The following is a 54,266-nucleotide window of genomic DNA, read 5'->3' as shown; positions in this document are numbered from 1 at the left end:
GTGAGGTGTCCGGCAAGGTCGAGGCCGCCCAGGCGATGAGCAGGCCGACGCCGACAGCGCCCCAGACGAAACCCAAGAGGACGAAACGCAGTGCGAATCGCCTGAGTGCCACGCGCCAGGCAGGGCGAGGCTTGGGCGCGCGCCGTTGCTGCTTCGGCGCCTCTCCCTTCGGTGTCCGCCCCCTGGGCCCGCCTGCGGAGAGCGGCGGCCGATCATTCGGCGTCACGCGCACGAGATGCGCCCCCCTTTCACTTCAGATGTCATCCCCCAAATTCCTTGCCCGGCATAGCATGAACGAACGGACGGCCACATGCTCTCGAACCTGATGCCCAGAATTTTGGTAACAGAGTTTGGCAGGATTGCGGTCGTTCTTGCTGCGGCGCGGCCGGAGCGGTAGGGAGAGCGGCGCCCACGGGCGCGTATCGAGTGTCATGGACCAGGACGTGCCGGAGAGCGAGACCATCGAGCGGGACGCAGGCGAGCGAGACGAGGGCGCAGCGTCGGCGGCAGCGAATATCGCCGCCCACGACCGGATCGAACCGCATATCGATCCCGTCCCGCATTTCGAGCCGAATCCGGAAGACCTGGTCGAGACCCATGCACCGGTCTCGCCGGTCGACCTCCATTGGGTCCGCCGCGCGCTCATCTTCGCGGCAGTTTTCCATTTGGTCCTCGTCCTGCTGCTGCTGTTCGGCGCGGGCCGCAGCGGCAGCCGGGTGCCACCGCAGCCAATCCCGGTCCAGCTCGTGCTGACGCCGCCTCAGGACCTGCCGCCGGCGCCACCACCACCGCCACCGCCACCACCCCCGCCGAAGCAGCAGGCGAAGTCGCCGCCGCCCCCACCACCCCCGCCGCCGCCCCCGCCGGGCAGGCTCGCCTCGGCCGACATGGGGCAGCTCAAGGGCGACGATCAGGCGAAGACCAAGTCCGACGACCAGGCCGCCGGCGAGAAGCAGCAGAAGCTGGGCGCGGCTGGGCCGGAAGCGGGCCAGACCGAGCCCGACAAGCAGCAGAGCGAGGCCGGCCCGACCAAGCCCGCCGACGCCGAAGACAAGCAGAGCGAGGCGCCCGAGCAGGATGCGCCGAAGGATACGCGGCAGCAGACCGCCGCGGCCGGCGCCATGCCGCCGCCGCCGCCGAAGCCGGCGCCGCCGACCAATAGCCTGAAAGGGCCGGAGCCGAAACCGTCGCCCCATCCGCACCTGACGTTCGGCGGCAACATTGCCCCGACGCCGCGGCCGCAGGCGCCGGCGCATCAGGAGTCGAAGGCCGCCAAGGTGCCGGGGCCGGATGCGACCCAGGACGAATACATCAGCTATCTCAACGACGTCATGAACCAGCACGTCTACGCCCTGCCAATCGCAGCGCAAGGGCATGGGCAGATGGTGGTCGACGTCACCATTCGACGGAACGGCGTCATCGTCTGGGCCACGATCAAGCTATCCTCGGGCAGTCCGACGCTCGACGCCCAGGTGCGCGCCGCGATCGAGAACATCGGCCGCTTTGCGCCGCTCCCAAGCTATCTCCAGCAGCGTGACACGGTCTCGGTGACGAAGTCGCTGATCTTCCCAACCCCGCCAGAGTTGCGGTAACGAAGCGCGTTGCGGTAACGAATCGCGTTGCGGTAACGATTGGGATCGACAACCGTTCGTTAGGGCCTGCTCGTTAGGACTTGGGGGCCTACCGTCGCTCGCTCGTCAGCCCAAGGGACGAAGCCATGACCAAGACCGCGTCGTCCGCCGGCACCAACATCACCGGCGTCAGCATTCCCGACCAGATCGCCGCGGTGGCGCGCACGCCCGACGCGGCCGGCGGGCATGATTTCGCGGAGCTTCTGGCCCAGGTCTCGGGCGAGAGCGCCTTCAAGCCGCACGCGGTGAACAAGCACACGGGTGCCGCCGGCCCGTTCCAGTTCGTCAAGAATACCTGGCTCTCGCTCGTCAAGCAGCATGGCGAGGCGATGGGCGTGAAGCCGGAGCTCCTGGCCCAGATCAAGACCGACGCGCACGGCCGGCTCACCATCGCCAACCCGCAAGCGCTCAAGGAAGTGCTCGACCTGCGCCATGACCTCAGCCTGTCGGCCAAGATGGCCGCGAAATATCTCGACGAGAACAAGGCCCATCTCGCCCGCATCCTGCACCGGGAGCCGAGCGAGGCCGAGGTGCAGATTTCTTTCCTCCTGGGGCCGAGCGGTGCTGCGCACCTGATCAATGCCGCCAAGAACACGCCCGAGGCGCCGGTCGACCAGATCATGCCCAAGGCCGTAGCGTCCAACCGCAGCCTGTTCCGCGACCATCAGGGGCACACGATGACAGCCGGCCAGGCGGTCGCCCACCTGGCCGCGCGCTACCGCGCCGACAAGGCCAAGTTCGCCGCCTACACGATACCGCCGGCGAAGCCCGCACCCAGCAAGATCGACGCTTAGGGCCGGCGATCGATCGCCTTCACCACCGCGGCGACAGGCGCAATCCATGGTAAAAGCGCCGAGTATTTGACGAGCATTTTATGTAATCGGCCATTGCTGCCTAAGTCATGACAACGACTTGTAAATAAATGGCACGCTAAGGTTGGGCCAGATCGCCGGTTCCGGGAATTCACGACCGGGAATTGTGCGGACACGTCGGACCAGAATCTTCAGACGCCCATTCTCCGGGATTTCCAGACGCCATGCCCAACATGACCAAAGCGCTCCGCGCATCCCTTCTGTCGCTCGTTTTCGTCTCTGTTGCCGGCACCGCGGTCGCGGCCGTCGAGGCCCCGGCGGACTATGTCGGCAAGGTCAATGAGATGATCCACAAGTCGGTGATATATCCGCGGCTCGCCAAGATGCGCGAGCAGGAAGGCACTGTGGCCCTCGCGGTCAAGATCGACGGCACCGGCGCCGCCGATCCGTCAGTCGAGACCTCGTCGGGCAACACCGCGCTCGACAACGCCGCGATCGACGCCGCCAAGAACGCCGCCCCCTTCCCGGCCCCGCCGGGCGGCGATACGCTCGTCCACCTGAAGATCGCCTTCTCGCTGAAGTAAGCGGGCCAGGCCCACACAACAAACGGCGCGGAGGAGTGATCTTCCGCGCCGTTTTCGTTTGTCAGGTGGCGGGGACAGCCCCGCCCCATCCACCGACCAGCGTCATGCCCGGGCTTGACGGTTGAGAGATAGGGTGACGGGTGAACTCACAATGAAATGGGCCCGGTGCTTGCGCACCGGGCCCTCGAAACGAGCGGAGAGACTTACGCCGCGCGGATCTGGTCGAGGAACCGGGTGATTTCCTGGCGCAGGATTTCCGACTGGCGGCCGAGTTCGCCGGCCGAGTTCAGCACTTCGGCAGCGGCGGCACCGGTTTCGCCGGCGCCGGCGCTGACGCGGCTGATGTTGGCCGAGACGTTGCTCGTCCCGCTCGCCGCCTCAACCGTGTTGCGCTTGATGCCCTGGGTCGTAGCCCCCTGCTGCTCGACCGCGGCCGAGATCATGGTCGAGATGTCGCTGATCTCGGTGATCGTGCCGCCGATATGGCTGATGGCGCCGACCGCCTCCTCAGTCGCCTTCTGGATCTCGCCGATCTGCTGGGCGATGTCGTCCGTGGCGCTCGCCGTCTGGGCGGCGAGGTTGCGCACCTCCGACGCCACGACCGCGAAGCCCTTGCCCGCCTCACCGGCGCGTGCTGCCTCGATTGTCGCGTTCAAGGCCAGAAGCTTCGTCTGGGCCGCGATATGCCCGATCAGCTGCATCACGTCGCCGATCTTCTGCGCCGCGCCGACCAGGCCCTGGATCGTATGGTTCGTCCGGTTGGCCTCGTCGACCGCCTTGCGGGCGATCTGGCTCGAAAGATCGACCTGCCGGCTGATCTCGGTCACCGACGACGCGAGCTCGCCGGTGGCGCTCGCGACACTCTCGACGTTGGCGGACGCCTGCTGGGCCGCCTGGTCGACCGCGTCGGCCTGATGGCTGGTCTCGGTCGCGGTCTGGGACATGGTCTGCGACGCAGTGCGCATGCGCCCGGCGGCGGCAGAGAGTGCCGAGATCTCCCGCTCGATCGCCCGGGCGAACTCGGCGATATGGCCTTCCACGCGCGCCTGGCGCTGTTCCTTCGCCGCCTTCTCCCGGCTCTGCTCCGAGGACAGGACGTCGGCCTTTTCCATATTGTCGCGGAACACGCCGATCGCGCGCACCATCATGCCGATCTCGTCCGCGCGTTCGGCGCCGTCGAGCGTCACGGTCAGGTCATGCTGCGACAGGCGGCCCATGATGCCGACGATCTTGAGAATCGGCTTCAGCACCGTCGCCTCGAAGACATAAGTCCCGACGAGGCAGAGCAGCAGCGCCACGATCACGGCCGTGCCGAGCACCCATTCGGTCGAGGTCGCCGTCCGCTCGGCGGCGGTCGCTCCCTCGTCGCCGCGATGCACGTTGAGGTCGACCAGGCCCGTGAGCGCCGTGCGCACCGCGTCGAACGCCTTGCCGCCGTGATCGCGGTAAGCCGCGACCGTCTTCTCGTCGTCGTTCTTGCGCGAGGCGGCATTCAACTGGTCGCTGGCGGTCAGGTAATCGTCCCACGCCGAGGAAAACTGCTGATAGGCGGCCTTTTCGTCCGCCGTCTTGAGCAGCGGCTCGACCGAGGTGCGCAGCTGCTTCATGTCGCCAAGGGCAGTGGTTTCCGTCGCTTCGATCGCATCCATCTGCTTGGCGTCGACCGCCAGCACGTGCTCCGCCTCGAGAATTCGATGGCGCTGGAACGTGTCGGTCATCTTGCCCAGCAGCTGGGTCGTCGGCAGCACGTTGTCCCGCACGTTCGCCGTCGCCGACGCAATGTCGCCCAAGCGAAGCACGGCCAGGATCGCCATGACCGTCAGGACGACGAACAAAGAGCCAAACACCAACCTTACTTTGTATTTTATGGTTAGGCTGGAAATGACACTGCTCATGCCGTTTTCCTTGAAATTGCTGTATTTTCCGAAAGCCTGTCCGGCCGAACGCTTGAGAATCGGCGCGAAGACATGGCCCATGCCGGCACTATACACACAGCGCAAGATTTCTCTATCAGTTTCGCCTGCAACTAGAAGACCACCCAGCGGTGGTGCCGACTAGGATGTTTCGCGGACACTAACCAATTCGTTACCGGGTTGGGCATACGCCTCTTCCCCGGACGCCTCTTCCCCGGACGCCTCTTCCCCGGACGCCTCTTCCATGAGCGACCGACCTCCGCTAAAGATAGGTGTATAAAACTAACTATCTGTTTACGACCCGATACAGGGTCGAAGCGGGTCGGAGTGGAGTGATGGTCGTCGCCCGGAAACCGATGGAAGCCGCCGAACTGGCCGACGCGCTCGGCCCGGCCCTGTTGCGGCTGGTGCGGCAGTTCCGCGCCGGCATGCCGGCAGCCGGCCTGCCGCCGGCCCAGGTGATGCTGCTGAAGCGGGTGCTGGAACAGCCCGGCATCGGCGTGAGCGCGCTTGCCGAGGCCGAGCGGATCAGCCGCCCGACCGTCAGCAGTCAGATCCGGCAACTGGAAGCAGCCGGCCTCGTCGCCCGCCTGCCGGCACCGGACGAGGATCGCCGGCGAGTCGGCCTTGCCATCACACCGTCGGGCCGCGCGCTGCTCAATGCCGTGAAGGACGGCTGGACCCGGTGGCTCGCTCAGCGGCTCACGGCCTTGCCTGAGTCCGGGCGCGCCACGCTCGCGGACGCCCTGCCCCATCTTCTCGCCATGAGCGCACAACAGGAGCAATCCCGATGAGTGCCGACGCTCCGGATACCGCCCCCGCCGGCACCCGAAAGGGCGGCATCCGCACCGTCCTCGTAGGCATGATGCTGGTGCTGATGCTGGGCGCGCTCGACCAGAACATCGTCGCGACCGCGCTGCCGCGCATCGTCGGCGACCTGGGCGGCGTCTCGCGCCTGTCCTGGGTCATCACCGCCTATGTGCTGACCTCGACCATCGCCATGCCGCTCTACGGCAAGCTCAGCGACCAGTACGGCCGCAAGCCGCTGATCTATGCGGCGATCCTCATCTTTCTCGCGGGCTCGGTGCTGGCGGCGCTGGCGCAGACCATGAACGCGCTCATCCTGTTCCGCGCGATCCAGGGGCTGGGTGCCGGCGGGCTGCTGCCGCTCGTCCAGATCACGATCAGCGACCTCGTGAGCCCGCGCGAGCGTGGGCGCTACCAAGGCCTGTTCGGCGCCGTGTTCGCCGGCTGCAGCGTCGGCGGCCCGGTCCTGGGCGGCGCCATCACCGACGCGCTGTCGTGGCACTGGATCTTCTACGTCAACCTGCCGGTCGGTGCCGCAGCGCTGGGCTTCATCGCGATCGGCCTCGGCCGGCCACCGCGGGCGATCCGCCACCGCATCGACTATGGCGGTGCCGTGCTCATCACCATCGGCACGACCGGCCTCCTGCTGCTGATGAGCCTCGGCGGCAACAGCTATGCCTGGACCTCGCCCGAGATGATCGCGGCGGCGCTCGCGGCCGTGATCAGCGTGCCGCTGTTCATCCGCCAGGAACGGCGTTCGGCCGAGCCGATCCTGCCGCTGCATCTGTTCGCGAACCCGACGGTGGCGCGGTCCTGGATCGTGCTGGCCCTCACCTTCACCGGCATGAGTGCCGCGACCGTGTTCTTCCCGCTGTTCTTCCAGCTCGTGCTGGGCGTGGCGCCGACTCATTCCGGCCTGTTGACCGGCCCGCTGATGCTGGGCGTCGTCGCCGCCTCGATCACCGGCGGCCGGCTGGTGAGCCGCACCGGCCGCTACAAGCCGCTGCCTGTCCTGGGGTTGGGCGCTGCGACTCTCGTCTTCTTCGGCCTCGGCTGGACGGCCGAGGCCGGGGGCGGCATCTGGCTCATCGAGCCGTTGATGATCGTGCTGGGCCTGGGGCTAGGCCTGGTCATGCCGACCATGACGGTGGCGCTGCAGAACGCGGTCGAGCTCAAGGACATGGGCACGGCGACCGCGACCTCCGCGTTCTTTCGCTCGCTGGGCGCGGTCGTCGGTGTCGCGCTTTCCGGCGGCATCCTCAGCATGCGCCTGAAGTCGCTGCTGGCGGCAAGCCCGCTCTCGGGCGCCATCGACCAGGCAACGCTGCTCTCGTCCGGCGTGCAGCAGATCGCGCAGATGCCGCCGGCGCTGCGCGACGGCGTGATCGGCCTCTATCGCCCGGCAATCGCCGCGACGTTCCTCGTCGGCGGCGCCATCGCCGGCCTCGCCTTCCTGGTCGTGCTGTTCCTGCCGGAGCTGCCGCTCCGGGCGACCGCCGCCCGATCTGAATCCCAGGCCGAAACCCGCGCCGCCGAGTAGTAAGATGCCGAGTGATCAGAGCTCTTCGATCGGCTCACCCGGGCCCAGATTGGCGCGCATCTGGCACAGCACGCGCCGGAGGCTGGCGATATCCTCGGCCGCGACACCGGCAAGTGCTGCCTGGTTGATGGCACGCGCCTGCGGCAACATGACCTCGCGCAGCGCCCGGCCCTCGTCCGTCAGGTAGATATTGACCTTGCGCTTGTCGATCGGGTTGCGCACCCGGCGCACGAAGTTGCGTTCCTCCATGTTCCTGAGCGCGGTCGCGGTCGTCGGCTCCATCATCTCGACCCGCTGGCTCAGCTCTCGTTGGGTGAGCCCGTCCTCCTCCCACAAGATCCTGAGGAAGTACCACATGCCGATCGTGACGCCGCGGGGTGATATCTCCTTCTGCACGGCGCGAGCAAAGGAACGGTGCGTCATCCGCAGCAAATAGCCGATGCTTTCTTCGAGCGGGAACGAGTACCGGGGCGTTTTATCGTCCATTACCAGGAGCTTCCCAAGTCGCTAGAGCCGTGCCGGCTTCTCCGGCGGGTTTGTATTTGCCCGATCGATGCGATACCCGAATGTCGACGGCGATACCAGCGCCGTCTATGACCGATGGGTTGCGGTCGCCCAGCAGAAGGGCCACATTTGGCGCTCGGAACGTCGCAACTGCACCGGTTCGTCCAAGAAATGGTCGCCCCCTTCGAAATCCGCCCCTTCACCGAAGTCCTTGGCGCCGAAGTGCTCGGCTTCGACATGCGCGCGCCGCTCGACGATGCTGAGTTCGAGACGATCCGTCAGGCGTTCGACCGCCATTCGGTCCTGGTGTTCCGCGACCAGCAGCAGCTCGACCCGGTCTCGCACATTGCCTTCAGCCGGCGCTTCGGCACGCTCGAGATTCATGTCCAGAAGAAGTTCCTCCTGGAAAATCATCCGGAGATCCTGATCGTCTCGAATGAATTCCGGAATGGCGAGCCGATCGGCCTCGTCGATGCCGGCAAATACTGGCATTCAGACCTGAGCTACAAGCCCGAGCCCAGCATGGGCTCGCTGCTTCATTCGCGCATTCTTCCGGCGGCGGGCGGCGACACGCTGTTCGCAACCCAGCATGCCGCCTACGACACGCTGCCGGCGGCGATGCAGGCGAAGCTCGACCGGCTGACCGCCGAGCACAGCTACCTCGCGCGCAACGAGGCGCAGCGTGCCAAGAGCACACTCCGTCCGGACCTGACCGAGGCGCAGAAACAGACCGTGCTGCCGGCGATCCATCCGGTCGTGCGCGTGCATCCGGGCACGAAGCGCAAGGCGCTGTTCGTGAGCGAGGGCTTCACCACCCGCATCATCGAGCTGCCCGAGGACGAGAGCCGCGACCTTTTGTCCGAGATCTACCGGCACCAGACCCAGGACGCCTTCATCTACCGGCACCACTGGGAAGACGGCGACCTCGTCATGTGGGACAACCGCGCGGTCATGCATCTCGCGACCGGCTGCCCGCCCGACATGGCACGCACGCTCTACCGCACGACGATCAAGGGCGACGTGCCCGTCGGACCCGCACGATGAGCAAGACCGCCCTGGTCGTCATCGACGTGCAGGAAGCGATGTTCCTGCAGCCGAGCCAGCCCGATGACGGCGCCGCGGTGGTTGGCCGCATCGCGGGCCTGCTCGAGCGCGCCCGCGCCGAGGGCGTACCGGTCTATTACGTCCAGCATAACGATGCCGGCGACCCGGATTTCGCGCGCGGCTCCGTCGGCTGGCAGATCCACGCGCCGATCGCGCCCAAGCCGGGCGAGCCGGTCGTGGAGAAAACCCACCCGAGCGCGTTCCACGACACGGACTTCGACGCGATCCTGAAGCGCGCCGGCATCGATCGCCTGGTGATCTGCGGCATGCAGTCGGAATATTGTGTCGATTCGACCTGCCGCGCCGCCTTCGGCCTCCACTACAAGGTTGCGCTCGTGTCGGATGCGCACACGACCTTCGACTCGCCGGTGCTGTCTGGGGCCCAGATCCGCCAGCATCACAACCAGACGCTCGGCGGCAGCTTCGTCCGCTGCGTGCCGGCGGCCGAGGTCGCGTTCTAGCGACTGCTCAGGCCGGAACCGGCACGGCAAACCGCCGTTCCGGCCGCATGGTGAAGGCGAGCATGGCGCCCGCCACCATCAGGACCATGGAGCAGAGGAACGGCAAATCCCAGTTGCCGGTGCGGTCGATGAGCCAGCCGCCGATGACGGGCGAGACGATTGCGGCCAAGGCCGAGCCCGTGTTCATGATGCCGCTCGCCGTGCCGGAAAATTCCGGCGCGATGTCCATCGGGATGGCCCACATCGGCCCGATCGTAAGCTCGGCGAAGAAGAAGCCCGACGCGAGGCAGATGACCGAGACGGTCAGCTCGTGGACGAACAACATCGGCAGCATCGAGGCGAGTGCGCCCAGCATGCCGAGGATCACCATGTCGCGCCGGGCGCGCGTGACGCTGCCGGTCCGGCGCAGCAACCGGTCGCTGAGCCAGCCGCCGAGGCTGTCGCCGAGCACGCCGGCCGCAAAGACGCTGGCCGCAAACAGCGCCGAGCTCGAGAGCTTCATGTTGTAATTGTGCAGGAAGTAGGACGGGATCCAGGAGAGGAACAGCCAGAGCGTCCAGCCGTAGCAGAAATAGACGATCGTGACCGGCGCCATGCGCTTGAAGAGCGGCCCCCAGGGCACCGGCCGCATCTGCCGCTGGGCGCCGTAGGGCGGCAGCCGGTCGAGCTCCTCACGCGTGATCGCCGGATGGCTGCGTGGGTCGTCGCGGAAATAGAACTGCCAGATCACGACCCAGACGAAGCTCGCGATGCCGAGCACGATGAACGAGCCGCGCCAGCTGGTAAACGCGATCAGCGCCGCCACCATCGGCGGCGTCAGCGTGTTGCCGAAGCGCGAGAAAGCATGCGTGATGCCTTGGGCCCAGCCGCGGTCCTCGGGCGCCGTCCAGTTGGCCATGGCACGCGTCGCCGTGGGGAAAGTCGCTCCCTCGCCAAAGCCCAGGAAGAAGCGGGCGATGATCAGGCTCATGAAGCCGCCGGCCAGGCCCGTTGCGATCGTGGCGCCGGCCCAGATAAGCGCGCAGACCGCGAGCGTGCGGCGCGCGCCGAACCGGTCGCTGAGCCAGCCGCCGAAAACCTGGAACAGAAGATAGGGATAGGCGAAGGCGGAGAAGACGAAGCCCACCTGCGTGTTGCTGAGGCCCAGCTCGCCCCTGAACGCATCGGCCGCCGTGCTGACGTTCACCCGGTCGACATAGGTGATGAAATACATGAGGCACAGCAGGGCCAAGACCCCGCGCGTGGCACCGATCCGCGATCCGGCCATTCCCGTTCCTCCCTTGGTATTGTCGATCTTTTGCTGGACTGTCGGGCGCCTGGCGGGCGCCTGGCGGGCGCTTGGCCTCAGCCGTCGACGAGCGTCTCCTTGAGGTAGTTGAGCGCCGTCGCGACGCCGCCGGACTGGTGCGGCACGTGGCCCAAGGCCAGGCCCATCTCGACGCCGGCCAAGGTGCCAGCCAGCATCAGGTCGTTGAAGTGCCCAAGATGGCCGATGCGGAAGATCCGGCCCTTGAGCTTGCCCAGGCCCTGGCCCAGCGACATGTCGAGCTTGTCGAGGATGACCTCGCGCAGCTTGTCGGCATCGTGGCCGTCCGGCATCAGCACGCCGGTCAAGACCGGCGACTGCTCGGCCGCGTTCACCGCCAGCACCTCAAGCCCCCAGGCGCGCACCGCCCGCCGCGTCGCCTCGCCATGGCGGCGATGGCGGGCGAAGACCTGGTCGAGCCCTTCCTCCTGCAGCATCTTCAGGGACTCACGCAGCCCATAGAGCAGCGTCGTCGCCGGTGTATAGGGGAAGAAGCCTTGCGCGTTCGGCGCCAGCATCTCCTCCCACCGCCAATAGGAGCGCGGCATCCGGTTCGCCTTGGATGCGGCGAGCGCCTTGCCTGAGATCGCGTTGAACGACAGGCCCGGCGGCAGCATCAGGCCCTTCTGCGACCCGGACACGGTCACATCGACGCCCCATTCCTCGTGCCGATAATCGATCGAGCCCAAGGACGAGATCGTGTCGACCATGAGGAGCGCCGGATGCGACGCCCGGTCGATCGCCCGGCGCACGGCCGCGATGTCGCTGGTGACGCCGGTCGAAGTCTCGTTATGGACGACCATCACCGCCTTGAAGCGATGCTGCTTGTCCTCCGCAAGCCGAGCCTCGACCTCAGCCGCATCGACGCCGCGGCGCCAGTCGGTCGCGAAGAACTCGACCTCGATGCCGAGCCGCTCGGCCATCGCCTTCCACAACGTCGCGAAATGGCCGGTCTCGACCATTAGCACCGCATCGCCGGGTGTCAGCGTGTTGACGATCGCGGCCTCCCAGGCCCCTGTGCCGGACGCTGGATAGATGATGACGGGCCCCGAGGTCTTGAACACGGCGCGGCAGCCGGCGAGCACCTCGCGGCCCAAGGCCTGGAATTCCGGCCCCCGGTGATCCAGCACCGGCATGTCCATGGCCCGGAGCACGCGGTCCGGCACGGTGCTGGGACCCGGGATCTGGAGAAAATGACGGCCGGTGTGGAGGGTCATGGCGCGCGTCCTCGATTGCATGCAATCCAGGACCGCACTCTTTCATGCCCAGAAAAGCACGGCAAGTGACGAATCCGTTTTGCATGCAATTTTGCGGGAGCGAGAAACGCGTGCTACCATGGCACCCATGAGCGAACTTGAGCCGCCCCTGCCCCCGCCCGGTCACAGCCTGACCCTGCATGACGGGCTGCTCGGCCGCCTGCGCGACATGATCATCGAGGGCGAGTGGGCGCCCGGCACGCGGCTGCGCGAGCGGGAGCTGACGGAGTGGCTGGGCGTGTCGCGCACGCCATTGCGCGAGGCGCTCAAGGTGCTGGCCGCCGAACGGCTGATCGAGCTTACGCCCAATCGCGGGGCGCGCGTGGCGAGCCTTGGCGAGGCGGAGATCCGCCACATGTTCGAGCTCATGGGCGCGCTCGAGGCGCTGGCCGGCCGGCTCGCGGCCGAGCGCGTGTCCGAGGCCGACCTGCTCGAGCTCAACGCCATGCACCTGCAGATGCGGGCGCATTACGTCCGGCGCGACCTGCCGGCCTATTTCCGGCTGAACCAGGCGATCCACCGGCGCATCGTCGCGGCCGCGGGCAACCCGCTCCTGGCCCAGTCCTATGACCAGCTGGCCGGCCGCATCCGCCGGCCGCGCTTTCTCGCCAGCCAATGGAGCCCGGAGCGCTGGGCCCAGGCGGTCGAGGAGCACGAGGCGATCATGGTGGCCTTGACCCGGCGTGACGGCGCGCTCTTGGCCCAGCTGCTCGAGGCGCATCTCGCCCACAAGGCCGAAGCGCTGCTCGCCCATCTGACGCCCGACGCGGTCGAACAGGCGGTCTGAGGGCTGGGCGCTATGCGCCGGCGCCGCGCGAACGATCCCTGATAAAGACCGGCAGATCGGTGACCGGCGCCCGTGCCGGGATTTGCCTGAGGAGATCCGCGACGAAGCCCCGGTGGTAGCTCGTGTGGTTGACCACATGGAGCAGTATCTCGGCCCGGGTCATGCGGCCCGATCCGCCATCAACGAAGGTGAAATCGACCGGCTCGTCCGCCCCATCCGCCGACAGCCTGTCGCCGATCGACACATACCAGTCGTCAAGCGCGCGCTGCCAAGCCGCGAGCTCGCCGAGTTGGGGCGTTTCCGGCGAGACGCGAGCCTCATAGCCATGCGGCCGGCCTTCCAGATGCGCCTGGAAGATCCGGCCGACCACATAGACGTGATCGAGTGTCCGCAGGATGGAGGAGAAGACGGTCTGGCGCGGCTTTTCGGCCTCGCCCTCCGGCAGGGCGGCGACCGCCTCGAAGATCAGGCCGTTCGCCCAGCGATTGTACCGCGTCAGCATGGCGAGGAGATTGTTCGGCATCGGACAGGCCTTTGAAACTGTTCGGCAACGGAAGGCCCGATCCTAGAGGGCGGAGACGCGATCTGCTTTCGGTACCAGGTCGAATTCTGTAGAATCCGGGCCATGCGCGACACGCCGCTCGATCCCTACGAAGACCTGCCGCGGGACGTGGTGGTGACGGCCAATGATTATCCGGCGCGCTTCGTCTATCCCGTCCACGCCCATCGCCGCGGCCAGTTCGCTTTCGCCGCGACGGGCGTCGCCTCGGTGGTGACGGAGAGCGGCAATTGGGTCGTCCCGCCGGGGCGAGGCTTCTGGGTGCCCGCCGGCGTATCTCATTCCATGCGGATGTCCGGCCCAGTCACCATGTTGAATGCTTTCATCCGGCCGGAAGCGGCGGGCGCTGCCCGGTTGCCGACGGAGTGTCAGGTGCTGGGTGTCTCACCGCTGCTGCGCGACCTATTGGTGGAGGCCACCGACGTCGAGCCGGTCTATGCAGAAGATCAGCGCGCGGGGCGGATTATGGCCTTGCTGCTGGATGAGATCGCCGCAATGCGCCCGCTCGGGCTCAATGCGCCGCTGCCGGCCGAGCCGCGCCTCGCCCGGCTCTGCCGCGCCGTGCTCGACGAGCCCAGCCTGGAGGTCGACATCGACGAGATGGCGCGCCGCGCCGGCATGAGCCGCCGCAGCTTCACACGGGCGTTCCGGCGGGAGACCGGCACCAGCTTCGCGCTCTGGCGCCAGCAGGCCTGCCTGCTCTCCGCCATCGTGCGCCTGGGCGAGGGGGAGCAGGTCACCCAGATTGCCCTCGACCTGGGTTATGGCAGCACCAGCGCCTTCTCGGCCGCTTTCCGGCGCGTTCTGGGGGCGTCGCCGAGCCGGTATCTCAAGCGCGTTGCAGATCGCTAGAGCAGGCCGTCTCGCAGGGCCAGCTAACGCGGATCGTCGTGCGGCTGCGGGACCGCGGCCGACTGGGGCGCGGTCTCGGGCGTGCCGCGCAGATCGGCGCCATGGCGCGCCAGGGCGAGGCGGGCATGCATCATGCCGAGCCGCCCCTTGAACACGATCTCGACCGGCACCGGCGGCTCGCCCGGCAGCACGGGCGCCAGCCAGAACTCGGCTTCGTTGCCCGACATGTATCTCGACGTGTCGGTCGGATAGCCGCCAATCCGGTCGAGATCCAGATGGCAATGGTGCGCCGGGCCGGCATAGAAGCCGACACCCTCGGGCGTCACGACCTCCATGCCGCGGTCGCTCGTGCGCAGATCGAAGCGCCGGCGCCCATCGAAGATGTGCATGTCCCGCGTGCAGGCCTCGTTCCGGCCAAGGGCCGCGGCGAAATCCAGGAGAGCCGTCAGGATGTCCCGGGTGCCGGGAATGGAGGCAGGCGGAACCGGCGTCACTTCATCGCCGTCGCTGCCGGGCATGGGCTCTGCGACCCAGTTCGTCGGTCCGTTGGAGCCGTATTGGATGTGCGATTGCCGCTCGCCCTCGTTGCCATCGGAATGGCTGATGAACACCTCCGGCACGGGCGTGCCGTCCGGCCGCAGGCGCCCCTCGCTCGAGGAGGCGACGGAACCGTGGCCGAACAGGCTCATCATGCCGCGCGTCCGGCCGGAGAAATCCATGGCGTAGCGATCGCCGGTCGTCCGCACCTCCAGCTCGAAGCTCATGACGGTAAGGCCACCGAGGCTCAGATCGTAGGCAAGGTCGAACGGCACCGCGTCGCTGGCCAATGCGGGCGTGCCGGCAAATCCAGCCAGCAGGAGGCCGGCCCCGGCCCAACCCGTGGCGCCCCAGTTCGGGACGCTCCAGTTCGGGACGCTCCAGTTCGGGACACTCCAGTTCGGGACGCTCCAGCCCGCGACGCTCCGTGCCATCATTCCCATGCAGCGGCTCCCTCGAGCGATCCGGGTCCCATGCTCCCTTGGACCATGTCCCGCATGCGACGCAGCCCCGCTTCTCCGCCGGCGCCATCGGCGCTTGACAGGAACGGCACCCGCCGCCTAAAACCCGCAACCGTTACGAGGATGGGCGCGTAGCTCAGCGGTAGTAGCACTTGCTTCACACGCAAGGGGTCACAGGTTCAAATCCTGTCGCGCCCACCATCCTCGTCCTCCTCCCCCGTTCGAGTCCTTGCCGGCGCGTCAGGCCCAAGTGCCTGTTCCGGCCGAAGTTTCGTTCCGATACGGCGGCACCCGGCCGAGCAAGCGGCCGGAACCTTAAATTCTAAACGCCTGATCCCCTGTCGAGATCCAGGCCAACCCGCGCCACTTGGTTGTAAAACTGACGCAGCTCCGCGGGGACTCTGCAGCGCACGATCCTGGAGGTTGTCTACTGGCAGACGAGGATCGTGCCATGCCTCTCGATCTACTTTCAGACCCCGTGCGCTTTACCGAAGAGCTACGCGTTCAATACGGCGACAAACGCGAGATCGGCCTCTTTCTACTGCAAGGAGATCGCGCGCTCAGTGAAATGGGGCTGCGGCTCTACATCTCCCATGATTTGCGCAGACTTTACCAGGTCAATCGCCGGCATTTGGACAGCTGGGCGCCCTTGATGCCGGTGTTCCATCCGGACAAGAACGACATTCAACCACAAGGCGCCTTCATGTTCGAGCTGCGTAATGACGCGGGCGAGATCGTCGCGACCCAGGTCTCGCGGCTGCTCGACCTCGCCGGCACGAACCTCAAGACCGAAATGGAGCAGTTGCGGCTGTTTTACCGCGATCCGGCCAGGCAGGCCGGACCGGCGGAGCGAATCGAGGTGACCGCGCCCAAGGCGCCCGAGATCACCGGCCGCGTGGCACTGTCAGGCGGGCTCTGGTACCGGCCTGACTGGCGCGGCAAGGGCATCTCCCGCGTCATGCCGCGCATGACCCGGACCTTCGCCTATACGAGCTGGGACACGGACTATGTGATCTCGTTCGTCGAGCAGGGGCCGGTCGACCACGGCATCCTGAACCAATACGGGCTGCCCGGCTCGGAGCCATGGGTCAAGATCCGCGACAGCTACAAGCCGGAGACCGACCTGCTGCTGACTTGGCGCCACAAGCCGGACATTGCGGCCGACGTGGCCGTTTATCTCGCCGACCTCAACGCCCGGCGCGAGCGGTTGAGGGACGTGCCGGATACCCAGAAGTCGCCCGCCGAGGTGCGCCAGGGCAGCAGCAGGCGCTCATAACGCGACACGAGCGATGGCCCGTTCGGCGGCCGGATGACGGCCTCGATCAGGTCCAGACGGGCGGCGGCGCTGCGGACGACCTCGTAATAGGGCTTCGCCGCCCAATGACCAAAGGTGCTGTCCGGCTGGTCGGACAGGTCGCGGCCGATGAGCTGGGCGCTTTCGCTCGCCGAATAGCACACGATGTTGCTGGGCCAGGACCGGATGATCGCCTGGTCCTTGCCCTCGAGGTTGACCAGCAGGTGACCGCCGTCGAACGCGCCGATGCGCCGCAACGGTTCGAGGTCGGAGGGCAGCTGGCCGCGATGGCGGACCCAGGCAGCGAAGGTCTCGGCCAGGCGCCGGCGCTTGCCGTGGCGCAGGCGCCCGAGGTCGAGCGTCTCGAGGATGTAGCTGTCGCGCGGCCGCTCGCCAGGCGTCGTCCCGCGCAGGAAATCGAGGCGCGCGATGATGTCGTTGATGTTATGCAGCACCTCGGCCGGCTCGCCCTCGGCCTCATGCTCGATCACGAGCCGTTCGATCCGATGCTCGAACACGAGCCGGACCACCCGCTCGAAGCAGGCCGTGGTGAAGAGATCGGCCCGGAGCTTGAGCCGCGCCCCGTTTGTCTCCAGCTTGAACCAGACGAAGCCCAGATTTCGGATCGCGTAGGCCGACAGATCAAAATCGGCCCGCGGATAGTCCAGGTGCCAGCGCAGCTCCCCCGGACGCGCGTCCAGAATCTGCCCGGTATCGGAGACAAACACGCCCGATTTCAACATTGCAGAAGCATCCGCCGCAAAAAGGTTCTGTTCCATTTCTATCGCACGAATCGGCAGCCGTACGGAACAAGATTTGCCGGTCGGCCGCGCAGGCTTCGCACTGGACAACGGGCCACCGGCGGGTCGAAGATTGCATAAAATGGGCGATAAAATAGGCCCTTCGATGACCCACGAACGCTACGCTTCCGTCCTGACGTTGGTACGCTGCCTTGCTGGCGCGAGCCCGCTCGACGATCGCGACGCGGTGCTCGACGAGGCGTTCGCCCAGCTGCATCGGACGACCTCGCCGGTCGAGGCGGACCGGCTCGACCGGCTGATCTGGCAGCGCTGGGGCAGCGCCGGCAATCGCGCCGCCCGCCGATTGCTGGGTGACGCGTCCAAGTCGCTCGCCGTCGGCGACGAAGCGACGGCACTCGCCCTCCTCGATCAGGCGATCCTGGAGGACCCGGATTTCCCCGAAGCCTGGAACCGGCGTGCGACCATCCTGTTCATGCTCGGCCGCCACGACCGATCGATCGCCGATATCGAGCGCGTGCTGGTGCTCGAACCGCGGCACTACGGCGCGCTTGCCGGCCTGGGGCAGATCCTGCTGCAGGCGGAGGCCTGGGGCGAGGCGCTTCTGGTGTTCGAGGCGGCGCTCGCCATCAATCCCCACCTGGAAAGCGTCCGCCGCCTGGTCCGCCGCCTGCGGCGGCTCGATGGCGGCGCCGCTCGCCCGACCCCGCTTCTCGACCAGCCGCCTTGAGGCCTGATACCTCACACCTGAAACTGCCGTCCCGGCCGAACGCCCTCACGACAACGGAAAGGTTCGCTGCATGCTGAACGAATTCAAGAAATTCGCGATACGCGGCAACGTGATCGACCTCGCGGTCGGCATCATCATCGGCACGGCCTTCACGGCGATCGTCACCTCGCTCGTCAACGACGTGCTGATGCCGCCGCTCGGCCTCATCATCGGCGGCATTGATTTCTCGGATTTCTTCGTCACGCTCAAGGGCGGCGGCCACGAGACGCTCGCGGCGGCGAAAGCGGCCGGCGACGTTACGATCAACTACGGCCTGTTCCTGAATTCGATCATCAAATTCATCATCGTCGCCTTCGCCGTATTCCTGCTGGTGCGCTATATCAACAAGCTCGCCGGCCCCAAGGACACGGCCCCGCCCCCGCCGTCCAAGAGCGAACTGCTGCTGGCGGAGATCCGCGATCTTCTGAAGCAGCGCCCGGTCTGAGCCCGCGCTGCCAAATCAGTTGGGCGCCTGCAGCCGCAGGCGATCGAGCGCCTGCTGGGTCGTAAGCGCGTTGGTATCGGATCCGGGCTGCGGCGGCTCAGTCGCAAGCTCGCGTTGATGCGACTGGAGCTCGGTCCGATAGAGCGACTGCTTCTGCTGGTCGACCGGATTGTTCGCGGCCGGCGCCGGCGGATAGGCCATAGGCTGCGGCACCGGCGGCGTGAACGACGGCGGCGGAGGCAGGAAGACGGGCGGCAGCACGCCCGGCCGCCCCACCGGATCGGCGAGCGCCGGACCGGCAACGGCCACGACGCCCAGCAGGAAGAGGATCGCTGGTCTCATCTTATCGAGATGGGGCCGATCCTGCCGGCCGCCAATATCAAGTCCTCCGCGTCAGAGCGGCGCGGTCTCGACAAGGGCTCAGATCCTTCCGTTATCTCGATCAATGATTTCGGCTATCTGATCAAATCATTTTTCATGATGCATCGCGAGCACTAAGTCTGATCCACATACCGGACGAGGAAGGGACATCGCCATGGCGACCGAATTCACCCGTTGGCTCGGCATCGATCATCCGATCATTCAGGCGCCCATGGCCGGCGCCGGCTCGACGCCGGCGATGACGGCCGCCGTATCGGCTGCGGGCGGGCTGGGGTCGATCGGCGCCGCCTATCTCAGTCTCGACGCACTCGCGGCTGAAGTGGCCGAGGTCCGCAGCCGGACCGATCGCCCGTTCGCGATCAACCTCTTTGCCCGCAGCGAGAGTGCGCCCGGCGCCGCCGACCCGGCGCCCATGCTGGCGCTGATCGCCCGGCATCACGAGGCGCTCGGGATCGAGCCGCCGGTGCTGCCGTCGATGCCGCCCGATCCGCTCGACAGTCAGCTGGCGGCGATGCTCGTTCATCAGCCGGCCGTGGTCAGCTTCACCATGGGCGCGCTGCCGGCCGCAGACGTTGCGCGGCTCAAGGCCGCCGGCATCAAGACCATGGGCACGGCGACCACCGTGGCCGAGGCGAAGGCGCTCGAGGCGAGCGGCGTCGATGCGATCATCGCCCAGGGCAGCGAGGCAGGCGGCCATCGCGGCACGTTCTTCGCCCCCTGGCAGGCGGCGCTGATCGGCACCATGGCGCTCGTGCCGCAGATCGTCGACGCCGTGTCCGTGCCGGTCGTGGCGGCGGGCGGCATCATGGACGGCCGCGGCATCGTCGCGGCAGAGGCGCTGGGGGCGGCCGCCGTGCAGATGGGCACCGCCTTCCTCACCACGACCGAAAGCGGCATCCACGAGGCCTACAAGGCAGCACTCCTCGCCTCCGCCGACACGGCGACCACGGTCACCCTCGCCTTTTCCGGCCGGCCGGCGCGCGGCATGCGCAACCGGTTCCTGACCGAGGTCGAGGCGGTGGCGGACCAGATCCTGTCGTTCCCGCTGCAGAATTCGACGACGCGGCCCATGCGCTCCGCTGCGGCACGTCAAGGCGATATCGAGCGCCTGTCGCTGTGGAGCGGCCAAGCGGCATCGCTCGGCCGCCGCATGGGCTCGGCCGAACTGGTGCGCCGGCTGGTCGACGAAGCCGAGGCAGTGCGCGCCCGCCTGCGGTAACGGTTCGTCGGGCGGTAACGGTTCGACTCGCCATCGTCATTGCGGGCCGCTATAAGGCGCGGGCGGAGGATGAAACGGCCCTTCGCCCGCGCGGTGGCCATGCGCCCCACCCCGCACCTGCCCTTTTTCATAAAAATTTGACGGGCCGCCGGCTTGACAGAGCGGGGGCCGAATCGTATTTGGCTTAGCACTCATCGGGGGAGAGTGCTAACAGCACGCTCCCTGCGATCCTTACATAATGCTTTCGAGGAGCTTCCCCATGAAATTCCGTCCGCTGCACGACCGCGTCGTGGTCAAGCGCATCGAGCAGGAAGAGAAGTCCAAGGGCGGCATCATCATCCCCGACACGGCCAAGGAAAAGCCGCAGGAGGGCGAGGTGGTCGCGGTGGGCCCGGGTGCCCGCGACGAGCAGGGCAAGATCCATGCGCTCGACGTCAAGGCTGGCGACCGGGTTCTGTTCGGCAAGTGGTCCGGCACGGAAATCAAGATCGACGGCGTCGATTATCTGGTCATGAAGGAATCGGACATCGTGGGCGTGATCGCGGGCTAAGTACCGTCGAACCCTCATCGTTTCGTTCGAACACCCATTTCAGGGATTTAAGACATGGCTGCCAAGGAAGTTAAGTTTGCAGGCGACGCGCGCGACAAGATGCTGCGCGGCGTCGACATCCTCGCCAACGCCGTCAAGGTGACCTTGGGCCCGAAGGGCCGCAACGTCGTCATCGACAAGTCGTTCGGCGCACCGCGCATCACCAAGGACGGCGTTACCGTCGCCAAGGAGATCGAGCTCTCGGACAAGTTCGAGAACATGGGCGCGCAGATGGTTCGTGAGGTCGCGTCCAAGACGAACGACCTCGCCGGCGACGGCACCACGACCGCGACCGTGCTGGCCCAGGCGATCGTCAAGGAAGGCGCCAAGGCGGTGGCCGCCGGCATGAATCCGATGGACCTGAAGCGCGGCATCGACATGGCCGTCGAGGCCGTGATCACCACGGTCAAGGCCCAGTCCAAGAAGATCTCGACCAACGAAGAGATCGAGCAGGTCGGCCGCATCTCGGCGAACGGTGATGCGGACATCGCCAAGAAGATCGCCGAGGCGATGGCCAAGGTCGGCAACGAGGGCGTGATCACGGTCGAAGAGGCGAAGAGCCTCGAGACCGAGCTCGACGTCGTCGAGGGCATGCAGTTCGACCGCGGCTACCTGTCGCCGTACTTCGTGACCAACGCCGAGAAGATGGTCGCGGACCTCGAGAACCCGTACATCCTGATCCACGAGAAGAAGCTCTCGGGCCTGCAGGCGCTGCTGCCGGTGCTGGAAGCCGTCGTGCAGTCGGGCCGTCCGCTGCTGATCATCGCCGAGGACGTCGAAGGCGAGGCCTTGGCCACGCTCGTCGTCAACAAGCTGCGCGGTGGCCTCAAGATCGCCGCGGTCAAGGCGCCGGGCTTCGGTGACCGCCGCAAGGCGATGCTGGAAGACATCGCGATCCTGACCGACGGCCAGCTGATCAGCGAAGAGCTGGGCATCAAGCTCGAGAACGTCACGCTCGACATGCTCGGCAAGGCCAAGAAGATCACGATCACCAAGGAAGAGACCACGATCGTCGACGGTGCCGGCGCCAAGGCCGACATCGAAGGCCGCGTCGCCCAGATCCGCGCGCAGATCGAGGAGACGACCTCGGACTACGACCGTGAGAAGCTCCAGGAGCGCCTGGCCAAGCTCGCGGGCGGCGTCGCGGTCATCCGCGTCGGCGGTGCGACCGAGGTCGAGGTCAAGGAGAAGAAGGACCGCGTCGACGACGCGATGCACGCGACCCGTGCGGCGGTCGAGGAAGGCATCGTCCCGGGCGGCGGCGTCACGCTGCTCTACGCCGCCAAGGCGATCGAAAAGCTGAAGCCGGCAAACAACGACCAGCAGGTCGGCATCAACCTGGTGAAGAAGGCGCTGCAGGCGCCGGTTCGCCAGATCGCCGAGAACTCGGGCGTCGACGGCTCGATCATCGTCGGCAAGCTGCTCGACTCGACCGATGTCAACTGGGGCTACGACGCCCAGAAGGGCGAGTTCACCGACATGATCAAGGCCGGCATCATCGATCCGACCAAGGTCGTGCGCGTGGCGCTCCAGGACGCGGCCTCGGTCGCCGGCCTGCTCATCACCACCGAGGCGATGATTGCCGACAAGCCGGAGAAGAAGGCCCCGCCGATGCCGGGTGGCGACATGGGCGGCATGGGCGGCATGGACTTCTAAGTCCAACGTCCAAGACGAACCAAGGAGCGATCCGTTTCGCTGGCGGAACGGATCGCTCCGACGGAAAGCGGACGCCGCGGGGCCTAGCCTTGCGGCGTTCTGCATTTTGGCACCCCCTACCCTTGTAGGATGGCCCCGGCGTCACGATTTGGTTCGGGGAGACCGCGACACCTCACCCGCCTGCCCCAGAGTTCTCGATGCCGCTTCTCGCCCGCCTGCGCGATCTCCTCCTGCACCTGCTGACGCCGTTCGCGGCGGCCCTGTTCCTGCTCGAGGATCTGCTGATCCGCCGGCTGGGCCGGCTCCTGGGCCGCCTTGCCGCCTTGCCGCCCGTGGCACGCGCCGAGGCCTGGGCCGCGGGCCTGCCACCTTATGGCGCCCTGGCGCTGTTCCTCGTGCCGTCGATGCTGATCCTGCCCGAGAAGCTGCTGATCATCCTGTTCCTGCACCGCCATCACTATTGGCTCGCGCTTGCGACTCTCGTCGGCGCCAAGCTGTTCGCGACCGCCGCCATCGGCCGCATCCTGTCGGTGTGCCATCCGAGCCTGTCGCAGCTCGCCTGGTTCCGGCGCGCCGACCAGTGGGTCCGCACGACCCGCGACCGTATCCACGACGCGATCCGGCGCACGGCCATCTGGCGCGCGGGCGAGCGGCTCAAGCGGCGCGTCGCCGCGTGGAACCCATTCGCCGAGCTGCGCGGCCGGCTCAGAGGCGGACGGCCGCTCTGACCGCTGCTTCCCGTCGTCATTCTCTCTAAAGAGCCATCGAACTGCGGCGAAGAAGGGGTTGGCCTGCCCTTCCCGCCCCCCTTATGGTAGGCGCCGTTCGAACACGCGAGGAGGTGAGACGTCATGGGCCAGTTCGGAATGGGGCAGTCGGTGCGGCGGACCGAGGACCAGCGTTTCATCACCGGCTACGGCCGCTACACCGACGACATCAACCTGCCGCACCAGGCCTATGCCCATGTCCTGCGCTCGCCCCATGCCTCGGCGCGGATCACCCGCATCGACATTAGCGCCGCCGCAGCCGCACCGGGCGTGCTCGCCGTACTCACCGGCAAGGACCTCGCGGCCGACGGCATCGGCCCCATCCCCTGCACGGCGCCGATCACGAACATCGACGGCACGCCGGGCAAGTTCCCGCCCCACCCGGCACTGGTGATCGACCGGGTCCGCCATGTCGGCGACCAGGTGGCGCTCGTGGTTGCAACCAGCGCCGCCGCGGCACGCGACGCGGCCGAGCTCGTCGAGGTCGACTACGACATCCTGCCGGCCATCGCCGATACCGGCTCGGCGCTCGAGTCCGGCAAGCCGCTGGTCTGGGACGATATCCCCAACAACCTCTGCTTCGACTGGCACATGGGCGACAAGGCGGCGACCGAGGCCGGCTTCGCCAAGGCCGCGCGCGTCGCCAAGATCGACCTCGTCAACAACCGCGTCATCGTCGCCTCGATGGAACCGCGCAACGCGCTGGGCTTCTATGACCGCGGCGAGGACCGCTACACGCTCTACACCGGCAGCCAGGGCTCGCACACGCTGCGCAAGCTGCTGTCCGGCAATGTGCTGAAGGTGCCCGAGGCCAAGATCCGCGTGGTGACGCCCGACGTCGGCGGCGGCTTCGGCATGAAGCTGTTCCTCTATCCCGAGCAGGTCCTGGTGCTGTGGGCCGCGAAGAAGGTCGGCGTGCCGGTCAAATGGTCGGCCGAGCGCGGCGAGGCGTTCCTGACCGACACCCATGGCCGCGATCACGTGACCCATGCCGAGGTCGCGATGGACGAGAACGGCCGGTTCCTGGCCTGGCGCTTCGAGACGACAGCCAATCTCGGCGCCTATCTCTCGAACTACGGGCCGTTCATCCCGACCGCGGCCGGCTCCGGCATGCTGGCCGGCGTCTATGCCTCCCCGGCGCTCTATGTGCGGGTCAAGGGCGTGTTCACCCATACGACGCCGGTCGACGCCTATCGCGGCGCCGGCCGGCCCGAAGCGGCCTATGTGGTCGAGCGCCTGGTCGACAAGGCGGCGCGCGAGCTGGGCCTGGCGCCTGAGGAGCTGCGCCGGCGCAACTTCATCCGGCCGGAGCAGATGCCGTTCCGCACCGCGGGCGGGCTCACCTACGACAGCGGCGACTTCCGGAAGAACATGGAAGACGCGCTCACGAACATCGACCAGGCCGGCTTCCTGGCGCGCAAGGCGGAAGCGGCCAGGCGCGGCAAGCTGCGCGGGCTCGGCATCGCCTGCTACATCGAGCAGTGCGGCGGCGGTTCCGACGAGATGGCGGAGCTGCGCTTCGACCCGTCGGGCGGTGTCACTCTGCTGATCGGCAGCCAATCCTCCGGCCAGGGCCATCAGACCGCCTATGCCCAGCTCGTCGCCGACGGGCTGGGCCTGCCCTTCGAGAGCATCCGCGTCGTCCAGGGCGACAGCGACACAGTGTCGTTCGGTCGCGGCACCGGCGGCTCGCGCTCGCTGCCGGTCGGCGGTGCCGCGACCTCGCTCGCCGTCGGCAAGGTGATCGAGCGCGGCCGCAAGATCGCGGCCCATCTCCTGGAAGCGGCCGAGGCGGACATCGAGTTCAAGGACGGCCAGTTCACCATCGCCGGCACGGACCGCAAGATGGACCTGGTCGCCGTGGTGAAGGCGTCCTTCAACGGCAAGCTGCCCGCCGGCATGGAGGGTGGCTTCGACGAGACCGCGCGCTGGACGCCGCCGGCCGGCACCTTCCCGAACGGCACCCACGCGGTCGAGGTCGAGGTCGACCCCGAGACCGGCGAGACCCAGATCCTGCGCTATGTCGTGGTCGACGATTTCGGCGCGGTGGTGAACCCGCTGCTGCTCGAGGGCCAGGTCCATGGCGGCGTCGGCCAGGGCGTCGGCCAGGCGCTGCTCGAGGGCGTCGTCTACGATGCCGATTCGGGCCAGCTCGTGACCGGCTCGTTCATGGACTACGCCATGCCGCGGGCGCTGCACCTGCCCGACATCGAGTTCTCGTACAATGTCGTGCCGTGCAAGACGAATCTGCTCGGCATCAAGGGCGCCGGCGAAGCGGGCGCCATCGGCGCGCCGCCGGCGGTGATCAATGCCATCGTCGATGCGCTGGCGCCGCGCGGCATCGAGCATGTCGACATGCCGGCGACGCCGCTCGCCGTCTGGCAGGCGCTCCAGGCTGCGGCCCCGGCGGAAGCTGCCGAATAGATGGCTGACCTGGACCTGGGACCGCTGCTCGCCGCCGCCATCGACGCCGCCCACGACGCCGCCCGCGAGATCCTCGACGTCTATGCCGGGGACTTCGCGGTCGCCCGCAAGAGCGACCAGTCACCGGTGACGCTCGCCGATGCCCGGGCGGAAGCGGTCATCCTGCCGCGCCTCATGGCGGCTGCCCCCGACATCCCGGTCATCTCGGAGGAGCAGGCCGAGGCGACCGGCCTGCCCGCCGCCGCGGCCGAACGGTTCTGGCTGGTCGATCCGCTCGACGGCACCAAGGAATTCATCAAGCGCAACGGCGAGTTCACGGTGAACATCGCGCTCATCGAGGCCGGCCGGCCGATCCTGGGCGTGGTCGGCATTCCGGCGCAGGGCCTGATCTATGCCGCAGCCGGCCCCGGCACGGCGGGGCGCCACGACGCGAGCGGCACGCGCACCGCGATCGCAGCACGCGCCTGCCCGCCGGAGGGCGCGGTCGTGATGTCGAGCCGCTCGCACGAGACCAATACCGACCTCGACGCGCTGCTGGCACGCCGCAAGGTCGCCGAGCGTCGGATCGCTGGCAGTGCGCTCAAGTTCTGCAGGGTCGCCGAAGGGGCAGCCGACCTCTACCCGCGCATCGGCCCGACCATGGAATGGGACACGGCCGCGGGCCAGGCTGTGCTGGAAGCGGCCGGCGGCCGCATGACCCGGCTCGACGGCACGCCCTTCACCTATGGCAAGCCCGGCTTTCGCAACCCGGGCTTCGTTGCTGAAGGACGATAGGGGTCGAGAGGCCGGTAGCTAGGCGCCCGCCAACTCGGCCTTGAGCCAGGCGAGGAAGCGCCTGACCTTTGCCGTCTCAGCGCGATCGGGGCGGCTCAGGAACCAGTAGGCATAGGGGCTCGGCACCGAAAGCGCAAAGGGCCGCACCAGCCGGCCTGCGCGCACGTCGTCCGCGATCAGCAAGTCCGGCGCGAGCGCAACGCCCTGCCCCGCTGCGGCGGCGTCGAGCGCCAGATGGGAATTGCTGAAGCGCAGCCCCCGGTCGAGCCTGACCCGGTCCGCCACGCCGGCAGCCGTGAGCCAGGCCAGCCATCCGGCCTCGTCGGGCAGCGCATCGCGCAAGAGGTCTTGATGGGCGAGGTCCTCGGGCCGGTGCAGCACCGCCCGTCCCTTGAGCAGGAGCGGACTGCACACCGGCGTCAAGGCACCGACGGCCAACCGTTCGGCATGCAGCCCCGGATAAGGTCCGGTACCATAGCGCAGCGCCACGTCCACGCCCGGATCGCGCGCCAGATCGATCACCGCGTCGGTCGCCCCCAGCCTCAGCTCGATTTCCGGATGCCGGTCGCGAAACCGGCGGAGGCGCGGGACCAGCCATTTGGCGGCGAGCGACGGCACGACGCTGACCGACAGGGCCGCCCGGTCGGTGCCGGTAAGGCGCGCCTGCTCCAGCGCGCGATCGAGATCGGCAAAGGCGCGCTCGGCCGCCTCACCCAGCGCTGCGCCGGCCGGCAGCAGGCGGAGCGCGCGATTGAGGCGCTGGAACAGGCTCACGCCCAGATGCTCCTCCAGCGCCTTCACCTGATGACTGATCGCCGCGGGCGTCACACCCAGCTCGGCCGCCGCCGCCTTGAAACTGCCGAGGCGAGCCGCCGCCTCGAACGCCCGCAAGGCGGCATGCGGCACCGGCGCGCGGCTGAGAGGTGGGGATGTCATGGTTTGGTCAGATTAGTTTGATTCATCTGACAGCGAAAAGCGCTCGTTTGCGCCGCCGGGCGCAGCCCCGCATGCTGCGTCGGAGCGGAACCTGGAATGGCGAGACCCCATGAGCGAGCGAAGCTTCACCTTCCTGATCGGCAGCGGTCGGCGCGACGGCAACAGCGAACGCCTGGCCCGGCGCGCGGCCGAAGCGCTTTCGAGTTCGATCGAGCAGCGCTGGCTCCATCTCCTGGATCTGCCGCTGGCCCCCTTCGCCGATCTGCGTCATGGCGACAGCCCGTTTCCGCCCCCTGCCGGCCATGAGCAGACGTTGCTGGACGCCACCCTCCAGCCGACCGACCTCGTCTTCGTGGCACCACTCTACTGGTACGGCCTGCCGGCGGCGACCAAGCTCTATCTGGACTATTGGAGCGCGTGGCTGCGCCTGCCCGGATGCGACTTCAAGGGGCGCATGGCGCAGAAGACGTTCTGGGCCGTGACGGCAATCAGCGACGACGAGGATCGGATGGCCGCCCCGCTGATCGGCTCGCTCGAGCTGACGGCGGGCTATCTCGGCGCCCGGTGGGGCGGCGCGTTGCTGGGGCACGGCAACCGGCCGGGCGACGTGCTCCACGACGCCCGCGCGGTCGAGCAAGCACGAACCTTCTTCACCGAGGCAAGAGACGCCTAGCCAATCCGGCGCAGGATCTCGCGCGCGGCCTTGCCGATCTCGCGCGCCGCGATCGTGTCCGGCGCGTGCTCGGCGATGCCGAGGCCGGCCGCCATGCTCATGGCGAGGCCGCTGCGGTTGCCGATGCGGGCGTCGGCGAGCTCCGCCTTCACACCGTTGAGGGCGGCGATCATGTCGTCGGTCATGGCGCGGCGCGTGGGCACCCGGTTCATCACCAGGAGCACCGGCACCTTTTCCGCGACCGCCAGATCGATGGTCGGGCGTGTCGCCCAGACGTCGAGCGGGCTCGGCTGCACCGGGATCACGACCAGATCGGCGGCGCGCACCGCGATCTTGGCATCGGTCTGGGCGTGCGGCGGGCTATCGACGACGACCAGGGTGTGGTCGCGCTTCAACCGGTCGATCTCGGCGCTCGCGCGCCAGCCGTTGAGTTGCGTCAAGTCGACGCCGGTCTTGCCGGCGCCCAGGCGCTCGGCGCGCAGCGCGAACCATTGGCTGAGACTGCCCTGGGGATCGATGTCGACGAGCGCCACGCGCTCGCCCTGCGCGAGCCACGCGAGTGCCAGATGAGCCGCGAGCGTCGTCTTGCCGGCGCCGCCTTTTTGTTGCGCGATCGTGATGACCCGTGCCGCCATGGTCCGTCCGCCCCCAAGTGCGTTCCGCATTGCAGCAGTGTGATGCTGCTCACCGGTCATCCGCAAGCCGTGAAGCGGCGCGGCATGCTCGGCCGCCGGGCGTCCGATGCCGCTTTGGCCATCGTATATGGCGTGCACTCATGGCATTCTGGCGCCCGTATCGTGGCCCGGGTGATCCATGCGCCGCGGCAGACACGGAAGAATTGATGAGCATAGAGAGTTCGGACGCCGACCGGTCCTGGGAGTTCTTCGAGGCGGTACGGGCCCATATGGCGCGACACGGCCATCCTGCCACGCCCCGTGTCTATGAAGTCTGGTACGCCTATGCCTCGCGTCAGGACGCCGAACTGGTCGAGCGACTCGATCATGCCATAGCACTCCCCCATGCGGTGCCGCTGGCGCTGATCGAGGCGCTGCACGAGGAATTCTTCGCCCGCGAGCGTCAGACCGAAGTCGTCCGCCAGACCGGCGAAAAACTGTCGAACGAGCTGACGCGCATCCTGCAGATGTTGGCGAACGCCGGCCGCGACACGTCGAGCTTTGCCGATGCGCTCGAAAAGATCGCGGCACGCCTGCCGGCCGATGGCGAGCTGCGCAAGATCGTCGATACGATCGTGCTGGCGACCCGCCACATGGAGGCGAAGACCCGTCGCCTCGAATCCGAGCTCGAACGCTGCTCCGTCGAAATCCGTGCACTGCGTCAAGGGCTCGAAGCCTCCAAACGCGAGGCGATGACCGATCCGCTGACCGGCCTCTACAACCGCCGCGCCTTCGAGGAACGGCTGCGCCTCGCCGCCGCCCACTCGATGGAGACCGACACCGAGATGGCGCTGCTGCTGTCTGACATCGACAGCTTCAAGCAGCTGAACGACAGCTGGGGCCATCAGGTCGGCGACGCGGTCATCCAGCTGGTCGCGTCCTGCCTCAAGGAGGGACTGCCACCGGGCGCCACCGCCGCGCGGTACGGCGGCGACGAGTTCGCGGCCGTGCTGCCTGGCCTGTCGGTGACCGAGGCCGAGGCCTTGGCCGACAAAACGCGGGAGCTGGTCGGCAAGAAGCGCCTGCGCGACGCATCGAGCGGCAAGTCGATCGGCCATCTCTCGGTCTCGATCGGCGTCGCCGGCTACGTGCTGGCCGAGCGGCTCGACGAGTTGGTCCGTCGCGCCGACCAGGCGCTCTACGGCGCCAAGGGGAACGGGCGCAACCAGGTGAAGGCCGAGCGGGTACCCGGCAACAAGTAATCTCCGGGCTCAGTCGCCGCGTTCGGCGCGCGAACGCATGAGCGGCGCCCTGAGCGCGTGGCGCACCCAGTTCGGCGTCCGGTCGCCGCCGACGACGGCGTCCGCGAGCGCGTCGTCGAACCCATTGCGGAACTGCATCTCGAGTGTGTCACCGACACCGGTCGGCACGTTCATGTGCTTCAGCTGCATCGTACGAAACGGCCGGGCGGTCTTGGACACGCCGGCCTTGAACGCCCGCCGCCCGCGCATGTAGGCGAGGCCCAACAGCGTCCAGAGCCCGTGCCCCTCGAAGCGGGATCCTTCGTCGTCGGTCACTTCCGCCGGATCGAAGATGTCGCTGCCGATCTTGGGGGCGACGCCGGTGTCTTCCTCATCGTCGATCGCGTCGACCGCGGCCTCCCAATCCTCGAAGCTCCAGTGCGACGTGTTGCCGGCCGAGAAATTGAAGCCGCGACGCAGGATTCCGGTGAATTCGTCCAGGTTCTCGCTCGGCCGCGCGACCGGGTGATGCAAGTGACTCTTGGCAGAGATGGTCATCGGCAACTCCTCCCGACGCCCTCGCTCAATGAGGGTCTCTTTTTGTCGACGCCCTGGAGTCTACCGCAAACGCCACCCGCGATGGTTACTGATCGAGCTTCATCCAGGTGAGCTCGTGCTTGTTGTGATGGAGATGCAGCACCCGAGAGCCCGGTATCGCGGCAAAGGCGCGGGCCGTCGCGTGATCGGTCTCGGCCTGGAACTTGATCGTGCAGATGAAGTTGCGCACGAGGCCGCTCGCGAGCCAGGACTCGACCAGCCGGAGCAGCCGGGCCGGATAGCAGATGACGTCGCTGCACAGGAAATCGACCGGCCCGACCTCGCCCGGATCGAGCGCGAAGGCGCTCTGCTGCCGATGAGTGACGCGCGGCAGGGCCGCAATCGCCGGATCGAGCGGTGCCTTGTCGATGCTGAGCACGTCCGCGCCCAGTTGTTGCAGCACCCAGGTCCAGCCGCCGGGGCTGGCGCCCAGATCGACGCAGCGGTCGCCCGGCCCCGGATAGCGGCGCGCGAGCGTCAGCGCCTCCCAGAGCTTGAGGTAGGCCCGGTTGGGCGGCGCCTCGCGATTCTCGACAAAGCGGGCCTCGCCATGGCGGAACGGGCTCGAGCAGTGGGCGGCCGCCAGGATCAGATCCGGCTCGAGCAGGGTCCAGGAGCCGAACGGCGCGGTCGGCACGGGCGCCGGGAACACGAGCGGCTTGGCCCCGACGTGCGGCAGCAAGTCCTGGATCAATTGAGCGCGCCGGAAATGACCGAGCGGCCACAGGCCCCAGTTGCGCCCGCGCGTCTTGAGCGCCCGCGCCCCGTCCTTGATCGAGGCGATCGGAATGCGTTCGACGCCATGCCAGACATTCTGCGCCCAGGCCGCCGGCCGGGCTGGCCCCGGTGCCAGGATCAGGCGGTCATGTACCTCGACCTCCGGCCCCAGCTCCTCGAGCAGCGGCTCGCGGAAGCCATCGGCGGCAAGATAGGCCGTGAGCTGTTGCGGATCATCGGAAGCGGGCTCGGTCATGCCCGTCATATACCGCGCCGCGCCCGTCGACAGAATTGCGCGGCGCGCGCCCGAGCCCCCAGCAACCGAGACCCCAACACCCAAGCCCCCAGCAGATGAAACCTCAGCAGCCGAGCGTGGCGAGCAGGCGATCGACCGCCGCCATCAGCGCGTCCGGCGCAAACGGTTTCTGCAGCGTGCCCGACGCGCCCAGTGCCGCCGCCGCCCGCAGGTAGTCTCCGGGACTGCCGATAGTGGCGCTGCCCGAGATCGCCAGGATCGGCACCGTGCGGCTCAGCCGGCGGAGAGCCCCGATCGTCTCGATGCCTTCCTGCTCCGGCATCACGATGTCGGTGACGACCAAGTCGATCGCCTGCTTGGCGAAGATCTCGATGCCGTCGCGCCCGTCCCGCGCCTCGACAGAGGAATGTCCGGCCGCCTCGAGGAGCCCGCCAATGAGCGATCGAATCGTCGGATCATCATCGATGACCAGTATGCGCGCCATCTCGTGACATGCCTCCCTTTGGGAACGATGTCAGTCCTTCACCGGCGTTGCCGCCGCTGCCGTTCCAGGTTGATGCTTCGTTTGATCCGTGTCAACGAGAGGCAGCGGCCGATGGGCTTTCCGCAACCGGGCGTCCGCTGCGCCTCGCATCAGCCGCGCGCCGCGACGAACCGGTCGACGACCGAGGCCAGTTGATCGGCGGTGAAGGGCTTCAGGATATAATCGTTGGCGCCCAGTGCCTTGGCACCGGAAACCGCCCCGGCCGACGCGTCCGACGTCAGCATCACGATATGCGCCTCGGGCGAGCGCTTGCGGATGCGGATCAGCGCCTCCATCCCGGTCTGGTTCGGCATGTGGATGTCGAGGAACACGAGATCGGCCGGGCGTGCCTCGGCCATGTCGGCCACCTGCGCGCCGTCCTCGGCCTCGCGGATGCGGAAGACGTGCGGCAGGCTGGTGAGCGAGCGGCGCACGATCGTGCGGATCGAGCGCGCATCGTCGGCCACCAGCACGTGGATCGGCTTCGGCTCCTGCGCCATCCGGTCGGCGACCATACGGGCGATCCGCGCCGGCTCGAACGGCTTGGCGATGAAGCCGTCTGCCTTGAGCTCCTTGGCCTTGACGACCGTGTCGAGTGAGCTTTCCGCCGTCAGCATGACGACATGGGCCGCAGGATCGAACGACTTGATCGCGGCCAGCGCCTCGAGGCCGTTCAGCCCCGGCATGGTGATGTCCATGAACACGATGTCGGCCATGTGCTGCTTATAGAGCTTGACGGCGCTGTCGCCGTCGCCGGCCTCGACGATCTGGGCGCCGCGCAGCATACCCATGGCATTTTTAGCGATGGTCCGAATACTGCGCGAATCATCGACGATCAGAACGGTAAAGCCCGACACGGTTTCACTCCTGCGGCCGGCGCCGCGTTAACCCGCCCGGCCGCCGGTTCGGGCGGCCATCGGGGCTCGGATGCATAAGCGGCTGGCGGCCATCAGCCAACCGATAGTTTCATGACGTGAGGTCGGGCGCTCAGGATTGCTCGACCTTGATGAAGCGGATGCGCAGCGGCGTCTCCTCGACCGCGAAATCGAGCTCCATCGCGACCCGGGCACCCGGGATCGACAGGTGGAAATGATCGCCGGTCGCGACCATGGGCAGCGAGATCTGCGTGTCCGGCGGCAGCTGATGCTTGAGTCGGCCGGCCATCATGTTGGCAAGCTCGCCCACGACGTCCTGGACATCTTCGGGCTGCGGATCGTCGAGTGCCAGCACGCTCCGTGTCACCATCACGCCGAGGCTCCCCGGCAGCGTCACGATGATGCCGCCGTACCATGCACCCTTCAGCGTCACGCAGCCGGAGACGGAGGATTCCGGCGGCTCATGGGCGGGCTCGTCGAAGCGCGGCACCAGCTCGACGCCGAGAAAGCCCCGCCACACCTCGATCGCCAGATCGATCGCCTCTTCGGTCGTGATACCCAGGTCCGACATGTGCGTATTCTCCCTCGGGGATGCGCGCCACCCTGGACCGAGATCGTAAAGATTTCTTTGAGCCTGGCATCGGCTCGGGGCAAACTTCCGGTCCCGCTCCCAACCCGCAACGGGAGTACGACGCGACCGCACGGGACCGATGCCAGCCGAAGATCAAGACGAGACGCCGACCCAACCGATAGAGCCGCCCGGCATCGACGCTGCGGTCGAGCATCTGAAGAACGGCCGGCTGGTCGCGTTCCCGACCGAGACGGTCTATGGCCTGGGCGGCGACGCGACCAGCGACCTGTCGGTGACCCGCATCTTCGCCGCCAAGGAGCGGCCGCGCTTCAACCCGCTCATCATCCATCTGCCGGACGTGGCGGCGGCTCGCAATCACGTCGTGTTCGACGACCGGGCGAAGCGGCTCGCGGACCTGTTCTGGCCGGGCGCCCTGACGCTCGTCCTGCCGCGCCGGCCGGATTGCCGCGTCAGCTTGCTCGCGAGCGCCGGGCTCGACAGCCTTGCCGTGCGCGTCCCGGCCCATCCCCTGGCGCAGCAGCTGCTGCGCGCCGTCGGCCGGCCGATCGCGGCCCCGAGCGCCAACCGGTCGGGCCGCGTCAGCCCGACGACGGCCGCCCATGTCCGCGACGAGCTGGGCGATCGGGTGAGCCAGATCCTGGACGGCGGCCCCTGTCGGGTCGGGCTCGAATCGACCGTGCTCGACCTGACGGAGGAACCGGCGCGGCTGCTGCGCCCGGGCGGGGTCGCGCAAGCGGCGATCGAGGCGGCGATCGGCCCGATCGAGCAGGGCCTGCCAGTCGCCGACGGCCTGGCTCGGGTCGCTCCGGGCATGATGACCAGCCACTATGCGCCGGCGCTGCCGGTGCGCCTCGACGCGATCGACCCGCGGCCGGGCGAGGCGTTCATGGGCTTCGGCCCTCCGCCGGCAGGCGTGCGGGCCCCCGACCTGCAGCTGTCGGCGAGCGCCGACCTGGTCGAGGCGGCGCAGCACCTGTTCGCCGGCCTGCGCGCGCTCGACCGGCCCGAATTCACCGGCATCGCCGTCATGCCGATCCCCGAAGAGGGCCTGGGTGCCGCGATCAACGACCGGCTGCGCCGCGCCGCCGCACCGCGCTAGGCCGCTCACGGTTCCATGCTAGATTTCATGCAATGATGTGCGAGGAGACGTCCATGGCCGAGCAGGTTCTCGACCGGATCAAGCAGGTGGTCGGACCCAACGGCTGGCTCGAGGAGCCACGCGACATCGAGCCCTACGAGGTCGAGACGCGCGGGCTCTATCACGGCAAGACCGCACTGGTCGTGCGGCCGGGCAGCACCGAGGAAGTGGCGACGGTCGTGAGACTCTGCGCCGAGGCGGGCTTGCCGATCGTCCCCCAGGGCGGCAACACCGGGCTCTGTGGCGGCGGCGTCCCCGACGAGGATGGGCGCAATATCGTTCTGGCCTTGGGCCGCATGAACAAGGTCCGCTCGATCGACCCGGCCAATTTCACGATCACGGTCGAGGCCGGCGTCATCCTGGCCGACATCCAGCGCATCGCCGCCGAGCATGACCGACTGTTCCCCTTGAGCCTCGGTGCCGAGGGCTCCTGCCAGATCGGCGGCAATCTCTCGACCAACGCCGGCGGCGTGCAGGTGCTGCGTTACGGCAACACGCGCGAGCTGACGCTGGGCCTCGAAGTCGTGCTGCCGGACGGGCGGATCTGGAACGGCTTGCGCACGCTCCGCAAAGACAACACCGGTTACGACCTGAAACAGCTGTTCGTCGGCGCCGAGGGCACGCTCGGCATCATCACCGCCGCGACGCTCCGCCTCTACCCGAAGCCGCGAGCGACCGCGACCGCATTCGTGGCATTGCCCGACACGGATGCGGTCATGAGCCTCTTCGCCCAGGCCCGTGCCGCGACCGGCGACCAATTGACCGCATTCGAGCTCATCCCGCGCATCGGGCTCGAGATGGCGATGAAGCACGTGAACGGCGTCGTCGACCCGCTGGAACAGCCTTACGAGACCTATGCGCTCATCGAGGTTTCGACCGCGAGCCCTCATGGCGATGTCGGCGCCACGCTCGAAGGCCTGCTCGCCGAAGCGTTCGAGGCCGGTACCGTTGTCGACGGCACGATCGCGGCGAGCGGCGCGCAGCGCGACGCCTTCTGGCTGATCCGCGAGGGCATGGTCGAAGGCCAGCGCTTCGAAGGCGGCTCGATCAAGCACGACATCGCCGTGCCGGTCGCCTCCGTCGCCGAGTTCCTGAAGACCGCGACCGCCGCCGTGACCGAGCGGCTGCCGGGTATCCGGCCGGTCGCCTTCGGCCATTGCGGCGACGGCAACATCCATTTCAACCTGAGCCAGCCCGCGGGCGCCGACAAGGACACCTTCCTCGCCCGCTGGGAGGAGTTCAATGATATCGTCCACGGCATCGTGGCGGGCTTGAACGGCTCGATCAGCGCCGAGCACGGCATCGGCCGCCTGAAGTGCCAAGAGCTCACGCACTACAAGGCGCCGATCGAGCTCGAGCTCATGGCGCGCGTCAAGCAGGCGCTCGATCCGAAGCACATCATGAATCCCGGCAAGGTCGTCGCAGAAGCGGCCTTCAATGCCCTCAAGGGAGAGTAGCCCGAATGATCCCCTACAATCCTCCGCTCGCCGACATGCAGTTCGCGCTCGACCACGCGGCCGGGCTCGAAGCGCTCGCCTCGCTCCCCGGCTGTGAAGGTGCCGACCGCGACACGGTCGCGGCCGTGCTGGAGGAAGCGGCGAAGCTCGCCCGCGACGTGCTGGCGCCGATCAACATGAGCGGCGACCAGGAGGGCGCCCGAGTCGAGAACGGCGTGGTGCGCACGCCCGCGGGCTTCAAGGAGGCCTATCAGACATATGTCGACGGTGGCTGGAACAGCCTGCCGTTCGAGGAGGAATGGGGCGGCCAGGGCCTGCCGGCCGTGGTGGCGCTCGCGGTCAGCGAGATGTGGAACTCGGCCAACATGGCCTGGGCACTCTGCCCGCTCTTGACCATCGGCGCCATCGAAGCACTGCTGAAGCACGGCACGAAGGAGCTGCAGGAGACCTACCTGCCGAAGCTGATCTCGGGCGAATGGACCGGCACCATGAACCTGACCGAGCCGCAGGCGGGCTCCGACGTCGGCGCGCTCCGCACCAAGGCGGTGCGCGAGGGCGACCATTACCGCATCACCGGCCAGAAGATCTTCATCACCTATGGTGAGCACGACATGGCCCCGAACCTGGTCCACCTGGTTCTGGCCCGCCTGCCCGACGGCCCGGCCGGCACACGCGGCATCTCGCTGTTCCTGGTGCCGAAGTTCCTGGTGAACGAAGACGGCAGCCTGGGTGCGCGCAACGACGTGCGCTGCGTCAGCCTGGAGCACAAGCTCGGCATCCACGCGAGCCCGACCGCGGTGCTGGCCTATGGCGACAACGAGGGCGCCATCGGCTACCTGATCGGCGAAGAGAACAAGGGCATGGAGTGCATGTTCACCATGATGAACAATGCACGCCTCAATGTCGGCCTGCAGGGCGTCGCGATTTCGGAGCGCGCTTACCAGCAGGCGCGCGACTATGCCCGGACGCGCGTCCAGGGCCGGACGCTCACCGGCGGCAAGAGCGACACGCCGCTGCCGATCCTCTATCACCCCGACGTCAAGCGCATGCTGCTCGCGATCAAGTCGCGCACCGAGGCAGCCCGGGCGCTCGCTTATTTCACCGCCGGCCAGATCGACCGCGCACGCCACCTGCCCGAGGAAGCCGATCGCGCCAAGGCGCAGCTGCTGGTCGACTTGGCAATCCCGCTGGTCAAGGCCTGGTCGACCGACCTCGGCGTCGAGAACAGCTCACTCGCGGTGCAGGTCTATGGCGGCATGGGCTTCATCGAGGAAAGCGGCATCGCCCAGCATTTCCGCGATGCGCGCATCACGCCGATCTACGAGGGCACGAACGGCATCCAGGCGATGGACTTGCTCGGCCGCAAGCTGATGCGCGACCAGGGCGCCGCCGCGGCTGCCTTCGTGGCACTCATGCGCGAGCTCGACGCCCCGCTCGCCGAGCAGCCGGGCGACGATCTCGCCGTGCTGCGCCGCAGCCTCAAGAACGGGCTCGACGCCGTCGAGCAGGCAACCCGCCTCCTGGTCGAAAGCTTCGCGGCCGACCCGGCGCGCGCCGCCGCGGGCTCGGTGCCCTACCTCAACCTGTTCGCGACCGTCGCCGGCGGCTGGCTGCTGGCTCGCCAGGCATTGGCGGCGCAGGCCCAGCTTGCGCGTGGTGCGGGCGACGCCGGCTTCAACGAGGCGAAGCTGATGACGGCGCGCTTCTACGCCGAGCAATACCTGACGCCGGCTGCAGCCCAGCTGAGCGCCATCGGCGGCGGCGCCACGGTCGTGGCGTTCGATCCGGAGCAGTTCTGACGGATCGAAGAGCCGGTCAGCCTTTCGCCGCGTTCAGCGAAGGGTAGCGCGCGAACGGGTCGACGCCGCGGATGCGCACCAGGTCCTTGGCCGAATGGTCGAGCAGCAGCTCGGCTGCCCGGCGCGCGGCCGCAGCATCGCCTTGCTCGATCGCCTCGACCACGTCGCGGTGCTCGACCAGGCTACGCGGGCGATGGTTGCCGGTCGCGGCGATGGTCAGGCTGCGGCTCAAGGTGATTTCGAACAACTGGGCGATCGGCCAGAAAAACTCGTTGCGCGTCGCGATGTAGATCGTCTTGTGGAACGCGATGTCGGCCGCGACGAAGTCCTCGTTCGTGCGGGCGGCAAGCATGCCCTCGTAAGCGGCACGGAGCTGCGCCCGGTCTTCCGGCGCCGAGGCGATCGCGGCCATTGCCGTCGCCGCCGGCTCGATCGCGTGGCGCAACTGGAACAGCTTGACGAGATAGCTGTCGACGTCGGCGGTCTCGAGCTGCCAGCGCAGCACGTCGGGGTCGAGATGGTTCCAGTCCTCCGGCGGGCGTACCCGCGTGCCGCTCTTCGGCCGCGATTCGACCAGGCCCTTGCCCGTCAGCATGCGGATCGCCTCGCGCACAACGGTCCGGCTCACATCCAGCATCTCGCAGATCCGCACTTCCGACGGCAGCGCCTCGCCCGGCGCCACGTCGCCGCGTACAATGCCGAGCCCGATCCGGTCAGCGACCTGGCTGTGAACGTTGCGGCTGAGGAAGGCGGTGGTCTTGAACATCGTCTCGTCTGTCTCGAGAAGCTCGGGGCGCGCCCTTCATGCCCGAGCCCGTGTCGTTTCGTCGCTACAAATCGCCGGCCGGCGCATGGTGCCTTGCTTGTCAGACAAATCTAGTCATACATTATACCCAGATGCTATGCATCTTTCACGGAAGAAGCGGGCACGAGACCCGCTGCCGAGCGGAGGAATCCCATGACGTTCCAGGCGATCAGCCGTCGTACCTTGCTGAAATCCTCGGCCGTGCTGTCGGCGGGCGTGTTGTGCGCACCGGCCCTGATCGGGCGCGCCCAAGCGGCCACGCTGAAGCTCAAATTGTCGTCATCCCAGGCCAACGACCCGAAATACGCGAACGGCCGGGTCTACTACGACAATCTGGTGAAGCAGCTGAAGGCCGGCGGGCTCGACGGCCAGATCGACGTCTCGTTCTTCCCGGACAACCAGCTGGGCCAGGAGATCGACGTCATCAATTCAGTGAAGCTCGGCGTCATCGACCTGATGGTGTCGGGCTCGTCGATCTCCGCCAACCTGGTTCCGCTCGTCGGCACGTTCGACCTGGGCTACCTGTTCTCGAGCTTTCCGCAGCAGACCAAGGCGTTCGATGCGGGTGCCGCGAAGCCGATCGAGGCAGCGCTCTTGAAGGATGCCAACATCCGCATCGTCGGCTGGGCCTATAATTTCGGCGCGCGCAGCGTGCTCGCCAAGAAAGCGGTGAACACGCCGGACGACCTCGCCGGCCTCAAGATCCGCACGCTGCCCAACCCGATCATCACCGAGTGCCTGCGCCTCATGGGTGCCGCCGCGACGCCGCTCGCCTTCGGCGAGGTCTATACGGCGCTGCAGGCCGGCGTGCTCGACGGGCTCGAGCATGATCCGCCGACCGTGATCGCAAGCAAGTTCTACGAGGCCGCCAAGTTCTATTCGCTGACCGAGCACAATTTCTCGCCGCTCGCGATCTATTTCAGCGACACGACGTTCAAGCGGCTCGATCCGAAGCTGCGCGATGGCTTCCTCGACGCCGCGAGCAAGGCCGCGGCGGATACGCGCGCCCACGGCCTCGCGGTCGAGCAGGAGGCGCTCAAGGAACTCGCCAGCAAGGGCGTCACGCTCATCCATTGCGACAAGGAGCCGTTCCGCAAACGGGTGCTGCCGCAGACGGACAATTTCGTGAAGGCACATCCCGACGCGAAGCCGGTCGTCGACGCCATCCGCGCGACGCAAGCCTGATGTCGATCGCCGTGCCGACCACAGCCGCCAGGCGCGGCTCGCTCGTAGCCCCGCTCCGCGTGATCACAGACTGGGTGGCGGCGCTCTTGCTGGCCGCCGACCTCGTCGTGGTGTGTGCGTCGGTCGTGCTCCGCTCGCTGTTCAACGCGCCGATCGAATGGGCCGACGACGTCGCGCGCGGGCTCATGGTGGGCTCGAGCTTCTTCGGCGCGGCGAGTGCCTTGCAGCGGGCCGAGAACCCGGGCGTCGTGTTCTTCGTCGACCGGCTGCCGGCCTATCCCCGGCGGCTCGTCGACGCGGTCGGCGCGCTGCTCGTCGTCGTGGTTTCGGCCGCGGTCGCGATCAACGCCATGCGGCTCGGCCAGTCCACGACCGGCCAGACGACTGGCTCCGGCCTGCCGCTCGAGCTCACCTTCTATCCGATGGGCGTCGGCGCCATCTTCATGACGATCTTCGCGCTCGACCAGTTCCGGCGGCGCGCCTGGACCGACATGGCCGTGGGCGCTGCGATCGTCGCGGCCGTGGCGGCGCTCTATTACGGCTGGGACGCGCTCTCGCCCGACACGGTGCCGTCCTCGGGCAGCCTCATGCTGGCAGGGTTCGTCGTGACGCTCATGGGCGGCCTGCCGATCGGCTTCGCGCTGGCTTTGGCCGCCCTCGTCTTCATCTGGGTTGAGGGCACGTTGCCCGGCGTGATCTTCGCTCAGCAGATGGCGCGCGGCATCGACAATTTCGTGCTGCTCGCCATCCCGTTCTTCATCCTGGTCGGCTACCTGATGGAGGCGAACGGCATGTCCGTCCGCCTGATCGAGCTCCTGCAGCGGCTGGTCGGCCGCATGCGCGGCGGACTCAACGTCGTCATGGTGACCGCCATGGTGATGTTCTCCGGCATCTCGGGCTCCAAGATGGCCGACGTGGCGGCGGTCGGCGCGGTCCTGGTGCCGGCCGCGCGCCGCTCCGGCCAGAAGCCCGGCAGCGCCGTGGCGCTCCTCGCGGCCTCCGCCGTCATGGCCGAGACGATCCCGCCCTGCATCAATCTCATCATCCTGGGCTTCGTCGCCAACCTGTCGATCGGCGGCCTGTTCATGGCCGGCATCTTGCCGGCCGGCCTCATGGCGCTCGTGCTGATCGCGGTCTCGATCATCCTCGGCCGCAAGACGCCGGCGGCGCTGGTCGAGACCGGCCCCGGACGCTCGCTCGCAAGCCTGTGGGGCGGCGGTGCCGCGTCGCTGGGCCTGATCCTGATGATCTTCATCGGCTTCAAGAGCGGCTTCGCCACCGCGACGGAGATCTCGGCCTTCGCAGCGCTCTACGCCATCGTCATCGGCGGCGTGGTGTTCCGCGAGCTCGGCCCGCGCGCGGCAGCCCGGAGCTTCATCCACGCCGCAACCCGCTCCGGCCTTGTGCTGTTCATCGTCGCGGCCGCCCAGTCGCTCGCCTTCGTGCTGACCTTGCAGCAGGTGCCGCACATGGTGGGCGAGATGATGATTGCGCTGTCGGCGAGCGGCGGCACGTGGCTCTTCATGATCCTGTCGATCGTCATCCTGATGCTGATGGGCTCGGTGCTCGAGGGTGCTGCGGCACTCATCATCTTCGGCCCGCTGCTGGTGCCGGTCGCGGCCCGGCTCGGCATCGACCCGCTGCATTTCGGCGTCGTGCTGGTCGTGGCCATGGGCATCGGCCTGTTCGCGCCGCCGCTCGGCCTCGGCCTCTACGGCGCCTGCCTGATCGGCAACGTACCCGTCGAGAGCACGGTCAAGCCGATCTTCGGCTATCTCGGCCTCTTGTTCCTCTGCCTGCTCGTGATCGCGTTCTTTCCCGCCATCAGCACGGCGCTGCCCCACGCGCTCGGATACTGACGGAAACCATCCATGCTGAAGCTGCTGCTGACCCACACGCCGCAAGCGCGGCGGCAATATTACGGCGAGCGCGCGCTCGCCGGCTTGCGCGACCTGGTCGAGGTCCGCCTGCACGAGGCGGAGGAGGCGCTGAGCCCCGCCGCCCTCGTCGAGGCCGCGCGCGACGTCGACATTATCCTGGCCGATCGGCTCACGACCGGCCCGGCCGAGATCTTCGCCCAGCTGCCAAGGCTCAAGGCCTTCCTGCGCTGCGCCGTCGACATCCGCAACATCGACGTGGAAGCGGCGTCTGAGGCCGGCGTGCTGGTGACGCGCGCGACGCCCGGCTTCGTCACCTCGGTCTGCGAACTGGCGCTGGGATTCCTCATCGACCTGTCACGTGGCGTGTCGCGCGCGACAGCGGACTACCAAGCCGGCCGGCAGCCCGAGGTGCGCATGGGCCGGCAGCTGGCCGGCAGCACGCTCGGCATCATCGGCTACGGCGCCATCGGCCGGCAGCTGGCGCAATTGGCCCTGGCGCTCGGCATGGACGTGCTGATCGCCGATCCCTATGCCCGGGTCGGGGACGAACGCCTCGTCCAGGTCTCGTTCGAGGATCTGCTCGGCCGGTCCGACTATGTTGTCTGCCTCGCGGTCGCGACCGAGGCGACGGAAAGCCTGATGAATGCCGCCGCCTTCGCGCGCATGAAGCCGTCGGCCTATTTCCTCAACCTGTCGCGCGGCAACCTGGTCGACGAGGCGGCACTCATGGTGGCGCTCAACGACGGCACGATCGCCGGCGCCGCGCTCGATGTCGGTCGCGCCACGGACCAGATGCCGACGCCGGCCTTGGCCCGGCTGCCGAACGTCGTCGCCACGCCGCATATCGGCGGTCTGACGCCGCCCGCCATCGAGCATCAGGCGCTCGATACCGTCGGCCAGGTCGCGGCCCTGGTCCGGGGTGAAGTCCCGCCGGGCGCCGTCAATCACGACCGCTGGACCCGCCGCCCTACCCTGCCCTAGACGAAAGACGATCATGCCCGATGCCGCGCCGAGCCTCGCCGCGCCCGAACTCATTGCATCCGCCGGGGCCTGCGACTGCCATATCCATGTCTATGATTCGACAAAGCCGCTCGCACCGACCGCTTCCGGTCCAGGGCCCGCCTGGGCGACCGTCGCGGCCTATCGCGCGGTGCAACGCCGCCTGGGCCTCGGCCGGGCGGTCGTGGTGCAGCCGACCGCCTACGGCACCGACAACAGTGTCACGGTCGAGGCGATCGCGGCACTCGGACTTGAGACGACGCGCGGCATCGCGACCGTCGGGCCTGACATCACCGACGAGGAATTGCAGCGCCTGACCGAGGCCGGCATCCGCGGTGCCCGGTTCCAGATGCTGCCCGGCGGCGCGCTGCCCTGGGAGGCGCTCCAGCCGGTCGCGGCGCGCATCGCCCCCTTCGGCTGGCACATCCAGCTGCAGATGGACGGCCGGCTGCTGGCCGAGCGTGAGCTGCAGCTGCGGCGGCTGCCGACGGCGCTCGTCATCGACCATGTCGGCAAGTTCCTGGAGCCGGTGTCCGTCGACCATCCGGGCTTCCGCGCCCTGCTGCGCCTTGTCGACAGCGGCCGAGCCTGGCTGAAGCTCGCGGCCGCCTACGAGGTCTCGAAGGCCGGGCCGCCACGCTACGACGATGTGGGCGCGCTGGCGAAGGCGGCCGTCGCCGCGGCGCCCGAGCGCATGATCTGGGCCAGCAACTGGCCGCACGTCTCCGTCCGCGACCTGCCCGACGATGCGGCGCAGCTCGACCTGCTGCTCGACTGGGCGCCGGATGCGGCGATACGCAAGCGTATCCTCGTCGAGAACCCGGCGATCCTCTACGGTTTCTGACCGGCCAGGGCTTCCAACCGGTCAGAGCGCGGCGCTGTTCAGGCTTTCGACCACGGCCGGCCGATCGAGCTTGATGGCGCGCGCCGCGATCATCTCCGGCGTCACGCGCACCAGCTGCACCGCGGCGCGCTGACGGCGCTGGGCGCCCCCGAGCCGCGCCGCCAGCGTGCGGATGGTTCGGCTGCCTGTCGTCGTACAAAGAAATGGCAACAGGCCATGGATGAGGCAGGCGCAGCCACCGGCGATCATCATGGCGCCAGTGCGTGAGGCAAACCGCATGTGCTCGAAATACGTTTCGCCGACCGAAGCCGGATGTTCGGTGAAAAGACGTAACATCGCCACTCACCCGAATAATGATCGAGATTAAAGACCATCGCATGGCCCGCCAACCCTGTCCATGGAAGTCTATTTCCTGTATTTTATTAAATATTACTTCACAAAAATTTGATTTTTCCAAAATGGACGAGCCGATCGTGCAGTTCTTCGACGAGGTCGATACGAAACCACGAAGCAGGTTCGTTCATCGACCATCCGAGAGGGCACTTCAAGATGTGTTCGTAAACAAATGATCGCTTGCGCATTGATTCGCGCGCGGACTAAGTTGAGGTGATGGTTTCGCGGCACTCAATCATGAGTTGAAATGAACTTCCCGTCCGTTGTCGTGTCTGCGCGGGAGCTGAGCACAGCGTCGCCACCGCCATGGTTCCGCCCCTTGCTGGATTATTGGGAAGCCAAGCGTCCCGCCGGCCGTCTGCCGGCGCGCGCCGATGTCGATCCGGTCGATCTCCGGGAAGTGCTCGGCTGGCTCAGCCTGATCGAGGTCCGACCAAGCGAACCGCGCTTCTTCATCCGCCTGCTCGGCAGTTCTCATCAACCGCGGCCGTTTGGCCCCCGCCACGGGCACGACTTCGCGGCGATGCAGCCGGCCGCCTATCGCGAACTGGTCGTCGAGCAATATGAAATGACGGTCGCGCGCCGGGCGCCCGTGCTGCACGAGAACACGCTGAGCTTCGGCGTCCATCGCCTGAGCTATCAGCGTGTGGCGCTGCCGCTCGCCAAGGACCACGAGACGCCGGACATGCTGATGGTCGCGTCGCGGCTCGACCCGATCCAGCACACCCGCTTCTTCTCCGCCTACAACCTGGCTGCTGGCCTTAGTACCTGACCGATCAGGGACCGCAGGCTGCGGCGTGGTCGATGGCGTAAAGCCGGAACTGCGGCATCTCGTAGAGTGGCCTCAGGCACGGCAACGTCAGCGGCGGCACCGGGCGCCGGTCGATGACGGCGAGCGCGTCGTACCGGTCGAGTGCTGCGAGCGCAGCCGCGCGCTTCTCAGGCGCTGCCGCAACCAGCCCGGTCCACAGATCTTCGGGCTCCGCCGCGTCCGCCAGCGCCGCGAAGGCCGGCGTCAGGCCCAGCGGCTGCTGGCCGGCATAGGTGAACTCCGTCGGCACGAACGCGTCGACCGCGATGACCGCGTACGTCGGCAGGTGTAGCAACGGGGCAGCGCCCGCGCCGACTGCGCTTGGTCCGCCCGCAACCGCAAGCCGGCTGCCGCGCGGCAGCCGCTCGAGCGCCGCCAGGATCGGCCGATAGATCCGGTCCGCCCCGAGCCAGGCCGCCTCGACCACGGCCGTGCGAACGATGAACAGGGCGAGTACGGCCCCGCCCACAACAAGCGCGCCACGCCGTGACCAGCCGACCGGACGGGTCGCGGCGATCAGCAACAGCCCGAGCATGACCGGCAGGCGGTGATCGACGCCGCTGCCGCCGAGCATGCGCGCCGGCATGACGAGATAGACTGCCGTCAGCACGGCCAGTGCCGCCCCGAGCCGCCGGTCGAGTGTCAGCCGGCCTCGCCAGAAGCCGAAGCCGACAAGCAGGACCAGCACGACAAAGCCCGCGACATCGAACGGCCGGCTGTAATTGTCGAACACGCTGTAGAGCAGGTCGATCTTGCGCAGCGGGTTGGCCCAGGCGAGCCCGCCGCCATCCCCCGGTCCCGGCCGCCAGGCCGCGAGCCAGAGGGCTACCGGCGGCACGAGCGGCGCCGCGATCGCGGCCGTCAAGCGCATGAGATCACTCCAGCGCCGGCCCCGCACGGCCGACCAGAGCGCCCCGAGCTCGACGCCGCCGATCATGAGCGCCAGCAGGCCGAACGCTACGACATGGCAGAAATAGGCGGCGAGTGCCGCGACCGCGACCGCGCGCAAGCGCCGGCCCGGACGATCGGCGAGGCCGATCCACAGCGCCAAGCCGATGAGCGCCACACCCAGGCCGGCCAGGTAATTGACGAAGCCCCAGAGCAGGATGCGGTTGTAGAGCAGCAGGAAAGCCGCGAGCGGCCAGAGCGACCAGGACCGCCGGACAGCCCGGTCGACCAGTACCGCCCCGGCCGCCATCAGCGCCAGCGCAAGGCCGACGAAGCAGCGGCCGGCCAGATCGAGCGGCATGACCCGGGCCAGGAGCGGTACGACCGCGTCCATCGCCAGGTTCGGCAGCAGGCTCCAGCGGATCTCGTAAGCGCGGGCGAGCAGGTCCGACCGACCGGCGTCGAGCAGGATATGCATGCGCGCCAGATGGTTCGGATAATCGAGCAGCGGCGGCACGCGCACGCTCGCAAGCGGCAGCAGTGCCAGCACCAGCAAGAGCGCGAAGCCCGTCGCGACCCGGCGCCCGGGCGCCTCGCCTCCCTGGTTCATGCCATCGGCTGTCCGGCTATTTGCGCTTCCAGGTCACGACCGACGAGACCGCGTAGTTCCATACGCTGCCGATCGCCGCACCCGCGATGCCGGCGAGCCACCAGGACGAGCTCTGATTGTCGAACAGGTACTTGGCGACGCCGACGTTGCCGGCATAGCCGACACCGCAGACCGCCGCGAACGAGACGAGGCCTTTAAGGAAATTCCAGCCCTTGAGCCGGCGGTCGCTGTAGGTCAGGAAATTATTCAGCGTGAAGTTGCCGATCATCGCCATGCCGGCCGCCACCCCCTGCGACAGAGCAAAAGCCAGGTGGGCGAGATTGAGCGACAGCCACAGCACGATCAGATGGGCGACAACGCCGATGCCGCCGACCATGCTGAACAGCACGAAACGGACCGGCACATAGGGCCCGAGCAGTTTGTCAGCGAGCAGGACCAGATACTCCCAGGCAACGAACGCGTCGAGCTTGCTTTCGCCGGCATGGCGCTCGCGGAACTGGTAAGGCAGTTCCTTGAGCCGCACGGGCCGCGACGAGGAGGCGAGCAGGTCGACGAGGATCTTGAACCCGACCGCCGACATGCTGCGCACTGCCCGGTCGAACGCATCGCGGCGGATCATGAAGAAGCCGCTCATCGGATCGGCGATCTCGACCTTGAGCACGAGGCGGCCGAGCCGGGTCGCGAAGCCGCTGATGCCGACACGACGCTTGTCCCAGTTGCCGACGCCGCCGCCTTCGACGTAGCGCGAGCCCACGACCAGATCGAGCGGCTCCTGCCTCAGGCAGTCGAGCATGCGGGGCAACAGCGCCTCGTCATGCTGCAGGTCGGCGTCCATGACGGCAACAAAGGGTGCGAGGCTCGCCTGGATGCCCTCGATGCAGGCGGACGACAGGCCGCGCCGGCCGATCCGATGCAGGCAGCGGATCCGGCCGTCGATCCGCGACAGGCGGCCGATCTCCTCGCGCGTGCCGTCGGTCGAATCATCGTCGACGAAGATCGCCTCCCAGGCGACGCCGGCAAGCGCATGGTCCAGTCGTTCGACCAGCGGCGCCACGTTGTCGCGCTCGTTCATGGTCGGGATCACGACCGTCAGCTCCGGGCCAGGCCCGTGTGCAGGCTTGGCCGCGTGATCGTCCGGCACTACCGATGCTTCGACCAACGCCATGCCTGCTCCCAGATCTCCTGTCCCCAGATCCATCGTCTTCAACGATCGTCCCGCCACTTAAGGATAGGATGTAACCGCCAGCGCTCACCAGGGCCGCGCGCCGGCGGGGTCCAGCCCCCGCATTTGGCCTGAAACCGGCGTGGGCCCAAAACGAAAAAGCCGCCAAACCCGACGGGTTGAGCGGCCTTTTCGGTGGTGGGCGTTGTAGGGCTCGAACCTACGACCCGCTGATTAAGAGTCAGCTGCTCTACCAACTGAGCTAAACGCCCCCGAACCGAGGGCCGGGGATGTACCAAACACCGGCGGGCTTGTCGAGAAGAATACGACGCATGGGCGCCATCTACCGAGTGCGGAGCGAAACCCTTGCCGAGATCACGCGTTTGGCGGAGGTGCCCGGGTGTCGGACCCGTCGCTTTCGCCCTTGGGCTTTCGCCGCACCAGGCCTAGCCTCGGCCCGCCTCCACCCTTTCGGGACCTCGCCCATGACCTCGCCCGACTCGCCGCTCCTCCCGCGTCTCGACCTGCCGCTTGCCTGCCGACCCGACCGCGAAGTTGCGGCCGCCGTGCTGGTCGATGCCGACGGCCGCTATCTGCTGCAGCGGCGCGACGACAAGCCCACGATCCACATGCCGGACCATTGGGCCCTGTTCGGCGGCAGCCTCGAGCCGGACGAGCCGCCCACCCAGGGCATGGTGCGGGAACTGGAGGAGGAGCTGGGCTTCCGCGCCCGGACCGTGACGCCGCTCGCCGAGCTGGCGCTCAACACCGAGCCGGTCGACCGGCTCTGGCGCATGCATTTCTTCGTCGTACCGTTCACGGCGGCGGACCATGCCGCCATGGTCCTGACCGAGGGCGCCGGCATGGGCCTCTTCACCGCGGCCGAGGCTCAGGCGCTGGCCAAGATCGCACCATGGGACCTGATGGCGATCATGCTGCACGCCCACGGGCGTGCCCTGTTCCCCAATCTTGCGGCCCTCCAAGCCGGCTAAGGCGCTGTGGCGGCCCGCGCGCCAAGAGGCCGAACATCGGCAGCGCTGAAATATTGCGATCGCAAATTCCAACTACACCTTAGTGTAATCCGCACACAGCCTATGCCATGATATCATGAAAGTTTTTGAGCGCCTGACACTGGAATGCCTGCGGATCTGAATCCCAACCCGGTCGTCCACATTGTCGACGACGATGTGTCGATGCGCGCGGCGATGGAGGCCCTGTTCGAATCGGTCGGACTGGCAACCTGCAGCTACGGCACCGCCCGCGAGTTCCTGGCGGCGGACCTGGCCGGCACGCACGGCTGCGTCGTGATCGACATCCGCCTGCCGGACATGAACGGCCTCGAGCTGCAGGCCCAGATCGCTCAGCGCGACGTTCGCCTACCCGTTGTAATCATGACCGGATACGGCGACATCCCGATGACCGTCCGCGCCATGAAACACGGTGCGGTTGATTTCCTGCCAAAGCCGTTCCGCGATCAGGACATGCTCGATGCGGTCATCGGCGCCATCGAACGGGACCGCGAGCGGCGGGCCGCCGCTTACGATGCCGGGCGCATCAGAGACCGGTTCGGCACACTCTCGGCGCGCGAGCAGCAAGTGATGCGCCTCGTGACCGCCGGAAAGATGAACAAGCAAATCGCGGGGGAACTCGGCATCAGCGAGATTACCGTCAAGGTTCATCGTCGCGGCGCCATGCAGAAGATGGGCGCGCGGACAATCACCGATCTCGTCCGGATGGCAGATTTGCTTGGAGAAAAGCCGTCCTGACCGGCCCCACGATTACACTCCTGTATAGTTCACCGGGCCGGCGGCGCATGCCACATACTCTTTCACCCTCCCCGCCGATCGGGCGCGAGGGGAAAGGATGGCAGGTGTCCCAAGAGCCCCTCATCGCGGTCATCGACGACGACGAGTCCTTCCGTCTGGCGCTCGTCGAATCGCTGGGCTCGCTCGGCTATGACGTTCGGGACTTCTCGTCCGCCGAGGCATTCCTCGCATCGGGCGACCTCGATCCGATCGGCTGCGTCATCACCGACATCCATATGCCCGGCATGAGCGGGATCGATCTCGCCCGCAGGTTGATGGCGCGTCAGCCGCGGATCCCGATGATCATGGTCACCGCCCGGTCGCAGCCGGGCCTCGACGACATCGCCGCAGCCAACGGCGCCGTCTGCGTGCTGCACAAGCCGTTCGAGTCGCAGGCGCTGACCGGCTGTCTCCAAAGGGTCCTCAGGAGCCCGCCGCCCTAACCGGACATCCCGGTCCGGAAGCCAGGGCCGAAAGCCTGGGCCGCAGCAACCAAATTGTGCTAAGCATGCGAATGAGTTAGCGACCATCGTCGCCGAACTGCCGCCGACGTCGCGACGCAGCGTGCCATCGCCTCGCCCGTCGGTTGCGGCCGTGAATGGGGGGCCGGCACATGATCTGGATCGCGCGCGGCCCTTCTCCGCCGGCCCAGCATCTGTCACTTTACCCGAAGCGGTCCGTCCGGGTGCAGCTTCGCCATCTGGCACTCCTGTGGCTCGGCGGCAGTACCGCCACCGCCCTCGTCACCTGGATCTGCTTCAAGCTGCAGGTCGCGCTCGCGACCGCCGATCTCGCCTTTCTCATCCTGATCGTGGCGCTGTCCCTGATGGATAGCGTCATCTCCTCGATCTTCTTCTCCATCCTCGCCGTTCTCTGCCTCGATTACTTTTTCGCCCCGCCGATCTTCGAGCTCGACATCTACGACCCGCAAGACCTTGTCACGCTCGTCGCCTTTCTCTTCACCTCGCTCGCCATCACGAGCCTCGTGCGGCGCTTTCGCGTGGCCGCCGAGGTCCAGGAGGCCCAGACGCGGCTGCTCGACCTGACCCACGATCCGATCCTTGTCCGGGATCCAGCCGGCACGATCCTCTATTGGAACCGCGGTGCCGAGGAGCTTTACGGCTTCACGCGGGAGGAAGCCGTCGGGCGTAGTGCTCCGGATCTGCTGCAGACGGATTTTCCCTCGCCGATGGACGAGGTCATGGCGACGCTGTACCGCACCGGGCGCTGGGAGGGCGAACTCCTGCGCACGCGGAAGGACGGGACGCGGCTCACGGTCGCCTGCCGCTGGACGCTCGAGCGGGACGAAACGGGCGTGCCGCGCCGGACGCTCGAGACCAACAACGACATCACCGCGCGCAAGCAGGCCGAGGACGCCTTGAGGCGGACCCAGGAAACCTATCTGGCCGAGGCGCAGCAGCTGAGCCGGACCGGCAGTTTCGGCTGGAACATCTCGACGGGAGAGATCTTCTGGTCGGACGAAAGCTTCAAGATCTTCGACTACACTGCCGAAACCAGGCCCTCGATCGAACTGGTCGCCGACCGGGTGCATCCGGACGACCTTCCCATTTTCCGCCAGGCGATCGAACGCCTGTCGGCCGAGCCGCAGGATCTCGACTACGAGCATCGGCTGCTGATGCCGGACGGCACGATCAAGCATCTCCACGTCGTCGGCCATGCGATGCAGTCCGACGCGGGCCAGCCGCAGCTCGTCGGCGCGATCATGGACGTGACCGCCCGCAAGGAGGCGGAACGGGCGCTCCGCGACAGCGAGCAGCGCTACCGCCATCTGTTCCACCACATGCCTGTCGCCTTCTGGCAGCTCGACATGCGCGCGTTCAAGCGGCTCTGCCAGGAGCTGCGCGCGGCCGGCGTCGTCGATCTCGGGCGCCATCTCGACCAGCATCCGGAGTTCCTGACCGAGGCGATGACGGCGCTCGTCATCGAGGAAGTCAACGAACGCGCGGTGCAGATGCTCGCGGCGCCGGACGCCCCGGCGTTGGCCGTCCCGCTCGTGGGCTTCTGGCGGGAACGGCCGGACACGTTCCGGCGCGCCATCGAGGCGCAGTTCGGCGGCGAGGTCGCCTTCGAGGAAGAGACCAAGATCACGGCCCTCGACGGACGGGTCGTCGACGTCCTGTTCGCGGTAGCGTGGCCGGGCCCCATCAATAATCTCGACGTCGGCCTCGTCGGCATCATCGACATCACGGAGCGCCTCAAGGCGCAGGAACGGCTGAGACAGGTCCAGGCGGAATTCGCTCATACCGCGCGAATTTCCGTGCTGGGCGAGCTCGCGGCCTCCATCGCCCATGAAGTGAACCAGCCGTTGGGCGCCATCACAACGAATGCGGAGACGGCGCTCCGCTGGCTCGACCGACCCGAGCCAAACTCGGCCAAGGCGGGCGAACTCTTGAAGCGCATCGTCGGCGACGCCCGCCGGGCCGCCGACATCATCGCGCGCATCAGAACCATGGCGGCCGGCCGCATCCCGCAGCCGGCGGCGCTGTCGCTGGTCGACTTGGTCGAGGATTCGCTCGCTTTCCTGCACGCCGAACTGCAGGCGAAGGGCGTTTCCGTCCGGCTCGATGCCGCGCCCTCGCCGCCGCCCGTCGTCGGCGATCGGACCCAGCTGCAGCAGGTCGTCGTCAATCTCGTGATCAACGCAGCGCAGGCCATGGCCCGGCCGGACGCAGAGCGCCGGACGCTCGCGATCCGCATTGGCGAATCCGAGGACGGAATGTTGAGCTGCAGCTTCGAGGACAGCGGCCCCGGCATTGCCGCCGAACATCTCGAGCGCCTGTTCGACAGTTTCTTCACGACCAGGGATGTCGGCATGGGCATGGGCCTGCCGATCTCCCGGTCGATCGTGGAAGCCCACGGCGGCCAGATCCGGGCGGACAACCAGTCGGCTCTCGGCGGCGCCCGGTTCCGGTTCGAGCTGCCGGCCAGACATCCGGCCCCACCTGCCTCCTGAGCCGCCTGCCGCCTGGGTCAACCGGGAGATCTGCCCATTTCGGTTCGCGGGCCTACACCAAAGTATGGTCCGTATCGTCCCCCGGCACATGCCGCCCGTCCTCGCGGGCAATGGAGCGAACCGCTCCCAGGCACTACCCTATTCAATAGCAGCCGGACAGGATTGCGCGCGGCGCATCGCTCGCAGCCGGATCGGCCAACTTCCACTCGGGGGAAGCGCGGGGAGATTACTTCCGAACCACGACGGAAGCCCTTGATCTTCGCGGCGAAATTCAAGTGGAGCAGCGACAGATGTCCAGCCTCTCGACGGCCCGCCCCGCCTCCGACCTTTCGGCCGTGGCGCCCTCCTCGCGGCACGACGCTGCCAGCGGTTTCCCGCCGCCCCAAGCCTCTTCGAATCTGGCGCAGGCGATCGTCAACATGCTACGCGACGGCTCGGCTGTCGTGACGATGTCCCTGCCGAATTTTCCGATTTCGGATTTTCGGGGATCGGCTTTCCCGACGTCGGACGGCGCGCGCCGCGACTTCGCGCTTCCGGAACATCATGGGCCGCAGTCTTTCGGCCCCTGGCCGGCAGCGAATGAGGGTGCCGCGGCCGAGTTGCGGGATGGCGCCGGGGCGCGGTTCGCGATGGTCGGCGAGTTGAAGCGCCAGGGATCGAGCCTCGCCTTCGTCGTCCAGCTGGTGCGGACCGACGATCAGCCGGCGCCACCAACCTCCGAGCGCCTGGACCGACACCCGAACGAGCGTTCGAGCGCGGGCCTGCCCAAGTGGCGCCTCAAGCGGGCGATCGCCCATATCGACGCCAATATCGAGAACTCGATCTCCGTCGGGGATCTCGCCAAGGCCGCCGGCCTGTCGGCGACCTATTTCGCCGCCCAGTTCCGCCTGGCGACCGGCCTGCCGCCCCACGAGTTCATCATGCGCCGGCGAATCAGCCGGGCCCAGGCGATCCTGCTCGAGACCAGGCAGCCGTTGATCGAGGTGGCTCTCAGCGTCGGTTTCCAGACCCAAGCGCATTTCACCAACGTGTTCCGCAAATGCGTCGGCACCCCGCCCTCGCGCTGGCGACGGCACCACATGGACGCCGATGACGGTGCGCGCCGGAGGGAGAGACGCGACGTCGTCTCGGCCTTCTGGGCTGAAACAGGAGCGGCTTGAGAGGGCTGCACCGGCATCGGCGTAGGATCGGCGCCACCTCGTCGCGGTCCCGGCGTTCGACGCGCCTGAAGTTTATCCCCAGGCCCTATGGCAATCCGAAAATCGCCAAGGAGTCGCCATCGCTCTCCCGATCGGAAGCGCGGCCTAACACGCCTTTCCTCGGGCAAAGAAGCGCGCTTTCACTAAGTTACATTCCTCTCAGGAATAAGAGTTATTCCTGTACACAGCGAAGCTACAGCAGGAAGGAACGTCGAATAGGTCGGCATCGCCGGACTTTGAGAGTCTTGCTGGACCTATTTTGAAAAGAGACGCTTCGCATGGACGCACTCATTGCTCGATATCTTCGTTTCCCGCCGCGGCATTGGGCGATATGGCACGCTATTCCGCTTCGTCTCATCGTCGGAGTGGGCTTCATGCAGCACGGCTACGCCAAGCTGGCGCGGGGCGCCGATGCCTTTACAACCGTCCTTCATGCGATCGGCATGCCGGCGGCGGGCTTGCTCTCATGGGCAACGATCATGGTCGAGTTGTTCGGTGGGCTGGCCGTTCTCGCCGGTGCGCTCATTCCAGTAGCCAGCATCCCGATGTCGATCGTGCTTGTCGTCGCCATCGTCACAGTGCACCTGCCGAACGGCTTCAGCTCGATCAAGCTCGTCTCTTTCGATGCAGCGGGCGCCCATTTCGGCCAGCCTGGCTACGAAACGGATCTGCTCTATCTGGCCTGTCTTCTTGCGCTGGTGCTGGGCGGCTCCGGCCCCTTGGCCTTGGACCGGCTGTTGTTTCGGCGAAACGCCGCCCGACCGATGCCTAGCCGCTGGGCGTGAAATGCGCGACGAGGTCGTAGAGATGGCCGGGATGGGTGAGCCGGACGGCCGTGATCGGCGCCCCGTTCCACCAGGTCCGCCGCTCGATGACGAGACAGGCATGGCCCGGCTCGAGATTGAGGGCAGCCGCCGTGGCATCGTCGGCACCCTGTGCGGTGATGCGATGTTCGGCCTCGCTCCACGGCACGTGGCCGACGAGCCAGGTGTTCGGCGGCACTGTGGCGAAATCCTGGTCGAGGGCGTCCGGCACCTCGCCGAGGTTGAGCAGGCGATCCTCGAGCGCGAAGGGCTGGCCGCCCGTGAGATGCCGGCAGCGGA

General features: G+C 67.5%; 56 protein-coding genes and 2 tRNA genes (1 of these 58 running past the window's edge). 36 read left to right on the top strand and 22 right to left on the bottom strand.

Annotated features, from left to right (window positions below; translation table 11 throughout):
* Positions 1-232: the start of a transglycosylase domain-containing protein gene (locus tag IEY58_RS15905; RefSeq protein ID WP_189047490.1), read on the bottom strand. Its footprint begins 1,862 nt before the window's first position; only the first 232 of its 2,094 coding nucleotides appear in the window; its start codon is at positions 230-232; its stop codon lies beyond the left edge, outside the window.
* Between the two features lie 199 nt (positions 233-431).
* On the opposite strand from IEY58_RS15905, the gene IEY58_RS15900 reads away from it, so the two are divergent.
* The 3 genes from IEY58_RS15900 to IEY58_RS15890 all read left to right on the top strand — a co-directional run bounded on the left by IEY58_RS15900 (position 432) and on the right by IEY58_RS15890 (position 3,027).
* A complete protein-coding gene (locus IEY58_RS15900) occupies positions 432-1,592 on the top strand; it encodes a TonB family protein (protein WP_189047488.1) in 1,161 nt (386 codons plus the stop codon).
* Positions 1,593-1,717: 125 nt separating this feature from the next.
* Positions 1,718-2,425, top strand: coding sequence for a lysozyme family protein (locus IEY58_RS15895; RefSeq protein WP_189047486.1), 708 nt, complete (start codon positions 1,718-1,720; stop codon positions 2,423-2,425).
* 242 nt (positions 2,426-2,667) lie between these two features.
* Positions 2,668-3,027, top strand: coding sequence for a TonB family protein (locus tag IEY58_RS15890; RefSeq protein ID WP_189047484.1), 360 nt, complete (start codon positions 2,668-2,670; stop codon positions 3,025-3,027).
* A gap of 203 nt (positions 3,028-3,230) precedes the next feature.
* Here IEY58_RS15890 and IEY58_RS15885 read toward each other — a convergent pair whose 3' ends face one another.
* Positions 3,231-4,922 (bottom strand): methyl-accepting chemotaxis protein, encoded by a 1,692-nt coding sequence (locus IEY58_RS15885; RefSeq protein WP_268237578.1) that lies wholly within the window; start codon positions 4,920-4,922, stop codon positions 3,231-3,233.
* A gap of 353 nt (positions 4,923-5,275) precedes the next feature.
* Between IEY58_RS15885 and IEY58_RS15880 the strand changes: the two genes are divergently transcribed.
* Together IEY58_RS15880 and IEY58_RS15875 are read left to right on the top strand one after the other, a co-directional pair.
* The gene (locus IEY58_RS15880) at positions 5,276-5,734 is read left to right on the top strand and encodes a MarR family winged helix-turn-helix transcriptional regulator (RefSeq protein WP_189047480.1); all 459 of its coding nucleotides are present in this window, start codon (positions 5,276-5,278) and stop codon (positions 5,732-5,734) included.
* On the top strand, positions 5,731-7,287 hold the full coding sequence (locus IEY58_RS15875) for an MDR family MFS transporter (RefSeq protein WP_229743752.1): 1,557 nt from the start codon (positions 5,731-5,733) through the stop codon (positions 7,285-7,287). The genes IEY58_RS15880 and IEY58_RS15875 overlap by 4 nt, the downstream gene beginning before the upstream one ends.
* Positions 7,288-7,302: 15 nt before the next feature.
* On the opposite strand, the gene IEY58_RS15870 is transcribed toward IEY58_RS15875, so the two are convergent.
* Positions 7,303-7,773: a MarR family winged helix-turn-helix transcriptional regulator gene (locus tag IEY58_RS15870; protein ID WP_189047479.1), complete on the bottom strand. Its 471-nt coding sequence runs from the start codon at positions 7,771-7,773 to the stop codon at positions 7,303-7,305.
* Positions 7,774-7,962: 189 nt separating this feature from the next.
* Here IEY58_RS15870 and IEY58_RS15865 point away from each other — a divergent pair, with 189 nt between their 5' ends.
* Both IEY58_RS15865 and IEY58_RS15860 read left to right on the top strand, forming a co-directional pair.
* Complete coding sequence (locus IEY58_RS15865) at positions 7,963-8,835, top strand: TauD/TfdA dioxygenase family protein (protein WP_189047477.1); 873 nt, start codon at positions 7,963-7,965, stop codon at positions 8,833-8,835.
* Positions 8,832-9,356: a cysteine hydrolase family protein gene (locus tag IEY58_RS15860; RefSeq protein ID WP_189047475.1), complete on the top strand. Its 525-nt coding sequence runs from the start codon at positions 8,832-8,834 to the stop codon at positions 9,354-9,356. Before IEY58_RS15865 ends, IEY58_RS15860 begins: the two co-directional genes overlap by 4 nt.
* 7 nt (positions 9,357-9,363) lie before the next feature.
* On the opposite strand, the gene IEY58_RS15855 is transcribed toward IEY58_RS15860, so the two are convergent.
* Together IEY58_RS15855 and IEY58_RS15850 are read right to left on the bottom strand one after the other, a co-directional pair.
* Complete coding sequence (locus tag IEY58_RS15855; protein WP_189047473.1) at positions 9,364-10,623, bottom strand: MFS transporter; 1,260 nt, start codon at positions 10,621-10,623, stop codon at positions 9,364-9,366.
* A gap of 77 nt (positions 10,624-10,700) precedes the next feature.
* Complete coding sequence (locus IEY58_RS15850; RefSeq protein ID WP_189047471.1) at positions 10,701-11,879, bottom strand: pyridoxal-phosphate-dependent aminotransferase family protein; 1,179 nt, start codon at positions 11,877-11,879, stop codon at positions 10,701-10,703.
* Between the two features lie 127 nt (positions 11,880-12,006).
* On the opposite strand from IEY58_RS15850, the gene IEY58_RS15845 reads away from it, so the two are divergent.
* Complete coding sequence (locus IEY58_RS15845) at positions 12,007-12,705, top strand: GntR family transcriptional regulator (protein WP_189047469.1); 699 nt, start codon at positions 12,007-12,009, stop codon at positions 12,703-12,705.
* A gap of 10 nt (positions 12,706-12,715) precedes the next feature.
* On the opposite strand, the gene IEY58_RS15840 is transcribed toward IEY58_RS15845, so the two are convergent.
* Positions 12,716-13,228, bottom strand: a complete 513-nt coding sequence (locus IEY58_RS15840) for a DinB family protein (protein WP_189047467.1) — start codon at positions 13,226-13,228, stop codon at positions 12,716-12,718.
* Between the two features lie 102 nt (positions 13,229-13,330).
* On the opposite strand from IEY58_RS15840, the gene IEY58_RS15835 reads away from it, so the two are divergent.
* The gene (locus tag IEY58_RS15835) at positions 13,331-14,116 is read left to right on the top strand and encodes an AraC family transcriptional regulator (protein ID WP_189047465.1); all 786 of its coding nucleotides are present in this window, start codon (positions 13,331-13,333) and stop codon (positions 14,114-14,116) included.
* A 23-nt stretch (positions 14,117-14,139) separates the two neighbouring features.
* Here IEY58_RS15835 and IEY58_RS15830 read toward each other — a convergent pair whose 3' ends face one another.
* Positions 14,140-15,090, bottom strand: a complete 951-nt coding sequence (locus IEY58_RS15830) for a DUF3108 domain-containing protein (protein ID WP_189047463.1) — start codon at positions 15,088-15,090, stop codon at positions 14,140-14,142.
* A 149-nt stretch (positions 15,091-15,239) separates the two neighbouring features.
* Here IEY58_RS15830 and IEY58_RS15825 point away from each other — a divergent pair.
* Both IEY58_RS15825 and IEY58_RS15820 read left to right on the top strand, forming a co-directional pair.
* Positions 15,240-15,315: transfer RNA gene (locus tag IEY58_RS15825), tRNA-Val, on the top strand.
* Between the two features lie 250 nt (positions 15,316-15,565).
* Positions 15,566-16,390 (top strand): hypothetical protein, encoded by an 825-nt coding sequence (locus tag IEY58_RS15820; RefSeq protein ID WP_189047461.1) that lies wholly within the window; start codon positions 15,566-15,568, stop codon positions 16,388-16,390.
* On the opposite strand, the gene IEY58_RS15815 is transcribed toward IEY58_RS15820, so the two are convergent.
* The gene (locus tag IEY58_RS15815) at positions 16,288-17,151 is read right to left on the bottom strand and encodes a hypothetical protein (protein WP_189047460.1); all 864 of its coding nucleotides are present in this window, start codon (positions 17,149-17,151) and stop codon (positions 16,288-16,290) included. The genes IEY58_RS15820 and IEY58_RS15815 overlap by 103 nt on opposite strands.
* A 163-nt stretch (positions 17,152-17,314) precedes the next feature.
* On the opposite strand from IEY58_RS15815, the gene IEY58_RS15810 reads away from it, so the two are divergent.
* A complete protein-coding gene (locus IEY58_RS15810; protein ID WP_189047458.1) occupies positions 17,315-17,896 on the top strand; it encodes a tetratricopeptide repeat protein in 582 nt (193 codons plus the stop codon).
* A 70-nt stretch (positions 17,897-17,966) separates the two neighbouring features.
* Positions 17,967-18,380, top strand: a complete 414-nt coding sequence (gene mscL / locus IEY58_RS15805; RefSeq protein WP_189047456.1) for a large conductance mechanosensitive channel protein MscL — start codon at positions 17,967-17,969, stop codon at positions 18,378-18,380.
* A gap of 15 nt (positions 18,381-18,395) precedes the next feature.
* Here the strand turns inward: mscL and IEY58_RS15800 are convergent, their stop codons facing one another.
* Positions 18,396-18,722 (bottom strand): hypothetical protein, encoded by a 327-nt coding sequence (locus IEY58_RS15800; RefSeq protein WP_189047454.1) that lies wholly within the window; start codon positions 18,720-18,722, stop codon positions 18,396-18,398.
* Between the two features lie 9 nt (positions 18,723-18,731).
* Here IEY58_RS15800 and IEY58_RS15795 point away from each other — a divergent pair, with 9 nt between their 5' ends.
* The 7 genes from IEY58_RS15795 to cysQ all read left to right on the top strand — a co-directional run bounded on the left by IEY58_RS15795 (position 18,732) and on the right by cysQ (position 26,190).
* A complete protein-coding gene (locus tag IEY58_RS15795) occupies positions 18,732-18,878 on the top strand; it encodes a hypothetical protein (RefSeq protein WP_189047453.1) in 147 nt (48 codons plus the stop codon).
* 37 nt (positions 18,879-18,915) lie between these two features.
* Positions 18,916-19,980, top strand: a complete 1,065-nt coding sequence (locus tag IEY58_RS15790) for an NAD(P)H-dependent flavin oxidoreductase (protein WP_189047451.1) — start codon at positions 18,916-18,918, stop codon at positions 19,978-19,980.
* 259 nt (positions 19,981-20,239) lie between these two features.
* Entirely contained in the window at positions 20,240-20,530 is a 291-nt protein-coding gene (gene groES / locus IEY58_RS15785) for a co-chaperone GroES (protein WP_189047449.1), read from the top strand.
* Between the two features lie 54 nt (positions 20,531-20,584).
* Complete coding sequence (groL, locus tag IEY58_RS15780) at positions 20,585-22,225, top strand: chaperonin GroEL (RefSeq protein ID WP_189047447.1); 1,641 nt, start codon at positions 20,585-20,587, stop codon at positions 22,223-22,225.
* A gap of 197 nt (positions 22,226-22,422) precedes the next feature.
* Complete coding sequence (locus tag IEY58_RS15775; protein WP_189047445.1) at positions 22,423-22,953, top strand: hypothetical protein; 531 nt, start codon at positions 22,423-22,425, stop codon at positions 22,951-22,953.
* A 123-nt stretch (positions 22,954-23,076) separates the two neighbouring features.
* Positions 23,077-25,416, top strand: a complete 2,340-nt coding sequence (locus IEY58_RS15770; protein ID WP_189047443.1) for a xanthine dehydrogenase family protein molybdopterin-binding subunit — start codon at positions 23,077-23,079, stop codon at positions 25,414-25,416.
* Positions 25,417-26,190, top strand: a complete 774-nt coding sequence (gene cysQ / locus IEY58_RS15765; protein ID WP_189047441.1) for a 3'(2'),5'-bisphosphate nucleotidase CysQ — start codon at positions 25,417-25,419, stop codon at positions 26,188-26,190. It begins immediately after the preceding gene.
* Between the two features lie 18 nt (positions 26,191-26,208).
* Here cysQ and gcvA read toward each other — a convergent pair whose 3' ends face one another.
* Positions 26,209-27,126 carry a transcriptional regulator GcvA gene (gene gcvA, locus IEY58_RS15760; protein WP_189047439.1) on the bottom strand — a complete coding sequence of 306 codons (918 nt, stop codon included), beginning with the start codon at positions 27,124-27,126 and terminating at the stop codon, positions 26,209-26,211.
* A 109-nt stretch (positions 27,127-27,235) separates the two neighbouring features.
* Between gcvA and IEY58_RS15755 the strand changes: the two genes are divergently transcribed.
* Positions 27,236-27,799 (top strand): flavodoxin family protein, encoded by a 564-nt coding sequence (locus tag IEY58_RS15755; protein WP_189047437.1) that lies wholly within the window; start codon positions 27,236-27,238, stop codon positions 27,797-27,799.
* Here IEY58_RS15755 and parA read toward each other — a convergent pair.
* On the bottom strand, positions 27,796-28,434 hold the full coding sequence (gene parA / locus IEY58_RS15750; RefSeq protein ID WP_189047435.1) for a ParA family partition ATPase: 639 nt from the start codon (positions 28,432-28,434) through the stop codon (positions 27,796-27,798). The two genes, IEY58_RS15755 and parA, sit on opposite strands and share 4 nt — an antisense overlap.
* Positions 28,435-28,640: 206 nt before the next feature.
* Between parA and IEY58_RS15745 the strand changes: the two genes are divergently transcribed.
* Positions 28,641-29,675, top strand: coding sequence for a GGDEF domain-containing protein (locus tag IEY58_RS15745; protein WP_189047434.1), 1,035 nt, complete (start codon positions 28,641-28,643; stop codon positions 29,673-29,675).
* A gap of 9 nt (positions 29,676-29,684) precedes the next feature.
* Here the strand turns inward: IEY58_RS15745 and IEY58_RS15740 are convergent, their stop codons facing one another.
* The 5 genes from IEY58_RS15740 to IEY58_RS15720 all read right to left on the bottom strand — a co-directional run bounded on the left by IEY58_RS15740 (position 29,685) and on the right by IEY58_RS15720 (position 33,193).
* Positions 29,685-30,212, bottom strand: coding sequence for a hypothetical protein (locus IEY58_RS15740; protein WP_189047432.1), 528 nt, complete (start codon positions 30,210-30,212; stop codon positions 29,685-29,687).
* Between the two features lie 85 nt (positions 30,213-30,297).
* A complete protein-coding gene (locus IEY58_RS15735; RefSeq protein WP_189047430.1) occupies positions 30,298-31,224 on the bottom strand; it encodes an SAM-dependent methyltransferase in 927 nt (308 codons plus the stop codon).
* A gap of 103 nt (positions 31,225-31,327) precedes the next feature.
* Complete coding sequence (locus IEY58_RS15730; protein WP_189047428.1) at positions 31,328-31,708, bottom strand: response regulator; 381 nt, start codon at positions 31,706-31,708, stop codon at positions 31,328-31,330.
* Between the two features lie 149 nt (positions 31,709-31,857).
* Complete coding sequence (locus tag IEY58_RS15725) at positions 31,858-32,604, bottom strand: response regulator (protein ID WP_189047426.1); 747 nt, start codon at positions 32,602-32,604, stop codon at positions 31,858-31,860.
* 130 nt (positions 32,605-32,734) lie between these two features.
* Entirely contained in the window at positions 32,735-33,193 is a 459-nt protein-coding gene (locus IEY58_RS15720) for a chemotaxis protein CheX (RefSeq protein WP_189047424.1), read from the bottom strand.
* A 139-nt stretch (positions 33,194-33,332) separates the two neighbouring features.
* Here IEY58_RS15720 and IEY58_RS15715 point away from each other — a divergent pair, with 139 nt between their 5' ends.
* The 3 genes from IEY58_RS15715 to IEY58_RS15705 are packed head-to-tail and all read left to right on the top strand — an operon-like array spanning position 33,333 to position 37,608.
* Positions 33,333-34,313: an L-threonylcarbamoyladenylate synthase gene (locus tag IEY58_RS15715; RefSeq protein ID WP_189047422.1), complete on the top strand. Its 981-nt coding sequence runs from the start codon at positions 33,333-33,335 to the stop codon at positions 34,311-34,313.
* 53 nt (positions 34,314-34,366) lie between these two features.
* On the top strand, positions 34,367-35,809 hold the full coding sequence (locus tag IEY58_RS15710) for an FAD-binding oxidoreductase (protein WP_229743751.1): 1,443 nt from the start codon (positions 34,367-34,369) through the stop codon (positions 35,807-35,809).
* A 5-nt stretch (positions 35,810-35,814) separates the two neighbouring features.
* A complete protein-coding gene (locus tag IEY58_RS15705) occupies positions 35,815-37,608 on the top strand; it encodes an acyl-CoA dehydrogenase (protein WP_189047421.1) in 1,794 nt (597 codons plus the stop codon).
* Between the two features lie 16 nt (positions 37,609-37,624).
* Here IEY58_RS15705 and IEY58_RS15700 read toward each other — a convergent pair whose 3' ends face one another.
* The gene (locus IEY58_RS15700) at positions 37,625-38,374 is read right to left on the bottom strand and encodes a FadR/GntR family transcriptional regulator (protein WP_189047419.1); all 750 of its coding nucleotides are present in this window, start codon (positions 38,372-38,374) and stop codon (positions 37,625-37,627) included.
* Between the two features lie 192 nt (positions 38,375-38,566).
* Between IEY58_RS15700 and IEY58_RS15695 the strand changes: the two genes are divergently transcribed.
* Genes IEY58_RS15695 through IEY58_RS15680 form a run of 4 tightly spaced genes read left to right on the top strand, consistent with a single transcriptional unit; the run spans position 38,567 to position 43,321 of the window.
* The gene (locus IEY58_RS15695; RefSeq protein WP_189047417.1) at positions 38,567-39,598 is read left to right on the top strand and encodes a TRAP transporter substrate-binding protein; all 1,032 of its coding nucleotides are present in this window, start codon (positions 38,567-38,569) and stop codon (positions 39,596-39,598) included.
* Positions 39,598-41,457 (top strand): TRAP transporter large permease, encoded by a 1,860-nt coding sequence (locus IEY58_RS15690; RefSeq protein WP_189047415.1) that lies wholly within the window; start codon positions 39,598-39,600, stop codon positions 41,455-41,457. Before IEY58_RS15695 ends, IEY58_RS15690 begins: the two co-directional genes overlap by 1 nt.
* Positions 41,458-41,469: 12 nt before the next feature.
* A complete protein-coding gene (locus IEY58_RS15685) occupies positions 41,470-42,459 on the top strand; it encodes an NAD(P)-dependent oxidoreductase (RefSeq protein WP_229743750.1) in 990 nt (329 codons plus the stop codon).
* A 13-nt stretch (positions 42,460-42,472) separates the two neighbouring features.
* A complete protein-coding gene (locus IEY58_RS15680) occupies positions 42,473-43,321 on the top strand; it encodes an amidohydrolase family protein (protein WP_189047413.1) in 849 nt (282 codons plus the stop codon).
* A 21-nt stretch (positions 43,322-43,342) separates the two neighbouring features.
* Here the strand turns inward: IEY58_RS15680 and IEY58_RS15675 are convergent, their stop codons facing one another.
* Positions 43,343-43,657: a DUF6356 family protein gene (locus IEY58_RS15675; RefSeq protein ID WP_189047411.1), complete on the bottom strand. Its 315-nt coding sequence runs from the start codon at positions 43,655-43,657 to the stop codon at positions 43,343-43,345.
* A 376-nt stretch (positions 43,658-44,033) separates the two neighbouring features.
* Between IEY58_RS15675 and IEY58_RS15670 the strand changes: the two genes are divergently transcribed.
* Positions 44,034-44,486: a PAS domain-containing protein gene (locus tag IEY58_RS15670; RefSeq protein ID WP_189047409.1), complete on the top strand. Its 453-nt coding sequence runs from the start codon at positions 44,034-44,036 to the stop codon at positions 44,484-44,486.
* 4 nt (positions 44,487-44,490) lie between these two features.
* Here the strand turns inward: IEY58_RS15670 and IEY58_RS15665 are convergent, their stop codons facing one another.
* The 3 genes from IEY58_RS15665 to IEY58_RS15655 form a co-directional block, all read right to left on the bottom strand.
* Complete coding sequence (locus IEY58_RS15665) at positions 44,491-46,023, bottom strand: hypothetical protein (protein ID WP_189047407.1); 1,533 nt, start codon at positions 46,021-46,023, stop codon at positions 44,491-44,493.
* 16 nt (positions 46,024-46,039) lie between these two features.
* A complete protein-coding gene (locus tag IEY58_RS15660) occupies positions 46,040-47,188 on the bottom strand; it encodes a glycosyltransferase (RefSeq protein WP_189047405.1) in 1,149 nt (382 codons plus the stop codon).
* Positions 47,189-47,381: 193 nt separating this feature from the next.
* A tRNA-Lys gene (locus tag IEY58_RS15655) sits at positions 47,382-47,457 on the bottom strand.
* A gap of 213 nt (positions 47,458-47,670) precedes the next feature.
* On the opposite strand from IEY58_RS15655, the gene IEY58_RS15650 reads away from it, so the two are divergent.
* The 6 genes from IEY58_RS15650 (at position 47,671) to IEY58_RS15625 (ending at position 53,948) form a co-directional block, all read left to right on the top strand.
* A complete protein-coding gene (locus IEY58_RS15650) occupies positions 47,671-48,177 on the top strand; it encodes an NUDIX hydrolase (RefSeq protein ID WP_189047403.1) in 507 nt (168 codons plus the stop codon).
* Between the two features lie 144 nt (positions 48,178-48,321).
* Positions 48,322-48,951 carry a response regulator transcription factor gene (locus IEY58_RS15645; protein ID WP_189047401.1) on the top strand — a complete coding sequence of 210 codons (630 nt, stop codon included), beginning with the start codon at positions 48,322-48,324 and terminating at the stop codon, positions 48,949-48,951.
* 104 nt (positions 48,952-49,055) lie between these two features.
* Positions 49,056-49,433, top strand: a complete 378-nt coding sequence (locus IEY58_RS15640; RefSeq protein WP_189047399.1) for a response regulator transcription factor — start codon at positions 49,056-49,058, stop codon at positions 49,431-49,433.
* Between the two features lie 170 nt (positions 49,434-49,603).
* The gene (locus IEY58_RS15635; protein ID WP_189047397.1) at positions 49,604-51,964 is read left to right on the top strand and encodes a PAS domain S-box protein; all 2,361 of its coding nucleotides are present in this window, start codon (positions 49,604-49,606) and stop codon (positions 51,962-51,964) included.
* Between the two features lie 290 nt (positions 51,965-52,254).
* A complete protein-coding gene (locus tag IEY58_RS15630) occupies positions 52,255-53,124 on the top strand; it encodes a helix-turn-helix domain-containing protein (protein ID WP_189047394.1) in 870 nt (289 codons plus the stop codon).
* Positions 53,125-53,441: 317 nt separating this feature from the next.
* Positions 53,442-53,948 (top strand): DoxX family protein, encoded by a 507-nt coding sequence (locus IEY58_RS15625; RefSeq protein ID WP_189047392.1) that lies wholly within the window; start codon positions 53,442-53,444, stop codon positions 53,946-53,948.
* Here IEY58_RS15625 and IEY58_RS15620 read toward each other — a convergent pair.
* Positions 53,932-54,266 (bottom strand): UTRA domain-containing protein (locus tag IEY58_RS15620; RefSeq protein ID WP_189047390.1); only part of this gene is annotated, 335 nt, incomplete at its 5' end. The genes IEY58_RS15625 and IEY58_RS15620 overlap by 17 nt on opposite strands.

This window comes from Aliidongia dinghuensis (genome assembly GCF_014643535.1).
GTDB classification, from domain to species: domain Bacteria; phylum Pseudomonadota; class Alphaproteobacteria; order ATCC43930; family CGMCC-115725; genus Aliidongia; species Aliidongia dinghuensis.
Note: the sequence above shows the minus strand (reverse complement) of the source record. Positions and strands in the feature narration are given on the sequence as shown.

Excerpts from the sequence above, each read along its gene's own strand:
- IEY58_RS15900 (WP_189047488.1), top strand. The coding sequence starts at position 432 with ATGGACCAGGACGTGCCGGAGAGCGAGACCATCGAGCGGGACGCAGGC.
- IEY58_RS15895 (WP_189047486.1), top strand. The coding sequence starts at position 1,718 with ATGACCAAGACCGCGTCGTCCGCCGGCACCAACATCACCGGCGTCAGC.
- IEY58_RS15890 (WP_189047484.1), top strand. The coding sequence starts at position 2,668 with ATGCCCAACATGACCAAAGCGCTCCGCGCATCCCTTCTGTCGCTCGTT.
- IEY58_RS15885 (WP_268237578.1), bottom strand. The coding sequence starts at position 4,922 with ATGAGCAGTGTCATTTCCAGCCTAACCATAAAATACAAAGTAAGGTTG.
- IEY58_RS15880 (WP_189047480.1), top strand. The coding sequence starts at position 5,276 with ATGGTCGTCGCCCGGAAACCGATGGAAGCCGCCGAACTGGCCGACGCG.
- IEY58_RS15875 (WP_229743752.1), top strand. The coding sequence starts at position 5,731 with ATGAGTGCCGACGCTCCGGATACCGCCCCCGCCGGCACCCGAAAGGGC.
- IEY58_RS15870 (WP_189047479.1), bottom strand. The coding sequence starts at position 7,773 with ATGGACGATAAAACGCCCCGGTACTCGTTCCCGCTCGAAGAAAGCATC.
- IEY58_RS15865 (WP_189047477.1), top strand. The coding sequence starts at position 7,963 with ATGGTCGCCCCCTTCGAAATCCGCCCCTTCACCGAAGTCCTTGGCGCC.
- IEY58_RS15860 (WP_189047475.1), top strand. The coding sequence starts at position 8,832 with ATGAGCAAGACCGCCCTGGTCGTCATCGACGTGCAGGAAGCGATGTTC.
- IEY58_RS15855 (WP_189047473.1), bottom strand. The coding sequence starts at position 10,623 with ATGGCCGGATCGCGGATCGGTGCCACGCGCGGGGTCTTGGCCCTGCTG.
- IEY58_RS15850 (WP_189047471.1), bottom strand. The coding sequence starts at position 11,879 with ATGACCCTCCACACCGGCCGTCATTTTCTCCAGATCCCGGGTCCCAGC.
- IEY58_RS15845 (WP_189047469.1), top strand. The coding sequence starts at position 12,007 with ATGAGCGAACTTGAGCCGCCCCTGCCCCCGCCCGGTCACAGCCTGACC.
- IEY58_RS15840 (WP_189047467.1), bottom strand. The coding sequence starts at position 13,228 with ATGCCGAACAATCTCCTCGCCATGCTGACGCGGTACAATCGCTGGGCG.
- IEY58_RS15835 (WP_189047465.1), top strand. The coding sequence starts at position 13,331 with ATGCGCGACACGCCGCTCGATCCCTACGAAGACCTGCCGCGGGACGTG.
- IEY58_RS15830 (WP_189047463.1), bottom strand. The coding sequence starts at position 15,090 with ATGATGGCACGGAGCGTCGCGGGCTGGAGCGTCCCGAACTGGAGTGTC.
- IEY58_RS15820 (WP_189047461.1), top strand. The coding sequence starts at position 15,566 with ATGCCTCTCGATCTACTTTCAGACCCCGTGCGCTTTACCGAAGAGCTA.
- IEY58_RS15815 (WP_189047460.1), bottom strand. The coding sequence starts at position 17,151 with ATGTTGAAATCGGGCGTGTTTGTCTCCGATACCGGGCAGATTCTGGAC.
- IEY58_RS15810 (WP_189047458.1), top strand. The coding sequence starts at position 17,315 with ATGACCCACGAACGCTACGCTTCCGTCCTGACGTTGGTACGCTGCCTT.
- mscL (WP_189047456.1), top strand. The coding sequence starts at position 17,967 with ATGCTGAACGAATTCAAGAAATTCGCGATACGCGGCAACGTGATCGAC.
- IEY58_RS15800 (WP_189047454.1), bottom strand. The coding sequence starts at position 18,722 with ATGAGACCAGCGATCCTCTTCCTGCTGGGCGTCGTGGCCGTTGCCGGT.
- IEY58_RS15795 (WP_189047453.1), top strand. The coding sequence starts at position 18,732 with ATGGGGCCGATCCTGCCGGCCGCCAATATCAAGTCCTCCGCGTCAGAG.
- IEY58_RS15790 (WP_189047451.1), top strand. The coding sequence starts at position 18,916 with ATGGCGACCGAATTCACCCGTTGGCTCGGCATCGATCATCCGATCATT.
- groES (WP_189047449.1), top strand. The coding sequence starts at position 20,240 with ATGAAATTCCGTCCGCTGCACGACCGCGTCGTGGTCAAGCGCATCGAG.
- groL (WP_189047447.1), top strand. The coding sequence starts at position 20,585 with ATGGCTGCCAAGGAAGTTAAGTTTGCAGGCGACGCGCGCGACAAGATG.
- IEY58_RS15775 (WP_189047445.1), top strand. The coding sequence starts at position 22,423 with ATGCCGCTTCTCGCCCGCCTGCGCGATCTCCTCCTGCACCTGCTGACG.
- IEY58_RS15770 (WP_189047443.1), top strand. The coding sequence starts at position 23,077 with ATGGGCCAGTTCGGAATGGGGCAGTCGGTGCGGCGGACCGAGGACCAG.
- cysQ (WP_189047441.1), top strand. The coding sequence starts at position 25,417 with ATGGCTGACCTGGACCTGGGACCGCTGCTCGCCGCCGCCATCGACGCC.
- gcvA (WP_189047439.1), bottom strand. The coding sequence starts at position 27,126 with ATGACATCCCCACCTCTCAGCCGCGCGCCGGTGCCGCATGCCGCCTTG.
- IEY58_RS15755 (WP_189047437.1), top strand. The coding sequence starts at position 27,236 with ATGAGCGAGCGAAGCTTCACCTTCCTGATCGGCAGCGGTCGGCGCGAC.
- parA (WP_189047435.1), bottom strand. The coding sequence starts at position 28,434 with ATGGCGGCACGGGTCATCACGATCGCGCAACAAAAAGGCGGCGCCGGC.
- IEY58_RS15745 (WP_189047434.1), top strand. The coding sequence starts at position 28,641 with ATGAGCATAGAGAGTTCGGACGCCGACCGGTCCTGGGAGTTCTTCGAG.
- IEY58_RS15740 (WP_189047432.1), bottom strand. The coding sequence starts at position 30,212 with ATGACCATCTCTGCCAAGAGTCACTTGCATCACCCGGTCGCGCGGCCG.
- IEY58_RS15735 (WP_189047430.1), bottom strand. The coding sequence starts at position 31,224 with ATGACCGAGCCCGCTTCCGATGATCCGCAACAGCTCACGGCCTATCTT.
- IEY58_RS15730 (WP_189047428.1), bottom strand. The coding sequence starts at position 31,708 with ATGGCGCGCATACTGGTCATCGATGATGATCCGACGATTCGATCGCTC.
- IEY58_RS15720 (WP_189047424.1), bottom strand. The coding sequence starts at position 33,193 with ATGTCGGACCTGGGTATCACGACCGAAGAGGCGATCGATCTGGCGATC.
- IEY58_RS15715 (WP_189047422.1), top strand. The coding sequence starts at position 33,333 with ATGCCAGCCGAAGATCAAGACGAGACGCCGACCCAACCGATAGAGCCG.
- IEY58_RS15710 (WP_229743751.1), top strand. The coding sequence starts at position 34,367 with ATGGCCGAGCAGGTTCTCGACCGGATCAAGCAGGTGGTCGGACCCAAC.
- IEY58_RS15705 (WP_189047421.1), top strand. The coding sequence starts at position 35,815 with ATGATCCCCTACAATCCTCCGCTCGCCGACATGCAGTTCGCGCTCGAC.
- IEY58_RS15700 (WP_189047419.1), bottom strand. The coding sequence starts at position 38,374 with ATGTTCAAGACCACCGCCTTCCTCAGCCGCAACGTTCACAGCCAGGTC.
- IEY58_RS15695 (WP_189047417.1), top strand. The coding sequence starts at position 38,567 with ATGACGTTCCAGGCGATCAGCCGTCGTACCTTGCTGAAATCCTCGGCC.
- IEY58_RS15690 (WP_189047415.1), top strand. The coding sequence starts at position 39,598 with ATGTCGATCGCCGTGCCGACCACAGCCGCCAGGCGCGGCTCGCTCGTA.
- IEY58_RS15685 (WP_229743750.1), top strand. The coding sequence starts at position 41,470 with ATGCTGAAGCTGCTGCTGACCCACACGCCGCAAGCGCGGCGGCAATAT.
- IEY58_RS15680 (WP_189047413.1), top strand. The coding sequence starts at position 42,473 with ATGCCCGATGCCGCGCCGAGCCTCGCCGCGCCCGAACTCATTGCATCC.
- IEY58_RS15675 (WP_189047411.1), bottom strand. The coding sequence starts at position 43,657 with ATGTTACGTCTTTTCACCGAACATCCGGCTTCGGTCGGCGAAACGTAT.
- IEY58_RS15665 (WP_189047407.1), bottom strand. The coding sequence starts at position 46,023 with ATGAACCAGGGAGGCGAGGCGCCCGGGCGCCGGGTCGCGACGGGCTTC.
- IEY58_RS15660 (WP_189047405.1), bottom strand. The coding sequence starts at position 47,188 with ATGGCGTTGGTCGAAGCATCGGTAGTGCCGGACGATCACGCGGCCAAG.
- IEY58_RS15650 (WP_189047403.1), top strand. The coding sequence starts at position 47,671 with ATGACCTCGCCCGACTCGCCGCTCCTCCCGCGTCTCGACCTGCCGCTT.
- IEY58_RS15645 (WP_189047401.1), top strand. The coding sequence starts at position 48,322 with ATGCCTGCGGATCTGAATCCCAACCCGGTCGTCCACATTGTCGACGAC.
- IEY58_RS15635 (WP_189047397.1), top strand. The coding sequence starts at position 49,604 with ATGATCTGGATCGCGCGCGGCCCTTCTCCGCCGGCCCAGCATCTGTCA.
- IEY58_RS15630 (WP_189047394.1), top strand. The coding sequence starts at position 52,255 with ATGTCCAGCCTCTCGACGGCCCGCCCCGCCTCCGACCTTTCGGCCGTG.
- IEY58_RS15625 (WP_189047392.1), top strand. The coding sequence starts at position 53,442 with ATGGACGCACTCATTGCTCGATATCTTCGTTTCCCGCCGCGGCATTGG.